Source organism: Exiguobacterium sp. s5, from assembly GCF_018618075.1.
Classification (GTDB): Bacteria; Bacillota; Bacilli; order Exiguobacteriales; family Exiguobacteriaceae; genus Exiguobacterium; species Exiguobacterium mexicanum_A.
In genome coordinates, this window is sequence record NZ_JACSLK010000002.1 from 342,344 (window position 1) to 400,014 (window position 57,671).

The window sequence follows — 57,671 nt, forward strand, 5'->3', positions numbered from 1 at the left end:
TGTACGGCTTTCATCACTTGTTTTCCTCCTCATAACCACCATTTGCTTGTCTATACCCAACTAACGCACGGCAGCCACCAAAAATTATTGGTGGCTGCCCATTCCTTATAGTTGTTGGCGTCTGAGCAATCCGGCGAACACGCCGCCTTTCATGCTCAGTTCATCGTGCGTCCCGTCCTCGACGATGCCGTCAGCAGTAACGACGAGGATGCGGTCAGCATTCTTCACCGTCGCCAAACGGTGGGCGATGATGAGCGTCGTCCGGTCAGCAGCGAGTTCATTGAGCGAGTCTTGAATGATTGCTTCCGTCTCCGTGTCGAGCGCGGACGTCGCCTCATCTAATATCAAGATCGGCGGATTTTTGAGGAACATGCGGGCGATGGCGATCCGTTGTTTCTGACCGCCCGACAGTTTCAAGCCTCGCTCCCCGATTTGCGTCTCGAGACCATGCTCGAGCTCCTCGACGAGCGAGTTCAAATGCGCCTTCTCGACCGCATGCATAATCTCCGCGTCGGTCGCGTCCAGTTTTCCGTAGGCGATATTCTCACGGAGCGTCCCGGCGAACAAGAACACGTCTTGTTGCACGATCCCGATTTGGCGGCGCAGACTCTCTTTCGTCATATCACGGATGTCCATGCCATCGATTGTGATTTTCCCACTCGTCACGTCATAGAAGCGCGGGATGAGCGAACAGATTGTCGTCTTCCCGGCCCCGCTCGTACCGACGAGGGCGACCGTCGTTCCGGCCTTGATGTCGAGGTCGATGTCGGTCAACACTTGCCGATAGTCCGAGTAGCCGAACGAGACGTTTTGGAAAGCGATGTCGCCTTTAAGCGTCTTGACGTCGACGGCGTCCGGACGGTTCTCGATGTCCGGGGCCTCGTCGAGGAGTTGCGTGAATCGTTTGAAGCCCGCCATCCCTTTCGGGTACATCTCGAGGAGGGCCGTGATTTTCTCGATCGGCTTGATGAGCAAGTTCATATAGAGGATGAACCCGACGAGCTGACCGTATGAGAGTTGACCTTGATACGTCAAATATGCGCCGTAGACAAGGACGAGCAGCGTCATGAGCCGCGTCGTGATGTAAATCCCGGCGAGCGACTTACTCATGACCCGATACGCCTCGATTTTCGAGCCGCGATAGAAATTGTTATCTTTTTGGAAGCGGTTGATTTCGAACGTCTCGTTCGTGAACGATTGGACGACGCGTGCCCCAGAGACGCTGTCCTCGACACGGGCGTTCACTTCGCCGATGTTCGTATACATCTTTTGCCACGCCTTGTTCATGTTCTTGTTGGCATACGTGATCATGATGACGAGGAACGGCACGGCGACGACCGTCACGAGCGCGAGTTGCGGGTCGATCGAGAACATGATCCCGAACGCACCGAGCAGCGTCATGATGGCGATGAAGAAATCTTCAGGCCCGTGGTGCGCCACTTCGCCGATATCGAACAAGTCGTTCGTCACCCGACTCATCAAATGGCCGGTCTTGTGGTTATCGAAGAACCGGAACGACTGTTTATGGATATGGGTGAACAGCTCTTCCCGCATATCGGTCTCGATATTGATGCCGAGCTTATGCCCCCAATAGTTGACGACGTACTGCATCATCATGGCGAGTATGTAAAGGATGAGCAAGCCGATGCTGATGATGATAATCCAGTTCCATTCCCCACCTGGCAACAAATCGTCGATGAACCATTGCACGGCGAGCGGAAAGCCGAGCTCGAGCAGACCGACGAGGATGGCGAACGAGAAATCGAGGATGAATAACTTCTTATGTGGACGGTAATAACTAAAAAAACGTGAGATCATTTCGTTTCCCCCTTCTAAACAAATAGTTTACGCCTTTTTGCAGGAAGTGGAAAACGGGAAGCACGTCTTTTTCAATCTTTTTTCCAGCGCGGTATAATAGACATAAGGAGCTGATTCAAATGAACGTACAAATTACAGAACGCGCCCAAGAGCGGATTGACGCTTTAAAAGGCGACCGTAAGGGACAGATGCATTTGTTTTATGAGACGGAAGGTTGCGGCTGCGGCAATAGCGGCATCTTCGAGATTCGCTACGTGACCGAGACGACACCGGAAGACGTCGAGATTGATTCGAACATCGGCCCTATCCTCATCAAGAACTGGACGAAAGTGTTTCTCGACGAAGACATGATCATCGACTATCGCGAAGATAAACGATCGCTCGTCTTGAAGAGCAACGGCCAAGTATTCAACTCGAACTTGCTCGTGACCGACGGGACCGGTTGCCAGTTGAACGTCCCGAGCCGATGAAACAGGCGTTACGAGACCATCCGAGCCTCTGGCTGTGGTTCATCCTTAGCTTCGGGCTCGGCTTGTTCGGCATCTACCTCGCTTTCACCGACTCCGTCTATACGATGACGGCCGTGATCGCCTCGCTGTTCGCCTTTGGCTTTGCCCTGCAGCGGACGGCAAAGAAGATGAATGACCAAAAGGAAAATTAACCACAGATAAAGAATGAAGAGAAGGTGTCGGACAATTCGGTCGGCCCTTCTTTTTTAATACATATGATTTGGAGGGATTTTAAATTGAAACGCTATATGATTCATTGCCAAGACATCGATGTCCGCGTCACCGAATGGGGCGATCGCGACAAGCCGGTCATCTTTTGTTTGCATGGCCTAGGCAGTACAGCACTCAGTTTCATCGAAGTTGCGGACAAACTGCAACACGACTTCCGCATCCTTGCGATTGATGCACCGGGTCATGGGATGTCCCAATCTTTCCAGGATGACCATGCATACGACTTCCCCCGCTTTTGTGAGTGGCTGAATCAAGTGCTCGATATGCTCGATGTGAATCGATTCTATTTCCTCTCCCATTCCTGGGGGTCTTTCGTCCACCTCTACTATTTGATCAATCAAGGCGATCGCGTTGACGGTTCGATCTTGATCGATGGCGGGTATCAGAGTAAACGGCTGCGCGGACGCTCTTCGGAGAAAGAGGCGGCGTATTACGAAACAAATTTTGAAGATTTTTGTGAGACGTGGGACGAATTCGAATCGATTGCAGTGTACGATGGCATCTCGAGACGTTCCTCTCTCCTAGACTTGGCCGCTCAAGATCTTGCCGTACATAGAGACAATCGCTACTATTGGCACGCCAGAGGAAAAACTGGTGCAGCCATCATTCGATCAATGTATCGCGATGAGGTGCTCGATTTTTCGAGCCGGGTGCAATCGAACTCGATCATCCTGTTACGGGCGACGCTTCCAGAATCAGATGAGTCCTTTAAAATCGATGCATCAAGTCAGTTCGCCGAATTGACCGGTGCCGTCGTCAAAGCCGTCCCATCCGCTTCACACATGCTCCATTGGGAAAATCCAGACCACGTCGTTCAAGAGATACGTGAAAATCGGGTGACGTCTGTCTCGCTATAAGTATGAGATCGGATGGACTCGCATAAGATTGAGATGCTTGAATGAGCATGAAAAAATCGTCACTTCCATAACCGGAGGTGACGATTTTTGGTTTCTATGTCAGTTCACATCGATGGTGTAGAACGTAATCAACCCGCCATCCCCAAGTTCGGCATAGGCGATTTGGCCATCACGATAGATCGGCTTGGACGTCGTGCCGCCTCGACTCGGCAAATACGAGACCGTCGCTTCATTCAAATCCGCAACTAATAAGCGATTCATGCCTTCACGGAATAGGATTCGCTGATTCGGCAAGAAACGAAATGAGTCAAATGTAATCTTTGACTGTGTGCTTTTATGTTGGAACTGTTTCGCTCCCCCCGTCAGCCCTACAAAATCGGCACGTCCTTCTTTTCCAAGAGCAACATAGTCCGCACCTGTTTCAAAGTCGACCAATGCGCCCATGTCCTCGTCAAACGTTCCATCGAGCGTGGTTAACTTTGTCGTCTTTTCCCCATCAGCGAATGAGCTTCGATGGACGATGACACCGTCCTCACTAACTCTGTAATCGAATACGTACTCGCCATCTCGTTTCTCCCCTTCTTGAAGCGTGTACGTTTGAATCGTTTCCACCGTGGCCGTATCATACAAATACTGCATCACCGCCGACGTCGTCATCGTTTCTGATGCCTCATAATCAACCCATGTAACGCGATCATCCGATGCATTCAAATGAGGAACGGGCGTCTCGAACATACTGACCCCGTTATACAGTTCAGTCAGTTCCGATGCGTCGAGCTTCATCCGGAAAATGGACCAAGCATATCCATTGTCTTCAGTCAGTTCGTATTCAATCCAAAATATTTCATCTTTGATGCCGACGAGACTACCAATTGTTCTCGATGTCTTATGTAACGACCGATTAGTTGCTCGTTCCGTATCATACACGTAGATTTCATGGCCGACCTCACCGACAGAATCCGTATAGACAATGTGTTCATCGACCATATGCTCCGGTGCAATCATCGCGACTTTATGTTGGAAGAACGATGATAGGTCATAGTCCTTCACTGCCCCGATTGAGGCGTCCTCGGCAACGGGACGCAATCGAATCATTTCCGAATCTTCCGATTTAGCCTCCTCGACGGTCTGGTCAACTTTCGGCGTCGCTTCCGTTTCTTGATTACATCCTGCTAAGATTGTCGTCAATCCAATCACCAACCCGATCGATCGAATAATTTTTCTTGGTTTCATGCTTCCCCGGCTCCCCCATCTTCATCATACAATTTATTCCATAACTATATCACCTTTCCACTTATTCACATATACGCAAAAAGACCCGCCAAGTGACGGGTCCTTGTGACTAACTATTATTTTTTCTCTTTCACCGCTGTCCGAATCGACAACTCCTCGAGTTGTGCATCCGCGACCGGGCTTGGTGCTTGTGTGAGCAAGTCGCTCGCCGACGCCGTTTTCGGGAAGGCAATCGTGTCACGAAGGTTCGAACGACCCGCGAGGATCATGACGAGACGGTCGAGACCGAGGGCGATACCTGCGTGTGGCGGTGTACCGTATTCGAACGCTTCGAGCAAGAAGCCGAACTGGTCGACCGCTTCTTGTTCTGTGAAGCCGAGCAATTTGAACATGCGCTCTTGAATGTCGCGCTCATAAATCCGTTGCGATCCGCCGCCGAGCTCATACCCGTTCAAGACGAGGTCATAGGCGAGTGCGCGTACGCTCGCTGGGTCCGTCTCAAGCAAGTGGAGGTCGTCACGGTTTGGCATCGTGAACGGGTGGTGGTTGGCGTAGAAACGGCCGTCTTCTTCTTCGAACGTGACGAGCGGGAAGTCCGTCACCCAAAGGAAGTTGAACTTCGACTCGTCGATGAGACCGAGCTCATGACCGAGTTTGACGCGAAGTGCGCCGAGGCTGTCGGCGACGACAGTCGGTTTTGACGCCACGAAGAGGAGCAGGTCGCCCGCTTCCGCGTTCGTCGCTTCCATCAACTTCTGGGCGTACGTCTCATCAAAGAACTTGGCGATCGGTCCGTTCAAGCCTTCCGGCGTCACTTTGAGCCAAGCGAGGCCTTTGGCACCGTATACGGCTGTGAACTCTTGAAGCTTGTCGATGTCTTTACGCGAGAACTTGTCCGCCTCGCCTTTGACGTTGATCGCTTTGACTTGTCCGTTTGACTCGAGGGCCATATCGAATACTTTGAAGCCGGCACCCGTGACCGCGTCGGCGACGTCGATGAGTTCGAGACCGAAACGAGTGTCCGGTTTGTCTGAACCGAAACGGCGCATCGCTTCTTCGTGTGTCATCCGCTCGAACTGGGCCGGCGTATCGGTGCGACCGAGCGTCGCTTCCATGACTTGCCCCATCATCGATTCCATCATCGCCATCAAGTCTTCGACGTCCATGAAGCTCGTCTCGATATCGACTTGCGTGAATTCCGGTTGACGGTCGGCCCGAAGGTCTTCGTCACGGAAGCAACGTGCGATTTGGAAGTAACGGTCGAACCCGGCCACCATGAGGAGCTGTTTGAACAACTGTGGTGATTGCGGGAGCGCGTAGAACTCGCCGCCGTGGACACGGCTTGGGACGAGATAGTCACGCGCGCCTTCTGGTGTCGATTTCGTCAAAATCGGCGTCTCGACTTCGAGGAACTCCTCTTCCGTCAAGAAGTTACGAATCGTGTTCGACGCCTTCGAACGGAGACGGAACGTCTCTTGGAGCGCCGGACGACGGAGGTCAAGGTAACGGTATTTGAGACGGAGGTCTTCCGATACGTTCTCGGCCTCGTCACCGATTGGGATCGGTGTCATCTTCGCCGCGTTCAAGATGTTAATCTCTGAAGCGATGACTTCGACGTTTCCGGTCGGCATGTTCGGGTTCTTGTTCTCACGTTCGAGGACTGTCCCTTTGATATCGAGCACGTATTCGCTGCGAATCGATTCGGCGAGCTGGTGCACCGCTTCGTTTTCCGGGCGAACGACGACTTGGACGATGCCTGTGCGGTCACGAAGGTCGATGAAGATGAGGCCTCCGAGGTCGCGACGTTTTTGTACCCATCCTTTAAGTTGTACCTCTTGGCCGATGAGTGACTCTGTCACGCGGCCGTTCATATGTGTGCGTCCAATCATTGTCCTGCTCCTTCCGATAGTTCACGAATTTTGTCTGCGACGGCCGAGAGCGGCACGTCGACTTGTTCCCCGGTCGCCATGACCTTGAGGGAAGCTGAGCCGCGTTCGACTTCATCGTCTCCGAGGATGACGGTGAACTTCGCGTTCAAGCGGTCGGCTTGTTTGAATTGGCCTTTGAACTTGCGGCCGAGGTAATCGCGGTCCGCCTTGAAGCCTTCGCTGCGAAGCAGTTGCAACAGGCGTGTCGCCGTCACTTCGACTTCCGTGCCGCCTTGGGCGACGACGAAGACGTCAAGTCCCGTCTCGAGTTCAGGAAGTACTCCTTCGTTCTCAAGAGCGAGGATGAGTCGCTCGAGCCCGATCCCGAAGCCGATGCCCGGCATGTCCGGTCCGCCGATGTCTTGGACGAGACCGTTATAGCGTCCACCGCCGCAAAGCGTCGTGATGGCGCCGAAGCCTTCTGCTTCCGACATGATCTCGAACGCCGTGTGCGTGTAGTAGTCGAGACCACGGACGAGCGTCGGGTCGACCTCGTAGGCGACACCGAGCGCGTCCAAGTGTGCGAGGACTTTCTCGAAGTACGTCTTCGACTCTTCGTTCAAGAAGTCGAGAATCGATGGTGCCAATTTCATCGACGGGTGGTCGCGGTCGACTTTACAGTCGAGGACGCGAAGCGGGTTCTGGTGAAGCCGCGTCTGGCAATCTTGGCATAACTCGTCTTGGACCGGCTCGAAGTGACGGATGAGCGCTTCGCGGTGAGCGTTGCGGCTCTCGGCGTCACCGAGCGAGTTGACGACGACTTTGATTTTTTTAAGCCCGAACGATTTGTAAATCGTGTAGGCGAGGCTGATGACCTCGGCGTCAACGGCTGGGTCGCTACTGCCGATCGCCTCGACACCGTATTGGTGCAGTTGGCGGAACCGTCCCTTTTGTGGACGTTCGTAGCGGAACATCGGTCCCATGTAGTACAGTTTCGTCGGCTGGTCAGGGCTACCGAACAGCTTGTTCGTGACGAAGGCGCGGACGACCGAGGCCGTTCCTTCCGGACGGAGCGTATACTCGTCCTTGCCTTTCTTGACGAGTGTGAACATCTCTTTTTGGACGATGTCTGTCGTCTCGCCGACGCTTCTTGTGAACAGGTCGGTCGTTTCAAAAATCGGGGTACGAATCTCTTTATAGTTGTAACGGGCGCTGATGTCGCGTAGTTTCTCTTCGACATACTGCCACGTCTCGACCGTGCCCGGAAGCAGGTCTTGTGTGCCGCGTGGTGCTTTCATCCAATTTCCCTCCTTAGAATACAAAAAGGCCCTCGTCCGCAAAGGGACGAGAGCCTGTTAAAGTTTCCCGTGGTACCACCCTCGTTGCAGAGCCAATACTTGAAACTCTGCCACTCGAAATCGGTTAACGCCCGATGAAACGGCTCCCCCTACTAAGCGTTCAAGGAAGCACCTCCAAAGTGTCGTTCGGGTCATCATCCAGTCGATGCTTTCAGCCTAGGCATCGCTCTCTTTGCTGGTGGGGTGACCGTACTCTTCTTTATCGCAGGTGTTAGGTTATATGGTTCATGATGCCGAATTGTGCCCGCTTCTGTCAAGCGTTTTTTTCGAGCATGAGCGTGACCGGTCCGTCATTGACGAGCGCGACGTCCATCATCGCCCCGAACTGCCCGGTCTCGACGACGAGCCCGTGCGTCCTCAAGCGATCGTTGAACTTCTCATAAAGTCGTTCCGCGATGTCCGGCTTCGCCGCTTGCGTGAACGCGGGACGACGGCCTTTCTGCGTGTCGCCGTACAGCGTGAACTGTGATACGGACAATACTTTCCCGTCGACGTCTTGAATCGATAGGTTCATCTTCTCGTCCGCGTCCTCAAAGACACGGAGTCCGGCCACCTTGTCGGCGAGCCAGTTTACTTCCGTCTCGGTGTCCTCGTGGGTCACCCCGACGAGGAGCAGATAGCCGGCCTCGATTTGGCCGACCGTCTCCGCGTCGACGGTGACCGAGGCTTGTTTCACTCGTTGCAACAATACACGCACTGAAATCTTCCTTTCGTTACGTCATCATGACTCGGCTGACCGAGTACACGTCCGAGATTTGCTTGATCCGGTCGACGACTTTTTGCAGATGGTTCACGTTCGGAATCGAGATTGTCATCGAGATGCGGGCCTGTTTGTTCTGGTCTCCGCGTCCACTCACGGCCACGATGTTCGTGTTCGTCGCCGAGACGGCTTGAAGCACGTCGTTCAAGAGCCCTGAACGGTCGTAGCCTGTGATCTCGATGTCAACGTTATAGTTCTTCTCTTTTGCTTGCCCGGCTTCCCACTCGACCGTGAGGAGCCGCTCCGGATGCTGCTCATTGATGATGTTCAAGCAGTCTTTCCGGTGAATCGACACGCCGCGTCCGCGCGTGATATACCCGACGATTTCGTCGCCCGGTACCGGGTTACAGCACCGGCTCATGCGGATGAGCATGTTGTCGATCCCTTTCACCGAGACGCCGGCCTCGGCCGTCTTCTTCTTCGGTGACTGACTGACTTTCAATTCGTTGATCGCGTCCGACAGCTCGAGTTTCGGTTCTTTCCGCTGCTTCTCCGTCAACTTGTGGGCGACTTGCGCCGCCGTGATGCCATGATACCCGACCGCGGCGTACATCTCTTCTTCGTTCCCGAAGTTGAACTTCTCGACGACGACGGCAAGCGACTGGTCATCGATCACTTCTTTCGGTTCGAAACCGAGCTTCTTGATTTCGACGTCGACGAGCTCTTTACCTTTCTCGACGTTCTCTTCACGCTGTTGGCGCTTGAACCATTGGCGAATTTTGTTCTTCGCTTGGCTCGAGACGGCGAGTTTGAGCCAGTCCTTGCTCGGCCCATAGCTGTGTTTCGACGTGATGATCTCGATGATGTCACCCGTCTCGAGTTTATGGTCGAGCGGCACCATCCGTCCGTTCACTTTCGCGCCCGTCATCCTGTGACCAATCTCGGTATGGATGCGGTACGCGTAATCGATCGGGACCGAGCCTTTCGGCAACTCGAAGACGTCGCCTTTCGGTGTGAAGACGTAGAGCATGTCGCTGAAGAAATCGACTTTGAGCGACTCCATGAACTCCTCGGCGTCGGTCGTATCTTTTTGAAGCTCTAAAATCTCGCGAAGGTGGGCGATTTTTTCATCGAACCCGTTCGTCGCGACGTTCTTTCCTTCTTTATAGGCCCAGTGCGCGGCAATCCCGAACTCGGCGATGAAGTGCATGTCCTTCGTCCGGATTTGCACTTCGAGCGGCTCACCCTTCGGTCCGATCACCGTCGTGTGGAGCGACTGATACATGTTCGGTTTCGGCATGGCGATGTAGTCTTTGAACCGGCCTGGCATCGGCTTGTACTGCGTGTGGATGATGCCGAGGACGGCGTAACAGTCGCGAATCGAATCGACGATGATGCGGACGGCCATCAAGTCATAAATTTCATTGAACTCTTTTTTATGCTTCACCATCTTGTTGTAAATCGAGTAGATATGCTTCGGACGGCCGTTGACATCGGCCTCGATGCTCACGTCCTCGAGAACGGTGTTCACTTCCGTGATGACCGATGTGACGAGCGCTTCCCGTTCGGTCCGCTTCTGTTTCATCATCGAGACGATCTTATAGTATTGCTGCGGGTTGATATAACGTAACGAGATATCCTCGAGCTCCCATTTGATCGTCGAGATCCCCATCCGGTGGGCGAGCGGGGCGAAGATTTCGAGCGTCTCTTCCGCCTTTTGAACTTGTTTCTCTTTCGGCATATGTTGAAGCGTCCGCATGTTGTGCAGACGGTCGGCCAGCTTGATCAAGATGACGCGCACGTCTTCTGCCATCGCGATAATCATTTTACGGTGATTCTCAGCGAGTTCTTCTTTTTTCGATTTATATTTGATTTTACCGAGCTTCGTCACTCCATCGACGAGCATGGCCACATCGACACCGAACTCATCGGCGAGTTCTTTGAGCGTGACGTCCGTATCCTCGACGACGTCGTGCAAGAGCGCCCCGATGATGGTCGTCGCGTCTAACCCGATATCAACGAGAATACCGGCCACTTGGACCGGATGCAGAATGTAGGGTTCGCCTGAACGTCGGAACTGACCGGTATGATGCAGTTTGGCGTATTCGTAAGCGCGTCTTACTTCGGCAATCTCGTCTTCACCCATATACTCCCCGAGCGCGTCGAGAAGGTCCTCAATACTTACGATTTGTTTTTTGGTCATAACATTCGACACCCTTTTTCTTACCGCTCCAATCGACTCGGACAAGTCGCAGCATGGTAGTAGTTAACGTACGTGGTTGTTCTAATTTTACTTACTATTATCGAAAAAATCTGACGACCTGTCAAAGGTTGTGGGTTGTTTTACTTAAAAAACTATTTAAAAAAGGGAAGCCATCGCTTCCCTTTGATTAATCTTCGTAACGGATGAGTGAGAACACGTCGTATCCTTCGAGACGCTCACGTCCACCAAGTCCATCAAGCTCGATTAAGAATCCGATCCCAGCGACGACGCCGCCGAGCTGTTCAATCATTTTGATTGTCGCTTCGATCGTTCCGCCTGTTGCGAGCAAGTCATCCAAGATGACGACTTGTTGGCCCGGTTTGATCGAGTCTTTGTGCATCGTCAAAATGTCTGTGCCGTATTCGAGTCCGTAAGAGACGCGAACCGTCTCACGTGGCAACTTGCCTTCTTTACGGACCGGGACGAACCCGAGCTCAAGTGCGTACGCTGCCGGGCAACCGACGACGAAGCCGCGTGCCTCAGGGCCGGCGATGAGTTCAGCACCGCGCTCCTGTGCGTAAGCGATGAGCTCGTCGACCGCTTTTTTATAGGCCGGGCCGTCTTGCATGAGTGACGTGATGTCCTTGAAGCTGATCCCTTCTTTCGGGTAATCCGCTACTTCTTTAATATGCTGTTTGAAATCCATTTTATGTGTAAGCCTCCTGCATCTTGTTCGATCGCAATGATTGTAACCGCTCTTTCAGTTCTGCCAACGACGCATAGATGAAACGCTCCTCGAGTTGGACTCGTCCGACCCGGCGCTTATAACATGGCGCTTCGGTCAAATCACGTTTCGGCGCTTCTGGATTCACTCCAGGCAGTCCGTCTTCCATTGTAACAAGAAATTCGAGTTCAGAGAATACTTGATGCATAAATTGAATCGTATTTTTTGACCATTTTCGCTCGATTGACAAACGAATCAAGTTTTCGCGCAGGTTTTTCCGTTCGCACGTCGCCATATGGACGTAATATGTTCGGAAATCTTCTCGCGTCGGCAACTTCTCAAAAAATGAGCCGCCTTGTCCGAACGCACAGTACACGCGCTCGACATCCTCGGTCAACATGTCTGCGAGCACATCTTCCTCGTCCGGCAAATCGAGCAGGACGACGAACGGTTTGAGCGGCGTGCTGAGATCGTGGAGCGGGAAGTCGTCCCGGCCTTGGAACGAGATGAACGACGTCGTGTCGCCCGGGAGCTGTTTCAATTCGTCGAGCGAATTTTTCTTGCCCCGATAATCGAACACTTGGAACCCGTCGACACGGATGTCTTGAATCATGAGCTGCGGCTTGCGCATCCCGTTCCATTCATTTACTTGCAGACTGCCCATGACCGAGACGTGGGCCATCTTCGAGATTTCAGAGACGACGTGACCGAAACCGAAGCCGATGCCATCAAGTTCCCGCTTATCCCCGGCGAGCTGAACCTTCAAATGGGTGTTGTCGCGCCCGATTTGACGGATATCGCGAAGTCTAGCGTCTGCCACGACGACACGCGGTGACGGATTACCCATCCCGAACGGGGCGAGCTTGCCAATCTCTGAGATCAAGTCGAGCGACACGTCGTTCACGTCGAGCTTCAAGTCGACGTTGACGCGGGCGACGAACGTCTCGTCCGGAATCGATTCGGCTTGTTCGTTCAGACGCCGGCGCAGTTCGGCCACGTTCTCCGATAACAAGGTCATCCCGGCTGCGGCCGGGTGTCCGCCGAAGTGCGGCAAGATGTCTTCATTTTTCGACAGTTCTTTGAACAAGTCGAAACCGTCGATCGAACGGCCCGACCCCTTCGCCTTCCCTGTTTTCGGGTCGTGGCACAATAGGATGACCGGACGATAGTACGCCTCGACGAGTCTTGAGGCGACGATCCCGACGACACCCGGATTCCATCGTTCGCTGGCGACGACGAGAACGCGGTCGTCCGTCATCGATGCCTCGACGAGTTCCGTCGCTTCTTTGGCGATCGTCTTGACGATGTCTTGACGTTCTTTGTTCTGTTTGTCGAGCTTTTGAGCCAGTTCGAGTGCTTCCTCGACGCTCTCGGCGAGCAACATTTGGAGCGCCGGCATCGCCGAGTCAAGACGACCGGCAGCGTTGATGCGCGGTCCAAACGCAAAACCGACCGACTCTTCGTTCAATGTCCCGTCCGTCAACGCGCACACTTCGCGGAGCGCGAGAATGCCTGGACGTTTTGAGTCATCGAGCGCTTTCAGACCAAGCTTCGCGAGCAAACGGTTCTCCCCGTCGAGCGGGACGAGGTCGGCAATCGTACCGAGCACGGCCAAGTCGAGCAACTCTTCCGGCATCCGTCCGAGCACGGCATGGGCCACTTTGAGTGCGACGCCTGCCCCGGCGAGCTTGTCATACGGATATGACGGATCGATGTGAGGATGGATGATGGCGAACGCATCTGGGAGCGTCTCTTTCGGTTCGTGGTGGTCGGTGATGATCAAATCGACACCGAGCTCTTTTAAGAGCGCTGCCTCTTCGATCCCTGAGATCCCACAGTCGACCGTGATGATGAGCGTGAACCCTTCACCCGCGGCCCAGCTGAACGCCTCTTTGTTCGGACCGTATCCTTCCGTGAACCGGTTCGGGATATAACATTCCGCCATGACACCGATCTCGGTCAAGGCGTGCCACATGACGGCCGAGGCGCTGACACCATCGACGTCATAGTCGCCGTAGATGAGCACCATCTCCCCGTCATCGGCCGCGCGTTTCAAACGGTCAACGACTTTGTTCATCTGTTCAAATAAGTACGGATCGTGGAACGTCAACTCGTCCTCGATGTGCAGGAACGCCTTCGCCGCATCGACGTCACGGTGCCCCCGCTGCATGAGGAGCGTCGCGAGTTGCTCCGATATATTCAATTCTGTCTGTAACTGTTCAACCGCGGCCGTATCCGTCTCCGGATACACCCATCGTTTCTTTGCATGATACATAGTCCTTCACTCCAATCAATTGTTGATTATATCAGAACGAGCGAGTGAAGTGCCGTCTTGACATTCAAAAAAGGTCCCCCGAACGATGCGGGAGACCTGCTGTTACGCCTCTGGGGCGGTTTCTTTCTTTTTGTTGAGCGACATGCCTTTGAGGAGCATCCACAAGTACGAGGCGATGAAAATCGATGAGTACATCCCCATGACGAGACCGATGAGCAACGCGATTGAGAAGCCACGGATTGACTCGGCACCGAACACGTACAAGGCGATGACCGTCAAGAGCACGGTGACGACCGTGTTGACCGAGCGGACAATCGTCTCTTGAATCGACGTGTTGACGATGTCACGATACACGTCCATCGATTTGATTTTCCGTTCTTTCTCATACGCTTGGATGTTCTCACGGACGCGGTCGAACGTGACGATCGTATCGTTGACCGAGTAACCGATGATCGTCAAGATGGCGGCGACGAAGTACAAGTTGACCTCGATACCGAAAATCGAGAACGCCACGATCATGAAGAACGCATCGTGAAGCATGGCGACGACCGTTGCGACCGCATACGAGAATTGGAAGCGGAACGTGATATAGAGGATAATCCCGAGCGACGCGAGTGCGACCGCATAGATGGCATTCCGAGCGATATCACGGCCGACTTCGGCCGACACGGTGCTGATGTTCGGGTCGTTCCCGAACGTTTCCGTGAACACGGTCTTCACCGACGCGACTTCGTCTTGAGCGAGCTGGCCGACGAACGTCACGTTGGCGAGCGTTCCGCCTTCCGCGTATTGGACCGACGAAATCTCTTCATCGACACCGGCTTCTTCAAATGCCGACGCCAATTCTTCTTGCGATACTTGTGATTCGGTCAACACTTCGACCCGGGTACCGGATGCGAAGTCAATCCCGAGGTTCAAGCCACGGAAGAACAAGATGCCGAGACCGATGATGACGATGGCACACGAGACGATGAACATCGTGCGCATATGTTTCACATAGTTTAATTCAGTGAGCTTAAAGTTCACGGATTTCACTCTCCTTCACACCAAACCAGCCTTTTCGTTTGTCGAACAGACGACTCGAGACGAGGAGGTGCATCAAATAACGCGAGATGAAGACGTTCGAGATGAACGTCATCGCAATCGAGATCATGAGCATGATGGCGAACCCACGGACCGAGCTCGTCCCGAAATAGAACAAGACCGCTGCCGAGATGAGGGTCGTCAAGTTGGCATCGATGATCGTACTGAGCGAGCGCCGGTTCCCGGCACGGAATGCCGAGAGGACCGATTTCCCTGACCGGAGTTCATCCTTGATGCGCTCGGCCGTGATGATGTTCGCATCGACCGCCATCCCGACACCGAGGACGAGAGCGGCAATACCAGGGAGCGTCAAGACGGCGTTAATGCCGTTAAAGAACAACATAATCAAATTGATATACAAAATGAGCGTGATGATCGAGACGAGACCGGGTAAACGATAGAAGAACAACATGAACAAGAAGATGGCTGCAATCCCGATGAGAGACGCGAACACGGTCTTGTCGAGCGCGTCTTGACCGAACTGGGCCGAGACCGACGTCGAATAGATTTCTTCAAGTTTGACCGGGAGCGCCCCGGCGTTCAAGATGTCAGCGAGACGTTGACCACTCTCGGCATCGATGCCGCCACCTGAGATGATGGCTTTATCCGATAGGATCGGAGACGTGACGGATGCATCCGACACGATCTTCGAGTTCTCTTTTTGAATCTCTTCGGCGTACGTGTCGCCTTCTTCATAATCAAGCCAGATGACGAGCCGGTTTTCCGGTGCCGGACGCTGGGCAATTTGCGACGTGACTTCACCGAACTGGTCCGCCGATTGCAACGTCAGTTCAACGACCGGGTTGCCTTGTGGGTCATAGCTGAGTGCTGCGCCACGCGGAGCGAGGTCTTTCCCGTCGAGTAGGACGTTATCATCCACATCGCGGAACGTGAGCTGGGCGGTCGACGAGAGCACTTCACGAGCGTCGTTTTGATTCTCTACGCCAGCGAGTTGGACGCGGATGCGATTCTCGTCTTCAATCCGGATGTCCGGTTCCGAGACACCGAGGACGTTGACACGGTTGTTAATGGCGCGAACGGTTGCATTCATCGCTGATTGATCGATGACATCGCCGTCTTCGAGCGGCTGGACTTCGTACAGCACTTCGAACCCGCCTTTAAGATCGAGGCCGAGGTTCGTGTTCTTGACGACCCATGGCGTCGACAAGGCGGCGAGCAGGATCGTTGCAATCATGATGACCGCAAAAATCGCGATATTCCCTTTTTTGTACATACGACTATTTCCTTTCTAAACACATGTTCTCGTAAAAAAACTTCTCTCGTTAACATTACAAATATTCTAAACATTTATCAATCGTTTTCCTGAAATTGTAACACCCACACGTTGATTTCCCACGCTTTTTTGCACTTGCGACTAAAAGTTGCATTAGGGCAAAACTTGAGCTATGATGTGATTATCAACTTATACACTACATGCAAAGGAGTCCTTTCTAATGGATAGTACGATACTCTATGCCTTTTTACTGACGCTGTTCGCTGGACTCGCGACGGGGATCGGAAGTATGATCGCCTTCTTCGCCAAACGGACCAACACGGCATTCTTGTCGGTATCCCTTGGCTTCTCAGGTGGGGTCATGATTTACGTATCCTTTATCGAGATTTTTCCGAAAGCGCTCGATGAACTCGTCGGGGCCCACGGAGAGCAGGCTGGGACGCTCTATACCGTCCTCGCCTTCTTCGGCGGGATGTTGTTGATCGCCTTGATCGACAAATTCATCCCGTCTCCGGAAAACCCACACGAAGTCAAATTCGTCGAGACGATGCAAAACGACCCGTCGTCCCAGGAACTTGCGACGACGGCGACCGAACGTGTCCCGTTGAACCAAGAGACGAAACAGCGGCTTCATAAAATGGGTCTGTTCATGGCGCTCGCCATCACCATCCATAACTTTCCGGAAGGTTTGGCGACATTTATCTCGGCCCTCGATGACCCAGCGGTCGGTCTCGCCATCGCGATCGCGATCGCGTTACACAACATTCCGGAAGGCATCGCCGTCTCGGTCCCGATTTATTATGCGACCGGTTCTCGGAAGAAGGCGCTGAAACTGTCCTTCTTGTCCGGACTTGCCGAACCGCTCGGAGCGGTCGTCGGTTTCCTTCTTTTGATGCCATTCTTGAGTGACACGGTGTTCGGCCTCTTGTTCGCAGGCGTCGGCGGCATCATGGTGTTCATCTCGCTCGACGAGTTACTCCCAGCTGCTCGTGAATACGGACGGGCCCACCATGCGGTGTACGGCATGGTCGCCGGTATGATGGTCATGGCAGCCAGTCTGATTTTGTTAATGTAATGAACCGAACGCTCGCATAATAGGAAGAGGCCGTAGGAACAATTCGTTTCCACGGCCTCTTTTTGTTTGTACTAAACATGCGTAACAGTTGTCTACTCTAGCATATATTCCATATTTTCCTTCTTGATTACCGCCATTGCTTCATCCATAGCGATTCCAGTAAGTAACGCCAATTTTTCACGGCTTACCTGGTTATGTCCAATCCAGATTTGGGCCAACGATTCTCCGCAACTAGCTCGGATCATTTCATCCGTTTTCTTGTCATTCGCAACGGTCAGCAAAGCGACTTCCACTGTCTCGTCATTCAAAATAAACCCTAAGTCCATTGCAGCGTCATCCCGCTCCGCGTCACTCGCTGTTTTATCGAGCAATATTTCAATCAATGTAAGAGGGTCCATCTTTATACCTCGTTAGATGGCGGGGCAGAAGTCTTGAATAAATGAACAAGATCTTTTAACTCGACCGACATATGACTCATCGTCTCGGCGATGCCGTTGATCTCTTGAATGGCCGCGAGTTGCTCTTCGACGTTCGCACCCGCCTCTTCCACGCTTCGTTGCGTCGACACGGCATTCGTCGACATATCTTCGACCGAGACCGCGACCTCGGTCGTGTTCGCGCTCACTTCTTCTGTTGCCGCCGCGATCTCACTCATTTGACGGGACGTCTCTTGAATGACGGAGACGATTTCACGGAACGCACCGGCGACTTCTCCCATTTGGGTGACGCCGCTCGTCACGTGTTGACTCGTGACGTCAAACGCGGACTCAACTTCTGACGTATCACGCTGGATATCGACGACGACCGCTTGGATTTGTTTTGCCGACTGTTTCGACTCTTCGGCGAGCTTTCGGACCTCGGCCGCGACGACAGCAAACCCTTTCCCATGTTCACCAGCCCGTGCCGCTTCGATGGCGGCGTTTAAGGCGAGTAGGTTCGTCTGTTCCGTGATGGCGGTGATTGAACGCGTGATTTTCTCGATTTCAAGCGACTGGTTCGACAAACGCTTGACCATCTGTTGCGTCAAGTCGTTCGCTTGTTGAATCTCACGCATTTGTCGTTCGGCCAACTGGATTGTCTCAAGTCCCCCACTCGCCGCTTCGAGCGTATGGATCGTCTGTTCGTTCACGCCTTGCGAGGCCGCGGCGATCTGGTTCAAGCCGACGACGGCTTGGTTGACGCCGGACGTCCCTTCCTCGGCCCGTTTCGCCGATACTTGGGCGCCGAGGTTCATCTGTTCGAACAGGCCGGCCACGCCTTGCGTCGTCGTGGCGACATGGTCCGTACTGGCGTACAGCTCTTCCGAATAGGCCGTCACTTTATCCGAGGCTGCACCGACTTGGCGAATCAGGCCGACGAGGTTCCGTTTCATATCGTTGAACGCCGTGACGAGGTCACCGAGCTCATCGTTTGAACCGACCTCGATATCGTCTCCGGTCAAGTCTCCCTCGGCAACGACGCGCGCTTCGCTGACAAGTCGATTGATCGGCTTCAAGAACAGCTTTTGGAGGGCTACTAGTGAAAATAGACCGACAGCGACGCCGATGATGCTGATGACGACCATCCAGATGATCGATTGCCCGGCACTCGCCTGGACCGCTTCCGACTCAGCGGCGAGCGCTTCGCCCTGATACGTGACGAGGTCGGTCACCGTCATTCGGACACGATCCGTCGTCGGTGTCACACTCGTATTGAGCACCGTCTTATAGCCGATCTCGTCTTGTTGTTGACGGAGGTCGATGACGCGCGCCATCTCCGTGTCGAGATGTTGATTGAACTTCTCGAGATCATCAAGCCAGGCGAGCACTTTCGGATCTTCTGTCGACTGTTGGAGCGTATTCATCAATTCGTCCCGTTTCGTTTGGGAAGCCTCAAGGCTAATCAACGTTTTCGGGTTCGAGACGAGCAGGTAGTAGTTCAAATAACGCTCGGCATCGGTCACGGTCAACGCCAAATCTTCGGCGACGAGCATATCTTGGAGCCGCTCGTTCAAGACGCGGTCATACTCTGACGTCGCATTCTGTAATTGATACGAGCCGAGCGCACCGACGATCAATAAAGCGATCAGTGTCGGCACGAGCGCCATCGCCATCTTACGGCGCATCGACGAGCGTCCTTTCACGCGGTCAGGGCGACGTCGTACCTTCCATTTTTTGAGTGGGCGTAGCAATCGTTTCACATCCATGTCCTCTTCTCCTTCTTTCCAATTCTTCTCAACTTGACGATAATGCAAACGTTTTCACGATTCAATTTGATTTTTGGAAAACAGGTGGATGATTCGTCGGATTGACGAAGTTTGACAAAATACTTTCAAGAATTTTATTTTTTGAGGATGACTACCATCTTTATAATATTCTGTTGATATTAATTTCTTTCTAAACATAACAATGATTTTTCTACTAAGTTTACATTTATTATTTCTTTGATTTTCATAATTAGATTTCTTTGAGTTTATTTGAAAGAAGAGTAATAGCCCCAACGCTCACACGATCGTTGGGGCTATTACTCTTTTTAACTTTAAGCCAACAGTAATACATTTTACATAGATTGATTTTTCTTACTTCCTTAATTATTATATTGGTTTTCCAAAATTAATTTATTTTATTTTTCTGGCCAATTATGAGGAATTAATCCTGTTTCTCCTTTTTTCCAACTATATTTCACTGCTTGTTTATACTGATCATTATTTTTGAAATATGCATGTTCTAATACAATTACCTGCAATGACTCGCCTCTATCAACCTCTTTAAATAACTGATTGAAGTATTGTAACAAAGAATTTCTATCATGATCAGTTACTTCCGTTTCAATTTCTTCTTGATCTTTATCAGCAGGGAAATATGGACGACTTAACTGATCAAATAATAATACACCAGGGACAGGAGTTTGAAGATTCGCAAAGTGTCTATGCATTGCTAAAAGTAGTGAGACATGCAAGCTAAGATAATTTTCATCGGATCCAACATCACGCATACTTTCGCTGTGTGTAGGTAATGAAACTCCGACGTTTAGATTTCTTAAATTAATAAATATTGGATTGTCTTCATACCTTTTCTCAAAGGGTAAATCTGAAATTATCTTTGACGCAATTGAAGAAATTCTACGTTCAACATTTTCTAGAGCTTCTATTTTTCCATTTACATCAACTTCATTAACAAGAGTTTCATGTACTCTTTTTAACTGATTTAATTTATCTAAATTTTCATTATTGCTAATCTGCTCTTTAGTCTCCATATAAAGGCTTACTCTTCCAATAACTTTATATCGCCGCTGAATAATATCCAAACCTATTTCAAAATGTTCATTTTCCTTAACTAAAGTAGAAATTCTATTTTTGTACTGATTTATTTTAGTTTCTGACAATGCTATACTTTTTTTTATTTCCCTAATGTATGCATCTAATTTTGGTCTCTCTCTTTCAACACCATTTAAATCAGTGTGAGTTTTAGAAATTAGATTGTTAATTGAATCTATAGCGATAATTTCGTTATGTATTTCTCTATCGCATAATGGACAGCTATGTACATCGTTTATATGTTTAAATATATTAATTGTTTCTAATTTTCTTCTCTGCCTTCTGATTGTATGATCATATTCATTTGCCACTTTAATTTTTTCTTGTGCCGATCGTACTTTGTTTTTCATTTCAACAATTTTTGCTTGTTCCTTTACCAACAAGTTATACAATTCTGGCAATTGATCTTCATTTAACTTTGCATCTTGATTTAAATCCCACGACAAAATTTTATTTAGTTGATGTTCGAGCTCTTCATTTTCATAATGAGTTGGATTATCGCACAATCCTAGTTGAGAAGCTTCTTGGATTAAATCCAACATTTTAGAATCTTCCAAATCAGTTAATCTTTTATTAACATTCAAGTTTTTCTCTATTCTTTCAATCTGTTTCTTAACTCTTTTAATTTCTATTTCCTTTTCTAAAGTAGCCTCGTCGATTACTCCGAAGAAATAAGGGATTGATTCAATTACACTTTGCTTTTTTTCAACTTCATTCCCGCCTCTTAAAAGATTATTCTTACTTATAATCACATCATCGTCTTGCAATAAATATGGCATAGAGTTTCTAATTGTAATTCTTTTCGCTTCATAACTTCTTCCGAAGGAATCAGTTAAAGCATCTCCTATTCCCAATATACTTTCAAATTTTTTTAGTGCCCCTTCTAAATTTGTTACTTTTCTTAACTCACTTGCTCGTTTAGGAATATTAATGTTTTTTCCTGTTTCAACATAATAGTCTTGACTAGATTTTTTACCTGCATTTGGGATTTTTCTGAAAATAGAGAATTCTGTGCTATCTTTTATCCATACTATCCCTACCCAGCTTAAACAAGATCGGACATAGCTTGGTATATAACACTTACTTGCCCCCATGACATAATCAATAATTTCTGGAATAGCTGATTTTCCGGTACGGGAATCACCTGTAATAATATTTACTTTTTCCAATTCAAATTCTAACTCTCTTATTTTTTCGTCATGACTATAAAGTAAAATACTTTTTATATTCCACCTTTTCATATGCTTAACCCCATTACATTATATATATTTCTCGTAGATTCAAGATGACCACACCAAATTCCAAATCTTTTTGAACAAATAAACATCTCATGGACCTCAGATTTTTTATCTTCTTTGAGAAATAAGTTAAACTGTTTCTTTAAAATTCCTGAATTATCTGCTAACAATAATCCAGTTTCATTAAATTTGAAAATATGATTATTAGCTCCAAAGATTAATGCATTTTTAGTCAATAAATCTGTTGCTTCAATTCTAGTAGATAAGTCAATTAGCACTTGTGGCTCTCTAGAAAGCCAAGTTAATAATCCTGTGTTTTTATTCGAACCTTTAAAACAGTCTCGGATATTGCTTGATAACATAAAAGGAAGAGTTAAAAAGATAACTGGAAACTCACAACCTTCTTTGTTCACTTCTTCAAACCCATCTAAAAATGACTTTATCAATAAAGAACAAAGTGCGGGATTATTTGCAGAATATAAATCACTTGAAATCAAATTCCTTCCTCCTCTATTTTTCTAGTCAATCGGTCTATATAATTCGGATGCCATCCTACTTTAAGTTCGTCTGAAAGATGTTGATATGTTCCCTGAACTAAAAATGGTTGCTTCCAACTATTTCTTATCGGAACAATTTCTAAGTGGGCTTTTTGATGTGACCAGTCAAGTAATTTACAACCTTCCTTACATAAGGTTTCTTCATTCTCACTAAACAGATCATTTCTCATAGGTTCAAAGCTGTCTTCCCACACTTTTATTAGTTGCTTGTCTAATTTATTCAATTCAGCACTATGAATAACATCTTGAGAAATCCACTTATCTCTTTGATTAATTGCTTGCCATCTTGCAATAGCAGCTCTTTTCTTCCTATGCGTTCCTCCATTCACTAAATCAATTTGATATTCCATCATACCTCTCATTTCTTGTTCAACATCAACTTCTTCATCTTTATCACTGTAATCATCAGGTAAACTGTCTTCTTGAAATTGAGAATAAATATTATAAATTTGTTGAGTTAGTTCCGACTTTTGAATTTCCCTCTCTGCTTCATTAAGTAATCCCAATACAACTCTTCTGTCCCACCACTCGATTATTCTCTCAATCAACAGTTTTCTAATTTTTATCGGGATAGCATTCTTTATTCTTTTCTCAACTTCTGAATTTATTTGTTTCAGATTAAAACTATTCGGGTGAATAGTTATTTTGTTCACTAGTTCCGTTCTTTGTGTATCTGAAAGACTTAAAAAAGCATTACAACCTTCAGCTCTCGTTTGGTGCGGTAAGGGTATTTTTCCCTTCAATTTAGCATCTTCTCTTTCGTTTCTTACTCTTGTTGCTTCCATATACAGCAATTTAACTAACTTAGACCGATTATTTTTTTCAAATGTGAAATCAATCAATAAACTGCTTCTTTTAATTCCTAAAGGGGTAACAAATATAAAATATATTGATTCATTTGTTTCACTATTGTTTAATTTATCCGACCATATCCGTATAGTTTTCCATAATCCTTCATTTTTCTCTGTCAAATTCCCTTTGCTGTTAAGACTATGCTTTAATTGATAGAGAGTTTTAGATTTACCACTTAAAAAAACATCATCCTCTGTTTCAATACTAATCTTATCGAAATCTTCCGCATCTAATAATTTTACTAGGGCATACATTCCTTGATAGTAGTAGCCTAAAAAAGATGCATCAGCAGAATGTATATTAGTCATATTTATCACCATCCAAAAAATATATATTTTAGCTTTAAATACCTATGCACAAAACTCAAATACCATTATATACCTTATATTTCTTTTGTCTATTATCAAACAGTTATTCATACCATTTTGTGACATACTACTAAAATTTAAAATAAGATATTCAGTATAGGATAAAAATGCAGGACCGTTCGCACGCGCCATCTATGGCGGACAAGAAGCGGCTCGGCGGATCATCCCCCAATTATTTTCCACACAAAAAGACGCCTGACCAGTGATGGCCAGGCGTTGTTTGGTTACTCAGCGAATGATGAGTTGCCTTTTTTCGTCACTTCAGCAATCGCACTGCGATTGAACTTGAGGAGTGACTGGTCACATTTCAATGTGACTTGTGTGTCTTCGATTTGGTGGACGACGCCGTGAAGGCCGCCGATTGTTACGACGTGATCCCCACGCTCAAGCGCGTTTTGCATCGATTGTACTTCCTTCTGACGTTTCGTCTGCGGACGGATCAACAAGAAGTAGAACACGACGAAAATAAGGATCATCGGTAATAGTGCTACGAGAGTTTCCATGCGTAAAATTCACCCTTTCCTTCAATATCAGGTTCATTATACCGTGAAACTGAAACGTTGTCACATAATCGCTGTCAGAACAATTTAGAAATTCTTGGCGTTTGGTTTGTTATACCCATATTCTTCGAAAAACTCTTCCTTGAAGTCCAAGAGACGGTCTTCGCGGATGGCTTGACGTACTTGACTCATCAAGTTCACGAGGAAGTGAAGGTTGTGTGTCGAACAGAGGTGAAGCCCGAACATCTCGTCGGCGCGAATCAAGTGGTGCACGTACGCGCGCGAATAGTTCTTACACGTGTAGCAATCGCACTTCCCGTCGATTGGTCCGAAATCCGTCTTATGTTTCGCATGTTTGATCGTGACGCGGCCTTTCGATGTCATAAGCGTCCCGTTGCGGGCGATCCGGGTCGGCAAGACGCAGTCGAACATGTCGATGCCGCGAATCGAGCCTTCAATCAACGCATCCGGTGAACCGACGCCCATCAAGTAGCGCGGCTTGTTCTCCGGCATGAACGGTGTCGTGAACTCGAGTGCGCGGTACATGACGTCTTTCGGTTCACCGACCGATAATCCACCGACGGCATAACCTGGGAAATCAAGCGAGACGAGGTCGGCCGCACTTTGACGACGGAGATCTTCGTACTCGCCGCCTTGGATGATACCGAACAACGCCTGGTCTTCCGGACGTTCGTGTGCCGCGAGGCAACGCTCTGCCCAACGGCTCGTCCGCTCGACCGATTTCTTCATGTATTCATGCGTCGCCGGGAATGGCGGGCATTCGTCGAACGCCATCATGATATCCGAACCGAGCGCGTTTTGAATCTCCATCGCCTTCTCCGGTGACAAGAACAACTTGTCGCCGTTCAAGTGGTTGCGGAAATGGACGCCTTCTTCTTGGATGTTGCGAAGGTCGGCGAGCGAGAAGACTTGGAAGCCGCCCGAGTCCGTCAAAATCGCGCCGTCCCAGTTCATGAACTTATGAAGGCCGCCGGCTTGTTTGACGACCTCATGTCCTGGACGAATCCAAAGGTGGTACGTGTTCGAGAGGATAATGTTCGCTCCCATCGCCTTGACTTGTTCCGGGGCCATCGTCTTGACGGTTGCCTGCGTGCCGACCGGCATGAAGACAGGTGTCTCGAACGAGCCGTGCGGCGTATGGACGATTCCGTGCCGCGCTCCCGTCTGTTTACATGTGTGGATATGTTCGTATGTGACTGCGTGTTTGGTCATTTGTTCTCTTCCTTCCTCGTGATGAGCATCGCGTCCCCAAAGCTGAAGAAGCGGTAACGTTCTTGTACCGCCGTGCGGTACGCGTTCAAGATGATGTCGCGCGACGCGAACGCCGAGACGAGCATGACGAGCGTTGACTTCGGCAGATGGAAGTTCGTGATCAGTCCATCAATCGCCTTCAACTCGACGCCTGGGTAGATAAAGATGTCCGTCCAGCCCGATGACTCGACGAAATCCCCATGGTCGCGCACGATCGTCTCGAGCGTCCGGGTCGACGTCGTCCCGACGGCGAAGACGCGGCCGCCGCTTGCACGGACGTCGCGGAGCGCTTCAGCCGAAGCGGCCGACAGTTCGAAATACTCACTGTGCATCGTGTGCTCTTCGATCGTATCGGCCGTGACGGGACGGAACGTACCGAGACCGACGTGGAGCGTGAGCGGGATTAGCTTGACGCCTTTCGCCTCTGCCGCTGCGAGCAGTTCTTCCGTGAAGTGGAGGCCTGCCGTCGGTGCGGCCGCACTCCCGCGTTCACGGGCGTACACCGTCTGATAACGATCCTGGTCGTCGAGCTGTTCACGGATGTATGGCGGAAGCGGCATCGTGCCGAGCTCATCTAAAATCTCATAGAAGATGCCGTCGTAGTCGAACTTGAAGCGGCGTCCCCCTTCCGGCAGCTCTTCGACGCATTCAGCCCGGAGCAACCCGTTGCCGAACTCGACGATGGCACCGACGCGCACTTTCTTCGCCGGTTTGACGAGCGCTTCCCAGACATCGTCTTCCGTCTGTTTGAGTAAGAGCAGTTCGACTTTCCCGCCCGTCTCCTGCTTCGCCCCGAACAATCGGGCCGGGAGCACGCGCGAGTCGTTGACGACGAGAGCGTCGCCTGCCTGCAAGTAGTCGAGCACGTCACGGAAATGACGGTGCTCGATATCGCCCGTATCGCGGTCGAGGACGAGCAGTCGTGAGCTCGTCCGGTCAAGAAGCGGTACTTGGGCGATCAGTTCTTCCGGTAAGTCAAAATCATAGTCGTTTACGTTCAATTGAATGTCTTGCATATCGTTACTCCTCTTCATAGCCAAAATGCGTCTTTGCGTACTGAGTGATCATCCGGCCGCGCGGCGTCCGTTGCAGAAAACCTTGTTGCAACAAGTACGGCTCATACACGTCCTCGATCGTTTGGGCATCTTCCCCAATCGTCGCGGCGAGCGTCTCGAGTCCAACCGGTCCACCGCCGAAACGTTCAACCATCGCCCGTAACAGCCGGTGGTCGACTTCGTCGAGCCCGAGGGCGTCGACATGCAACCGGTCGAGCGCGTCTGAGGCGAGCACCGGATCGATTTCTTTCGTTCCCGCCACTTGGGCAAAATCACGAACCCGGCGTAACAGCCGGTTAGCGATCCGCGGCGTGCCGCGTGCACGTTTCGCGATGGCACCGCTCGCCTCTGGTGAAATCGACAGGCGGAACAGCTGGGCCGTCCGACTGACGATGGCGGCGAGCTCATGCGGCTCGTAGTATTCGAGCTTCAACGTCACACCGAAACGGTCACGGAGCGGGGCCGACAACATGCCGGCCCGCGTCGTCGCGCCGACGAGCGTGAACGGTGGCAAATCGATACGGACGCTTCGCGCCATCTCGCCTTGTCCGTAGACGATGTCGAGACAGTAGTCTTCCATCGCCGGATAGAGAATCTCTTCGATCGTGCGGCTCAAGCGATGAATCTCGTCGATGAACAGGACGTCGCCCGGTTCGAGCGTCGACAGGATCGCCGCGAGGTCACCTGGGCGTTCGATCGCCGGGCCGGCCGTCGTCTTGATGCCGACGCCCATCTCGTTGGCGATGATTTGGGCAAGCGTCGTCTTTCCGAGTCCCGGAGGACCGTAAAGAAGGACGTGGTCGAGTGTCTCGCTGCGGAGCTTCGCGGCTTGGATAAAGATCGACAAGTTGCCTTTCGCCTTCTCCTGTCCGATGTACTGCTCGAACTTTTGCGGACGCAAGCTCCACTCTTCAGAGTCTTCATATTGTTGATGGGATTGTGACAACAATCGTTCGTCCATGGTCTCCTCCTTATTTCAATAGCAATTGCAGGGCGCGCTTTATGTAAGCGTCTGTCGTCAATATTTCTGAATTCAGTTCCTTGCGGACACGGGTGATTTCACGCTCTGAATACCCGAGTGCGACGAGCGCTTCGCACGCCTCGTCGAGTTCGGAAGCGCCTTGAGCGAACAGTCCGGTATTCGGTACGTAATCCGGGGCGAGCTCGGACAGCTTGCCTTTCAAATCGAGCGCCATCTGCTTCGCCGTCTTCTTGCCGACACCCGGGAACTTCGTCAAATACTTCTCGTTCTCGGTCTCGATCGCGTCGATGAGCGCGTCCATATCGCCTGAGGCGACGATGGCGAGTGCGCCTTTCGGTCCGATCCCGTTGACGCCGAGCAGTTTATTGAACAGTTCGCGTTCCCGACGTGAGCGGAAACCGTACAGTGTCTGTTGATCTTCACGCACATAATGATGCGTAAACACGATTACATGTTCGTCTTGTTCACGATAAAAAAACGGGTTAGGCACATGTACTTTGTAGCCGACGCCCGAAACATCCAACGTTATATATTCCGCGCACACATAGGCGACGGAGCCTTTTACGAATTCAATCACGGTCATATCTCCTCTTCATGGGAAAACTGCATTCATTGTACCATAACCACCGCCACGAAAAAAGGACAGGCGATTGCCTGTCCTCAGTGCGCGAGCATCCGCTCGAGGGCGAGTGTCGCCCACTTCGTCGTCTCTAGATTGACACGGATGACGTTGACCGGATCGGTCTCGAGCGACTCGAGCGCCCAGAGCAGATGCGGCAAATCGATGCGGTTCATCGTCAAGCATGGACACATGTACGGATTGAGCGAGATGATATCGAGCTCGGGGTGCGTCGCCGCGAGACGGTTGACCAAGTTCATCTCGGTGCCGACGGCCCACTTCGTCCCCGGCGCGCTCGCTTCGATTTGCTCGATGATATATGACGTCGACCCGGCCTCGTCCGCCGCCTGCACGACGTCGAACGTGCACTCGGGATGGACGATGATGCGTCGTTCCGGGTCGTTCTTCCGTAACGCCTCAATTTGGGCGACGTTGAACTTCTCATGGACCGAGCAGTGCCCTTTCCACAGAATGACCCGCACGTCCTCGATGTCACCCTCATAGACGAGTCGTTCCCGGAGCGGGTCCCAGACGGCCATCGCCTCGAGTGGCACGCCCAAATCAAACGCCGTGTTCCGCCCGAGATGCTGGTCCGGTAAAAACAGAATCCGTTCGCCCGCCTCGAGTGCCCAGCGCACGATGTCATGGGCATTGGAAGATGTGACCGTCGCGCCCCCGTTCTTGCCGACGAACGCCTTGATGGCCGCCGTCGAATTGACGTACGTGATTGGAATGATATCGTCGCCGAACGTATCGGTCAGCTCTTCCCAAGCGACCTCCGTCTGATCGATATCGGCCATGTCCGCCATCGAACATCCGGCCCGCATGTCCGGCAAGATGACGAGCTGGTCGTCACGCGTCAGCATGTCGGCCGTCTCGGCCATGAAGTGGACGCCACAGAAGACGATGAACTCCGCCTCGCTCATCTGTTCGGCGAGCCGTGCGAGCTGGAGCGAATCTCCGGTCGCATCCGCGAACTGGACGACCTCATCTTTTTGATAGTGGTGGGCCGGTAAAAACAGGCGGCTGCCGAGTCGGACCTTTATAGCTTCAATCCGTTGTTCCATCTGTTCAATCGTCAACTCAGCGTACTGCGCTGGCATCGTTCCGAGTAATTGCATGTTTGATTCCTCCTACAAGATTTAGACTGCAATCGAGCGCCGTCACCGAATGCGTCAACTGCCCGATCGAGATGACGTCGACACCCGTACCGCGATACGTTGCGATCGTCTCGACAGTGATACCTCCTGACGCCTCCGTTTTAATATGTGGTGGTACGAGCGCACGCCAAGCCTTCAGTTCTTCGGGTGCCCGGTTGTCGAACATGATGATGTCGGCGTTCGCCGCGATCGCCTCATGCAATTGTTCGAGCGTCTCGACCTCGACTTCAATCGGCGTCGTGTGGCCGGCAAGCATCCGAGCCCGTGCGACCGCGTTCGTAATCCCGCCAAGGGCCGTGATGTGGTTGTCTTTGATCATGATGGCATCGTCGAGACGGAGCCGATGGTTCTTCCCACCACCCGAACGGACGGCATGTTTCTCAAGCATACGGAGCCCGGGCGTCGTCTTGCGCGTGTCCGTGACGGCGATCGTCGGGTCGTCGAGCCGTTCGACGCAGCGCCGCGTCATCGTCGCGATCCCGCTCAAGTGCTGGACGAGGTTCAACAGCACCCGTTCCGTCTCAAGGAGCGTCCGCGTCTTGCCTCTCAAAATAAAGAGCGTGTCACCTGCCGTGACGTTCGTGCCGTCCGGTTGGCACGATTCGACGACGAGACGTTGCAACTGCGCCATCTCGAGGACGACGTCCATGCCGCAGAAGACGCCGTCTGCCTTGGCGCTGACCGTGGCGAGCGACGTCTCGCGGTGGTCAATCAAGGTACTCGAGGCGTCCCCAAACCCGATGTCCTCATGTAAAAATGCTGTCAGCTGTTCGCGCAAGGCGATTTTGTTCATCTGAATCCTCCGTTCTTATGACGGCACTGGCCAACAGGCGTGCCGCTTTCAGACTCAACGTCTGTTCACTTAATTGTCTTGACACGTGTTTCGTCTGTGCCAGTTGTTGGGTATTTTCTAAGAAACTTACGATTTCGCCAATCTGAGGCGAGATTGTCAACCATTCCCCAATCTGTTGCCGATAGCGGCTGAACAGATTATCCGAAACCTCATATACGGTCGTCTCGTTCACCGTGAACGGCTTCTCCTCCACCGTCACCGCTACCGCCACCCGCTTCCCGAACACCCAGCATTCGAGTAACGAATTTGACGCCAGTCGATTTTTCCCGTGGACGCCCGAATCGGCGACCTCACCAACCGCATATAACCCAGCGACGGTCGTCCGCCCGTCTACGTCGACGTCCACACCGCCCATATGAAAATGTAGCCCGGGCCGCACTGGGATTCGCGTCGCGTCGAGCCCATACATCCGGCACGTCTCAACGAGTTTCGGGAACCGTTCATCAATTCGCTCGACGCGACTCGTATCCAAGTAGACGGTGCCGTCATGACGCGTGAGTGATCGAGCGACCTCGTCCCTAGGGGCGAGGCTTCCGAGCGGATGGTGGGCCATCACGTGACGTCCTGACGCATCGACGAGCGTCGCGCCTGCTCCTCTTAACGCTTCCGTGACGAGGTGGGGCGAATCGACCGCGAGTAACGTCGGGTGGAATTGGATACGAGACAAGTTCGTGAGTCTCGCCCCGACCTCGTCCGCCAAGACGAGCCCGTCCCCCGTGACCGAGCGACAGTTCGACGTCCAATCGATGAGTCCACCGATTCCCCCGGTCGCCAAGACGACGGCTCCGGCCTGGACGTGAAGACGTGTCTCTCCGTTGAATCCGGTCGCCCCGGTCACGCGGCCGTCGGTCTTCACCAACGAATCGATCAATACGTGTTCCATGACGGTCACGTTATCCGGCAATTGACGACGAAGCGTCGCCATGACGTGACGTCCGGTCTCGTCCCCGCCGACGTGAAAGATTCGATTCATGCCATGCGCCCCTTCACGTCCGACGGCGTAATCAGCACCCTCCCGGTCGAAGACGACACCGAAGCGCTCCAAGTCGCGGATCGCGCTCCGTCCTTCTTCGACGAGTGTATAGACCCGGTCTGGCACGGCTGCGAGTTTCGAGGCGACGAGCGTATCCCGCTCATGGTCGACACTCGACGGCTCCAAATACGAGCTCGCGATCCCGCCTTGGGCCAGATCTGAGTTCGCGCTTGTCACTTCGTGCTTGGAGACTACAAGGACGTTCAATGAATGAGGCAAATGGAGTGCGACCGTCACGGCGGCCAAGCCAGCCCCAACGATCAACACATCGACCCGTTCAAACTGTAAAGACATCTGTATATCACCTGTTTTTCATATGTAATGTTGACTTGTAAACTAGTTTCGCATAATTTTGTGAAGAAGACAACATGAAAAAAGGGGAACTTACGATGAACCGTTACTTTGATTATGCGGCGACGCACCCGATGACAAAATCCGCTCTCGACCATTACGTGGCCATGGCACGAAGCGTATACGGTAACCCGTCTTCCCTCCACACGCACGGCTATATGGCGGAAGATTACTTGACCGAATCCCGACGTCTGTTGAAGCAGGCGCTCGGGCTCGACATGCTCCGCGGCAAGCTCCTCTTCACCGGAAGCGGCTCCGAGAGCAACTACATCGCCCTCACGAGTCTCCGGAAGCGCATGAAAGGCAGTGAAGTCATCACGTCGTGGCAAGAGCACGACTCGGTCGCGCTTCTGCTTGACGAGTGGGAAGCAGAAGGCGTGATCGTTCACCGATTGAAGCTGAAGGACGGACGGTTCGACCACGAGACGTTCACGCATTTGCTCGACCGTGACATCGGGCTCGTCACGTTTCAACACGTCAACTCGGACGCCGGCTGGACGCTCCCGCTCCACAACATCCTCTGCCAATTGAAATATAAGAAAGTGTTGTTCCACGTCGACGGTGTCCAGGCGCTCGGCAAGATCCCGGTCTCCGTCGACGGGATTGACGCCTATTCGTTCAGCGCCCATAAAGTCGGGGGCCCGAAAGGCGTCGGCGGCCTCTATATGGAACGGCTGTTGCCACCGCCCTATTATCCGGGACACCATCAATACGGCATCCGTCCCGGCACCATCGACGTGCCCGGCATCTGCGCTTTCGTCAAAGCGTTCACCGACCGTCACGAGCAACGGACACGTCATGAAAGAAATTTCTTGGCGTTTCGTGCTATCTTGAAAGAGAAGACATCGTCTTACGTGGATTGGCTCGAGTTCGACCAGCAGAGCCCCGCCATCTTCTCGTTCGTCTCGAAACAGCGGGACGGGCAGTGGTGGATGACCGAACTCGACGGGCTCGGGTTCCAAGTGTCGGCAGGGTCGGCCTGTCGGGCCGGCCAGAACGGACCGAACCGGATGCTCGAGTCGCTCGGCTATGAGACGAGCGCCTGTCACGGACTCGTCCGCATTTCTTTCGGCGAAGACACGACCATCGAGGCCACGACGGCACTCGCCGAAGCCATCGTCACTTTAGCAAGGAGAGTTGGATCTTATGAACAAACGCTTAGCCGGTGAAGAACGCCGGCGCACGTTACTGGAAATGATTGAACAGAGTTCCGAGCCGATCACAGGCTCCGAGCTCGCCCGCCGCGTCGCCGTCAGCCGACAAGTCGTCGTCCAAGACTTGTCGCTCTTGAAGGCGAAGGGCCATCAGATCGTCGCGACCGCCCGCGGGTACGTCTATCTACCAGGTGAGGCGTCACCGTCCGCCTATACCCGTAAAATCGTCTGTCGCCACGAGGCCGAGGACATGGAAGCGGAGATGAACGCCATCGTCGACGAGGGCGTCACGATTCGCGACGTCATCATCGACCATCCGGTCTACGGTTCATTGACGGGGCAATTGATGGTGAAGAGCCGTCGCGACGTCCGTGCTTTCCTCGAACGGGTCGAGGCGAACCAAGCCGCCCCGCTGTCGCATTTGACGGGTGGTCTCCACATTCATACGCTCGAGGCCGATAGTGAAGACGCCATCGATGCCGCCGTCTCAGAACTTGAACGGCTCGGCGTCCTCGTCTCCGAGCTCGACTAAGATGTCACAAATACGTGACATCTTTTCTTTTGCTTTCGACTCATGTTCGTTATACTGATGGATGGAATGCATCCTGTACAAAATTTGGAAAGGGGGAAACGGTCATGTGGCACTTTCTCGAGCAACTGTTGCTCGGGTGTGGCGTTTTTAGCGTCCCGCTCGGCATCTTCATCCAACTGATCCCGAACGAGCTCGTGCTCGCCTACGGCGGCTACCTGACCGGATCTCTCGACACCTCGTTCCTGTTCGTCTTCCTGCTCGCCTGGGCGGCGTTCGTCATCAGTCAAATCGTCTTATATGGGATTGGCCGCTACGGAGGACGCCCTGTCGCCATTCGCCTCTATCGATCGTTCCGCATCAGCGAGGCGAAGCAACGCCGGGCCGAAGTCTGGTTCGAGACGTACGGCGCCTGGATCGTCTGTCTGAGCGTCATTTGGCGCCAACTGTTCGCCGTCAGCGCCGGGGTCATGCGGTTATCGTTCCGGAAGTTTTTGACGGTGACCGTCCTCATCTTCGCCGTCTGGTCGTTCATCTTCGTCAAACTCGGGATGATGCTCGGCGACAATTGGCGTCACATCGGTGAAGTCACACACGGGTTCTTGCCGTACGTCGGCATCGGCATCGGACTGTTCTTTCTCGTCCGCTACGTCCGCGCGAATCCGCGCCTATTCAAAAAGTCAGCCTGAGCAGATGCGCTCGAGCTGACTTTTTTTGATATAGAGGGAAAACGGATCGTGATGACGAATATAGAGTCATGAGGAAAGCGTTTTTTTCTCGGAATAGAGATACCACCTTCAAAGGAGGAATTACCATGTTCCATCGTCGAAAAACGTACACCATCCGTCCTGAACGCTTAGATGAATTCACCGAGTTTTTCCATACATACCTGTATCCGATTCAGGTATCGCACGGCGCCCGTCTCGTCGGTCGTTGGGTGACCGAAGACAAGAGCGAGGTCATGGCCCTGTGGGAATACCGTGACCGCGAACATTACGAACAAGTCGAACGCGATTACCGCTCGAGCGGCTTACGTCGCGAGGCGATGAAGAAGCGAGCCCGTCTCGGCAAAGATTTATATATCAAGTCGAGTGAGGAATTCATGATGCCGACCGGTCACTATACGCCACCGCGCACGATCGTCTCCGTGACCGCCTACGTCACGAACGAGGCCGGCGAAGTGTTGCTCGTCCAGAACACGCACCGGAGCGACACGTATGAGATGCCGGGCGGACAAGTCGAGGAGCATGAGTCGATCGTCGACGCCGTGCACCGCGAAGTGAAAGAAGAGACCGGTGTCGATATTGAAGTCGAAGGCATCACCGGCATCTACCAAAACGTCTCCTCGCGCGTCCTCTGCGTCACGTTCCGTGCCCGCTACGTCTCCGGCGACCTGCAACCGCAGGAAGGTGAGACGCAAGAAGTCGGTTTCTTCAAGGTCGATGCGTCGAACGTCGGCGACTATATCAAACGAGAGCACTTCCAAATGCGTCTCGTTGATGCGATCGACCCGACATATATGCCGCACGCCATCTATAAAGTTCGGCCATACGAGCTGCTCGAACGCGTCGAGCGCCATCATACCGTCTAAACAAAAGGAGGGACCGCCAGTTGGCGGTCCCTCCTTTTGTTCGTTTACGCTTGTTCGACCGGTTCGGATTGACCCGTCTCGACGAGCAATTTGCGAATCCGACGCTTTTCGACGTGGAGAACGGTGAACGTCATGTCATCGTACGTGACACGCGCACCTTTCTCTGGAATGTCTCCTAATAGTTCGACGATCCAACCACCCATCGTGTTGGCATCTACTTCAGGTTCTTTAATTCCCATCTCATCAGCGAACTCATCGACATCCATGTCGGCCATACACTCGTAGACGCCGTCACGGAGTCGTCTCAAATAGACGATCGATTCGTCGTGCTCGTCCCAAATGTCTCCGACGAGCTCCTCGAGCATATCTTCGAGTGTGATCAGACCGGCCGTCCCGCCGAATTCGTCGAGGACGACGGCCATGTGCGATTGTTTTTGCTGGAGTACAGGAAGCAGCTCAATCAATTTTGTCTGCGGCGATACGTACGTGAGCGGACGAATGAGCGAACGGACGTCCGTCACTTCATCACGCATCATCGAACGAAGGAAATCACGCTCTGACAACACCCCGATGACGTTGTCAATCGAGTCTTTATACACCGGCAGACGAGAATGTCCACCGCTAAAGATCGTGTCTTTGATCTCTTCAAGCGTATCGTCAATGTCGACGGCGAGGATATCGATCCGCGGCGTCAACACATCGTCGACGGTAATGTCGTTGAAGGCGAAGGCGCTATGCACGAGTTCCGCTTCGGTCTCGCCGAGCACCCCTTCTTCTTCTCCCATATCGACGAGCACTTTCAACTCTTCTTCCGTCACCGACGGCTCTTTGTCGTTCATCCCAATCATGCGGAGTACCAACTTCTTCAACCCGGTAAAGATCATCGTCGCCGGTTTCAAGACTTTGACGAGGAACAACAAAATGCCGCTGATGAGAAGCGAATACTTCTCCGCGAACTCTTTCGCGAGCGACTTCGGTAAAATCTCACCGAAAATCAAGATGACAATCGTCGTCGCGAACGTCGAGATGACGAGTCCGGCCCCACCCGAGTAAATACTCGTGGCGATGGCCGTCGACACCGTCGCGGCACCGATGTTGACGATGTTGTTCCCGACAAGGATCGTCGAGAGCGTGTCATCGAAGCGGTCGACGAGGTGGAGGACGCGCTTGGCGCCCTTGTCCCCGTCTTCACTCATACGAATCATCCGGACGCGGTTCACACTCGAGAGCGCGGTCTCGGCAGAAGAGAAAAAGGCTGACAACATAACTAAAACTGCATAAAGAATTAAACTAGACGAGGGCACAGGGTCCACGTTTACTTCACACTCCATTTCATTAATAAAAGATTATTCGACAAATTCGAATTCAAAATCCAAGATAGCGACGACGCTGCCGTCTTCGGCACCCAACTTGCGAAGGTCGTCATCGACGCCCATTTGACGCATTTGACGCGCGAAGCGTTTAATCGACTCGTCGTGATCGAAGTTCGTCATCTTGAAGAGCTTCTCGATGCGCGGCCCCGTGATCACGAAGCGTTCGTATTCATCGACATGAATCTGATACCCTTTCTCTTCCTTCTCGTAACGATAAACGACACGTGGTGTGGCCGTCTTCTCTTCGAGCTCTTCGAGTGGGAACTCAGGTGTCGAGTCCACGAGATTAGCTACTTCGATGAGCAGGTTGCGGAGTCCTTCTTTGGCGAGTGCCGAGATCGGGAAGACTTTGACGTCGTCTCCGATTTTCTTTTGGAACTCTTCCAATAATTCCGGCGCATCCGGCATGTCCATCTTGTTGGCGACAACGATTTGCGGACGCTCGAGGAGGCGTAAGTTATACGACTCGAGTTCGCGGTTGATTGTCGTGTAGTCTTCGAACGGGTCGCGCCCTTCCATGCCACTCATATCGATCATGTGGACGATGACTTTCGTCCGCTCGATGTGACGAAGGAACTGGTGACCGAGACCGACGCCTTGGCTCGCCCCTTCGATGAGTCCTGGAAGATCGGCCATGACGAAGTCACGGTCGTCCGCCGTCTTGACGACACCGAGGTTCGGTGTGATCGTCGTGAAGTGGTACGCGCCGATTTTCGGGCGTGCCGACGAGACGACTGACAAGAGCGTCGATTTCCCGACTGACGGGAATCCGACGAGACCGACGTCAGCGAGCAATTTCAACTCAAGACGCAATTCGCGCTCTTGACCTGGCTCCCCGTTCTCGGCGATCTCTGGTGCCGGGTTGGCTGGCGTCGCAAAACGACAGTTCCCGCGGCCACCGCGTCCGCCTTTGGCGATCGTGGCCCGTTGGCCGTGCTCGGTAAGGTCGGCGATGACCGTATCGGTCGATGCATCAAATACGATCGTACCTGGTGGGACTTTGACGACGAGCGGCTTCGCTTTTCGTCCGTGCATGCCTTTCGACATCCCTTTTTCACCGTCATGGGCGATGAACTTTTTCGAGAAGCGGAAATCTACGAGCGTGCGCAATCCTTCTTCTACTTCGAATACGACGTCACCACCGTGACCGCCGTCTCCTCCTGCTGGTCCACCGTCTGGAACATACTTCTCGCGGCGGAACGCGACCATCCCTTTACCGCCGTCTCCAGCTTTTACAAAAATATTAACCTGATCGACAAACATTTAATTCCCCTCCTTTATAACGAACGTAGAACATTCTACTGTCTGCTCGTACACTTCGTCTGACGTGAACACGTCGTCCGGCACATGACCGAAGACGCGGACCATCAGTCCGTCCGTGAACGTCACATGAATCGGTCCATCCGTTCCTGACAGAAGACGGACAAGTTTGTCCGCCACACGCGCGTCGTCGAGCGACACACGGTCGGCCGATACCTTGTAGGTCAACCGTCCTTCCCAATTCGCTTGTATGATGACGAGACTCGTCATCGGCAAATCCAAACGAATGAGCGCACTCTCCTCGTCGGCGTGCTGACGATATCGCTCGTACAGCTCCTCGAGTTTTTCAGGCTCGAGCGCCGCATACAAGGAGATCATCTGAAGCCGATTCATCCATTCGTGACGGACGGTCGATAATAGTTTCAGTGCTGCCTGTGAGTTCATGCAATCCTCTCCTAGGTAAAACTAGTAAAAAAGACTCTAACCAAATAAGTGGCTAGAGTCTTCTGCGTGGTTCTACTTACGCAACTGGGTAAACGCTCACTTGTTTCTTGTCGCGACCAAGACGCTCGAAGCGTACTACGCCGTCAACTTTAGCAAACAATGTGTCGTCGCCACCACGGCCGACGTTTTCACCTGGGTGAATTTTCGTACCGCGTTGACGGTAGAGAATCGATCCAGCTGAAACCGTTTGTCCGTCAGCGCGTTTAGCGCCGAGGCGTTTCGAAATCGAGTCACGACCGTTTTTAGTCGATCCTACTCCCTTTTTCGATGCGAAGAACTGAAGGTTCAATTGTAACATGAGGTCCACCTCCTATTGTTCAATTTGGATATAATCACCGTAACTCTGGGCGATCGTGTCTAGTTGCACGAGCATCCCTTCTAATAACAATTGGGTGCGAGTCATATCCTCCGGTGATAGGTCAGGATACGTCTCGACATAAAAGTAGCCACCCTCTGTTTTGTCTGCCATTTCTACAAGAAGCGACTGACCGGCGAGTACCTCGACAGCGTTGTATGCCCCAAAGATGATGGCAGAAACGCCGGCACATACCAAGTCAGAACCGGGTTCGGCAAAGTTGGCGTGACCTGTCACTTCGACGGAACGAATCGACTTCGTCTCGTCTCGTCTGACCGTTACTCGAATCATAGCTTACGCTTCGATTTTCTCGATGCGAACTTTCGTGTAAGGCTGACGGTGACCTTGCTTACGACGGTAGTTTTTCTTAGCTTTCATTTTGAAGACAGTGATCTTCTTAGCGCGGCCGTGTTTTACCACAGTACCGACAACTTTAGCGCCCTCTACGAGTGGAGCTCCGACTTTAACATCGTCACCACCAACGAAAAGAACTTCACCGAATTCTACAGTACCCTCGACATCAGCATCGAGTTTTTCGATGTAGATCTCTTGACCTGCTTCAACTTTGATTTGCTTACCACCAGTTTTGATGATTGCGTACATATACGTGCACCTCCTTATTAAACTCAGACTCGCCATCCAGGGCAGGGCGAAACCGTTTCAACCCGTTCTGTGCGGTTGTAGCCATTTGGGTGCTTCCAAACGAACTAACGTTATAGATAATACCACTCTCGTTTCATCGTTGTCAATGACGAGATACGAAATTCTGACATTCCTCGAGCGTCCCGTAGAACGCCACATCCGGTTCTCCCTCGACGAGGAGGACCGTGCAGGCAAACCCATCCCACGACGCGTCGTGCCACTTGCCCGGGAGCGTCAAGACGACCGCTTCGACTTCCGGCGCGAGCTCCATCAAAGCACGTTCAATCCGAGAGAAGACGGCGAGCTTCGACGGCTTCCCGTCGTGCGTCATCCGGTCTTGAATCGAACGTCCCGTGCGTTCCCGGGACAGCTCGAACAAGCCCATACGCGTGAAACCGTACACTTCGACGCGGCGTGGATCACGGGCGCCGAGCTCTTTCATCTTTTTCAAGAGCCGGTTCTGCCCGTCTTTTGACCCGCGTAAGAAGTCGATGACGACCATGCCGCCGATATTGCGCAGCCGGAGCTGCTCCATGACCGCGTAGAGCGCGGCCTCGTTGATTGTGTCGGCTGCCCGTCCCTTGTCCTTGACGGCGACGTTCTTGCCGCTGTTGACGTCGATGACGGTCATCGTCTCAACTTGTTCGACCAAGACGTAAGAACCACCTTCGAGCCAGACGACGCGCTGTCCGAGCTTTTCAATCGCCCCGTCGAGCCGGGCCGCTTCTTTCATCCGACCTTTGCCGACGTGGCGTTCGACGTTGACCTCGAGCCGTGATAACCGCTCTTGTGCTTCCTTGTCGTTCAACATGACCGACTCGACCGCATGGCGGCGCACGAACTGTTCACACAGCAGCTCATCCTGCCCGCGTCGTGCCGTCACGACGTCCGCAGCGCGACGCCGAAGCAAGGCAAGTTCTTCTTGAAGGACGTCCGGGCTCGCTTGCCCTGACTCCGTCCGAAACAAGACACCTTCCGCTTCTTCGAGCTCGAACACTTTTGATAACCGGTCCTGGGTGACGAGGTCGAGCTTCCGGCTATACAGCTTACGCCGGCCGTATGGGAAGTAGACGATGTAGCGTCCGCCGAAGCGGATGTTTTCCGTCACTTTATGATGTTTGCCGTTGATGCCTTCTTTCGTCACTTGGACGAGGCGTTTGTCACCGACGACGGCCGCCTGGCCGATGCCCGGCACGTTCGGATACGCCTCGAGCGCTTTGAGCGTCTCGGCAATCGGCAGGAAGAACGTCGTCTCGCCGGTCGTCAAAAACGCGGCGCCGAGCGACGGGTGAATCCGTTCGATCGCGGCCTCGAGAATCGTCCCGACCGACAGTTGGTCGATGAAGCGTTCCTCGACCTCGAGGAGGCGTTCCCCATCGACGAGCATGGCCCGTTCGATGGACGGGGTCCGTTCATAGATCAATCGCACACGTATCTCTCCTTTCGACACAAAAAGGCAACTTTCGTTGCCTTAGGCTTTTTTCATTCCAAACTTCATCATGAGCCGCGTCCAGAAGCCGACCGGTTTTTGTTCGGTCTGAATCGACATGAGCGGCACCGACTCGCCGAGAATGCGGCGTGTGATGTTGCGGTACGCTTGTCCGGCGTTGTTGTCCGGGTTCATCGTGACCGGCACTCCGCGGTTCGCAGCGGCGATGACTTCTTCATCGTCGACGACGACGCCGAGCAAGTCGATCGACAAGATACGCATGATGTCATCGATGTCGAGCATGTCGCCTGATTCGACGAGATGGTTCTTGACGCGGTTGACGATCAGTTTCGGTGCCGCGACGTGTTCCGCTTGCTCGAGCATGCCGATGATGCGGTCCGCGTCTTGAACGGCAGCCTTCTCAGGCGTCGTCACGACGACAGCCTCGTCGGCGCCGGCGATGGCGTTCATGAAACCTTGCTCGATACCGGCCGGGCAGTCGATCAACACGAAGTCGTATTCGGTCTTCAACTGGTCGATGATCTCTTTCACTTGCTCCGGTTGGACCGACGTCTTGTCTTTCGACTGGGCCGCAGGCAAGAGATACATCTCTTCGAACCGCTTGTCACGGACGAGCGCCTGATGCAGCTTGCACTGCCCGTTGATGACGTCAACGAGGTTATAGATGCTCCGGTTGTCGAGTCCTAAGATGATATCCAAGTTCCGTAGACCGATATCCGTATCGACGAGACAGACCGAGTGGCCAGACAACGCGAGGCCCGTCCCGAGGTTCGCGGTCGTGGTCGTCTTCCCGACGCCACCTTTCCCCGACGTCACGACGATGGCCCGACCTTTCTTCACTTCTTTAGCTGTATGTACAGGCTCTACTACTTGCTCCATCAAACTCACCCTCTCTGTAATTCCATTGCATATGCGTCTTTCAGCCCAGTCATGACTTGACGAAGACGCGTCATTTCAATGCCCTGATTCGTCTGATACGCGCATCCCATCTCGATCTCCGGAAGCTCTTCGTCGTCGTCCGACGCGAGCACATGTTCACCAATCGCTAAAAACTTCGGATGGAGCAGACTGGCGGTGATGACCGCTTCCTCCCATCCTTCGACACCGGCACGCACATTTCCTCGTATCGTCCCTAAACAATATATGCTGCCCGTTGCCCGAACCTCGGACCCCGGGTTGATGTCTCCGATAATGAGCACCGAGCCATCGAAATCGAGCACTTGCCCGCTTCGAATCGTCCCGCTATGGTAGTGGAACGTCTTTTTGCCGTAGGTCGCTTTCGCCTCTTCGGTCAACATGACCTCGCTCGACAGCTCCTCGATATAAAAAACGCCATGACGAGCGACGACTTCACGAATTTGACGTGACAGCTCCTCGTCGATGTAACGAGTACCCGCGTGCAATTTGAGTGCAATCTTCCCAGAGGGCGGCTCCATTTCTTGTAACGTGGCCTCAAGCTCTCCGAGCACCTCATCGATGCCACTCCGTGGATTGAAGTGGATTGCAATACCGTTGCGATGTCCTTTTATCGTAATATGTCGTTTACGCTCCATCATGGCTACCCTCTTTTCGCTACAGGCCGCGGCGCCACGTATCGTGTCATCGGCACGTATAACAGTGCGATGGCGACAGCGTTGACGGCGAGCGTCCCTGGAATCTGTTCAACTAATAGTGTTTGAATGGTCATGGTCGTCCCACCGACCGCCGTCATGACACTGAAAATCCCGAAAGAAAACACGAGGATCATGAATGTGAACGTGATGACGACCGAGAAGAAGTTCTCACCTATATATTTTAACACGAAGCTGACTAAGAGAGGAATGAGTGAAAAAGTAAATAAGTAAATTCCGAGCAAGTCGGTGTAGACGATGTCATACAATAGCCCGAAGACGAGACCGAATCCGAGCGCCGACTCCCAACGGCCATACAAACTGACGTACATCAAGCCGATCAACGTCAAATACAAGAACGGCGTCACATAGTGCCATGAGAAGATGGCGGCCCATGTCCCTTCAATAAGAAAGAGGAGGAACAGGGCGATGAACACTTTCATGTTACTCACCCGCTGCTCCTCCTTCCTCGGGACCCGTCAAGAACGGTTCGTCTAGCGTTCGATCGATGACAAACATTTGCGAGAACTCGTTGAAGTCCGCCTCAGGTTTGATGCGGGCGACTTGAGACACGCCGTATTCGTCGGTTTCGATCGACTCGACCGTACCGATGACGAGACCGGCCGGATACCGCCCACCGAGACCTGACGTCGACACGATCTCGCCTTCTTTCAACTTGACGCTGTTCGAGACCTTCGTGAAGAAGAGCTCGTTCGTCTCGCTGTCGAAGCCGTCGATCGTCCCGTACGTCGCTTTGCCGTCCGCGTCCTTGACGACGGCCGAGACGTTGTTCGTCCGATTGTTGTCAGAGAGGAGCTGCACTTGCGACGTATAGGCGCTCGTCTGGATGACGCGACCGACCATACCGCCGGCGGCCGTGACGGCCATGCCTTTCTCGACACCGCGCTCTTCCCCGACGTTGACCGTTACGTAGCGCTGCCAGTCGTTCGGCGTACGCCCAATCACTTCGGCGGGAATCAAGTCGAAGTCACGGAGCGACGTGTCGGACGCCTCGACCATTTGCCGCAATTCTTCGTTCTCACGGCGCAGGTCATCGGCCTCGACCGACACTTCCGCGTATTTCGTCAAATGTTGTTTCAATTGACGGTTCTCTTCATAAATATCTCGTACGTTCGAAATCGAGGACACGGTACTGTCCATCCAGCCGATCGGCACCGTGAACACCCGTTGGAACGTTCCGACCACATCACGCGTGACGTCTTGGTACCAGGCGGATTCCGACCGTCCTCGAATCGAAACCCCTAAAATCACAACGAATAAGATGATACCGATCAGCGTGATGATGAGCTTTTTATTGCGTACGAACCGGCTCATCGTGTGTCACCACTCATCGACGCGACGAGATGCCTGATTTTGAACGGAGGACGTCCATCATTTCAAGAGATTTTCCTGTCCCGATGGCGACGCAATCGAGCGGCTCATCCGCGACGAGTGTCGGGATGTGTGTCTCGTCCGAGATGACGTCATCCAAGTTTTTAAGGAGGGCTCCACCGCCTGTGAGGACGATGCCGCGGTCCATCACGTCAGCAGCAAGTTCCGGCGGCGTCTGCTCGAGCGTTTGTTTCACGCCCGCGAGGATCGCTTCGACCGTATCCGAGAGTGCTTCGCACACTTCAGAAGCCGAGACTTCGATTTGTTTTGGAAGACCTGTCACGAGGTCGCGACCACGGATTTCCATTTTCTCATTCTCGTTCGAAGCGTCGATGCGAGCCGAACCGACTTCCATCTTGAGCGTCTCTGACGTCCGCTCCCCGATCATGAGGTTGTATTTGTTTTTGATGTAACGAATAATGGCGTCATCCATTTCGTCACCGCCGACACGAATCGATTGGCTCGTCACGATGCCGCCGAGTGAGATCACTGCGACTTCGGTCGTACCGCCACCGATATCAACGACCATCGAGCCTGTCGGTTCCCAAACCGGGAGACCGGCGCCGATTGCTGCCGCGAACGGTTCTTCGATCGTGTACGCTTCACGTGCGCCCGCTTGCTTGGCTGCGTCTTCGACGGCACGTTTTTCGACTGACGTGATGCCGCTTGGCACACAAATCATGACGTTCGTCTTCGATGAGAACAAACCGCTCTTCGACTTCTGTGCTTGCTCCATGAAGTATTTGATCATCGTCGCTGTCGTCTCGAAGTCGGCGATAACCCCATCTTTCATCGGACGGCGTGCCGTGACGTTGCCCGGCGTACGTCCAATCATATCCTTGGCCTGGTTACCCACGGCCTCAATTCTACCTGTATCTGTACGGAACGCCACTACGGACGGTTCACGAACAACGATGCCTTGACCTTTTACATAAACGAGCGTATTTGCCGTTCCAAGGTCGATTCCGATTTCTCGGTTAAAACTACGAAACATACGTGCTGCTCCTCTCTTGGTTACACTATTTTTTATTATAACGGAAAAATCATGTTTGAAAACGTTCATTCGATTACAGGTTATTTACAATAACGCGAATCTCAGTCCTGTCTCACCGTTTATTAGTGTGCCTTCTTTTCGGCAAAAAGGCAAATCAAAAAGCAAGCGCGTGAAAGCGCCTGCCTAGATTTTTATGGGTTCTCGTCAAATCTGCTTTAACGTCTCGAATACGGCGGTTTGAAGCATCGGTCGGTTTACATCGTACAATTTCACGAAGAAGCTCTTTAGAAACGTTTTCACGTTATGGACGACGTGCCAATACTGCTCGGGCTCGAGTTGCTGCTTTTGTGCGCTCAGTTGAGCCGGTAAGCCGTCTAATAGAACGACGATTTCGTGCTCGTCCATCCCGCGCTCTAGCAAGGCGAAGATGGGATTCAGCAAGCGCTCATCCTCATCGTGCAAATAAACGGTCGGAAACACCACTTTGTCCCACAGCGCCTCGAGAATCTCCCCGAACTCCGTCTCGTCGAGGTGCGGATGCAGGACGAGCTCGTCGAAGGCATCGGCCACATGGGCGATCGCATGGGCCCAACCTTTTGTGGGCACGTACCCTCTCGTATCGATTTCACAATCGAGATATGCCAGGAGCTTCGCTTTCAACATCTCGAGATTCGGTTCCGATAAAAACCTTTGCTGGCGGTCTTGATACAAAATCAAGGCAATCAATAGCGTCGAGAACGCCCGCGTGAAGACGGTATCTGATGCCGTCTCTCCGATGCCGTGGAACAAGTGGTATTTGAGCGTCGAATTGAATAGACCAGTCAGTTGTTCGTTCGTCAGTTGTTCGTCTTCGATGATGAAGCGATAAAAGAGCGTGTAAATCAACTGATCTCGAAGCTCCGCATCCGTCGATCCAATATGATGGAGCATCGATTGTATGACCCGCTCCTCGTCTAATTCCTGTAACCGAACCGTCCCGTCCTTGATGTCCGTCAACATCAACTTCAAATCCCGTTCCTGATAGATAGTCTCCTCATTCATATCTGATCACATTCCCTCTTCGTAGGTCGTATAGAACCGTATACTCTCGGTTTTCGACGCCGCGTTTGATGACTCCTCTAAACAAACAAAAAGCAGGCACGGATGCGCCTGCTTCGTTCGAATGACAAGTTGAAGATTAGAGACCTGGCTGGAGCGGGAGCAAAAGCATCGATCCGTAAAAGACGACCGAGAAGATGAGCACCGGCCGAAAGAATCGGGACGGACGGACGCGGGTCGCCCCTGCCAAAAAACTCGACACCGTCACGACGAACAAGTAAATCCCGATATACATGAAGATGAGTTGCGGAATGACTTGCCACACCTGAAGGTCGATTGATGAATTGAACCAAGCGACAAATAGAGCAGCATACGCGATCAATGCGCCAATCCCGATGCCGACACCGACGAGCGGTGAGACGCGGTCGAGCCAATGATCCTCACGTTGGAACCGTTGAAACAGCGCCACACTGATGAAGATGAACAACGCGAACACGAGAAGCGACAGTACGAGTGGCTCAAGCGGGACGAAACTGGCGACGAGCGCGACAACAAGCATCAATAACCAAATCAATTTTTCCATATGAACACCTCGTCTGTCAGTATAGCAAACGAATGTTTCATTTGGAAATTAAATCCCAGTTTCAAACATTCATACACCCTCATTGCTTCATACAAAAATGATCTCAGGTTATGGATGACGTGCTCATACGCTTTAGGCTCAAGTCTAAACTATCATCTATAATCATTATGTTCTTGAAGCGGCATATTGATTTAATTTAAATGGACCAACAACGACCACTATCTGACTGTGACGATGGCCGATTATGGCCTATAATTTATGTTAGACATGATTGAAAAATTTAAGTGAAGAGGAGAACCTATGATTAAACAATGGTTATTCGCTCTAAGTCGGATCACAATCGCTTCACTCGCGTTTTATCTTGGAAATCTGTCGACGGTTGATCCGGTTCAGATTTCTGGGAATGGTAACCCTGCTTTATTGTTTATTCCTATCCTTTTGCTCCTTGCACTGTTCATCATGAATGATTGGATCAAAGTGATGAAGTTTTTCAACTCTAATTCCCGTATATTACTCCCTCTGTTGTTCATCATCGGGATCGCTTTGTTTTTCATCTATGAACAGCAGGTTGATAATTATCACGAGCGTAAAGAGTACGTCCAACAAGTAGTCATTGAACGAGAGTATAAGATTACTGATCCTCTCTTCCTTGAGAGAGTGACGGGTATTACATATACGTATATGAGTAATCAACTCTTTAACTTAAATACGTTTGTTATATATATTCTACTGACGTTAGCCATGGCGATCATGTATGTCTTATGGACTCGACGTAGGTCGCCCATTTCGAGTCCTTCATCGAGTAAATAAGGACAAGCCAAAACCACCCGCTGTGAACTACCCCATAAACGTTGGACATGACCATCCAACATTTATGGGGTTTTGTTTTGAGGGAATGTAGGAAACATGGAGTCTGAACAAAAAAGCAGACGCACATGCGCCTGCCCCCTGTTCAACCATTCATATACCCACGTTGCTTCATACTGACGTAATGGTCCTCGCCGATGATGACGTGGTCGAGACAAGCGATGCCGACGATGTGACCGGCCTCGACGAGCCGCTCCGATACCTCGATATCTTCCCGGCTCGGGGTCGCGTCCCCGCTCGGGTGGTTATGGACAGCGATGAAACAAGCGGCCGACAGTTTGAGCGCCTCGCGAAACACGTCACGTGGATGAACAATCGACGAATTGAGCCCACCGACGAACAGCGTCTTCCGGGCGATGAGCTGGTTCTTCGTGTTCAAATACAGACAGATGAAATGTTCCTGATTCAAGAGCCGGAGTTCATCACGGAGCAGTTCATAGGCGTCCTGTGGCGAACGGATCGTCGGCGTCTCTACTTTCGGTTCCTCGACGTAACGGAGACCGATCGCAAACGCCGCGAGCAACTGCTCGGCTTTCTTCTTCGTCATGCCCTCGATTTGACAGAGGTCGCTCACGGACGCCTGCGACAGCGCCCGGAGCGTCGGATACACATCGGACAGCCGTCGGGCCGTCTCATGCGGGTCGCCGCCCCTACCCCCGATTTGGAGCAGCCGGGCGATCGCGGATTCAACACTTCGGTCGAGCACCATGGTCATTCCTTCACCAACTTTCGCTTCATTCACAGAAAGCGCGGCGCTACCCCGTGTCGCTCGAGCGTCTCGACGAGCGGACGAATCGGCAGACCGACGACGTTATAAAAGTCCCCTTCGAGCCGTTCGACGAACAGACCGCCCGACCCTTGGATGCCGTAAGCGCCTGCCTTGTCATACGGCTCCGTCGAATCGAGGTAGCCATCGAGCCAAGCGTCCGGGATATCGATGAACGTGACGTGCGTCGTCGTGACGAACAAGTCTTGCCGCTCGGGCCCGATGATGCTGACGCCGGTGAGCACTTCATGCGTCGCCCCCGATAAGCGCTGTAGCATGTCTCGCGCGTCGTCCCGGTCTTTCGGCTTCTCTAAAATCGTCCCGTCTAGGACGACGACCGTATCCGAGCCGATGACGATGGCGTCACGGTTGTCGCGGGCGACGTCCATCGCTTTCTCGCGAGCGAGGCGTCCGACGTACTCGTCCGGATGTTCCCGACCGTTCGTCCCCTCGATGACGTTCGAGGGGATGACTTCATGCGTGATGCCGGCCTGGGTCAACAGCTCGGTCCGCCGCGGCGACATCGAGGCAAGGATGACACGTTTCTGTGTTGGTTTCATTGTAACGACTCCTTCCATATGTGCGTAACGGGCTTCTTTTCCGTATCACACTTCACTGTAGATTGTAGGCAAACGGGCACGCGAATACAATCAGAGACCTCTCAAAAAAACGCCCCTTCTTTTCGAAGGGACGTGCGGTCACGGTGTCGTATAGTCGTACACCGGGATGTCTTTCGGGGTGAACGTCTGCGCCGGTACGTAACGATCGTCTGTGAGTTGATCGAGGTCCGGACGATAGAACGCATCGAGTTCGACCGTGAAGTCGAGCGGCTCGGCCGTCTCCGTCGTGTTCGGGCCCGTCTCCGTCGGTCCGGTGAATTGGACCGTGCGCAAGATATGGATCCGGTTCATCGATTCGACCGACTCGAGGAACAGGACGAGCGACTCGTACGTGTCGGCTTGAAGCGACACCGTCGAGCGGATTGACGAGGCGTTGACCGGCGTGATTTCGACCGGTTCGGCCGGTTCAGCCGTCGCACTCACATCGTTCGGTTCCGGCTCGTCGATGTCTTCCGGCACTTCCGATTCGGCGATGACACCGTCGGCGAAAGCGATGCTCGTGACGCGCACGTCAGACAGTTGGCTCGCCTGCGATAACGTCTCGACGACCGTGTCGAGGGCTGCCTCGGTCGGGACACGCGTCTGGAGGCGCTGCGAGTCGGCGACGTCGACGACTTCCCCTTCCTGGCGCAATAGTTCGAGCTTCGTCTGCTCGAGTGACAGTTCCCGCTCGAGTGACTTGACGTTGCCTTGGTGGATGAAGTATTGGTAGCCGAAATAAGACGGTACGGCGATGGCCGCGAACAAACAGATTGTAAAGATCAAATAAATCGTCGAGCGCTTCATTCGCTCACCACCTCCTCATTGGTCGTCTCTTCCGTCTCGCTGTCCGGTGTCTCACCGTCTGGGGTCTCCCCTTCCGGCGTCTCCGGTTCGGCATCGATGAACGTGAAAGTGAACTCGCCGATGTAGCGTGGGAGCGGTTCGTTCGTCGAATCGAGCACGCTCGGGCTGAGCGGCTCATCGGTGTCCGTCTCCTCCTGCTCGGTCTCCGCTTTCGTCTCGGTCGTCACACCGAGCAGTTTGACGTTCTCAAACCGCGGGTCGTTCAAGAGCGAGCGTTGGAACGCATTCAAATCGGCGAGCGTCTCGAACTGAGTACGCACGCTCATGAGCGAGCCGTCGGCGTAGTTATACGTCAATACGTAGCCCGTCGGCGGCAATTGCTCGGTCAACGCCCGGAGCGCCGGCACGGCCCATCGTTCTTCAGCTGTGAGCGCAGTCACCGTCTGGTCGAGCGATAGGACTTGCTGACCTTTCGAGTTCACTTGCTCGGTCTGATAGATGCGGACGAGCTGCAACTGCTCCTCGACCTGGGCCTCGTTCCGCTTCAACTCGTTCACTTCATAGAACAAGTAACCGGTCGCGCCGCCGCCGATCAAGAGTGCGAGCAAGCTCGCGATGATCGGCCAGCGGAGCGTCACATCGGTCGAGTTGATGAAGTTGGCGTCGTGCTCTTTGTCGAGCGTCGCCATCCCCAGGAGCGGCAACATCTGATGCGACAACGGCGTCGCGTGAGACAGTGGAAGCGGGTCGGCGATCCGTTTGACCGGCACCATCGCCTCACTTTCAATCGTCTGGACGAGATCGTCAAGGTTCGGGACCGTCCCCGAGACGAGCAACTCGTCAATCGGGCGTCCGTCCGTCCGGAGCGAGTAGCGATAGAAGTCGAGGAAACGGGCCAGCTCGTTCAGCCACTCGTCTGTCTGCGTCGCAAGCGTCTCCTTCGAGCCGCTATATGTATACGTGACAATCCCGTCCGTCGTCTCGGCGCGGTACGGGAGGTCGGTCTCGATGGCGCGGATGAAGCGGACCTGACCTTCCTCAAGGACGAGCAACTGGTGCGCGAACGGCGTCACGTGCCAGAGGAGCGTCGACTTGAGCGGGTCGAGCGTCTCGAGTCGGGCCACCCCGTTGGCGATGGCGACCGGACGCGGTACGATCTTCTTCAATTGGAACCCGCGTTTTTTCATGTAGGCGCGGATGGCTTTCGTCAAATCGACCGAGACGGCGTGAAGCATGACCTCGGTCTTCGTCTCCGTCTCGCCGAGCACCTCGTAGTCGAAGGCGACGTCGTCGAACGGCAAGATGATCGAGCTACCGATTTCCATGAACAGATAACCGCGAATCTCATCTTTCGGGATCGTCGATGGGATCTCGACTTTACGGGACAACACCTCGGTCTCGGCCATATCGACGGCACAGACCATCCCTTTTCGGACTTTCAGTTTGCGGCACAGTTCGTCGAAGGCGAGACCGAATGCGTTCTCGTCTTCAATTCGTCCACCTACGTAAGCGCCTTTCGCCAATTGGACGGACGCGCTGCGTTTGAACACGCCTTGTTTGATCACGGCCCCGTGGATGCTGAGCGCATCGAACGAGAAATACGCGACCGTTCCTTTCTCTATAGACCGGCTCATGCTGGTTTCCCCCTACATCAAATCAAAATACCAATCAAAGAAGCGTTCGCTGAACCAAAACGTCAGCATCGTGCCAAGTGCAATCGACGGCACGAACGGAATCGGCTGTTTGCGATCCATTCGTTTCAAGCCGATGAGCGTTAGTCCGACGATTGCTCCAATCAAGCTCGATAAAAATAAGGCGACGAGGACGTCGCGCGGCCCGAGGACGAGCCCGATTACTGTAAATAGTTTGACATCGCCGGCCCCAAGTCCCCCCTTGGAGACGAAAAAAACGGTGGCGAGGACAGAAAATCCGAGCGCCGCTCCGGCAATCGGGCTCCACCAGACCACACCCGCGCCATAGGCGAGCAATAGGAGGACCGGTGCCGTGAACAGTAAGATGACGTTCGGCACGAGCATCGTCGACAAATCCGACATCGCCAAGGCGAGGAGCGTCGATAAGAAGACGAAGGCGAGGAGCGTCGTGAGGCTAAAGCCGTACAGCCAGAAGCTATAGGCGTAACCGACCGCTCCAAGCAATTCAAAGAGCGGGTACGTCGGCGCGATCCGCCCGCCACAGCCGCGGCATTTCCCGCGTAGGAACACGTAACCGAAGACCGGAATCAGTTCCCAAGCGGATAAGACGTGTCCGCATGACGGACAGTGCGAGCGTGGCGTGACGATGGACTGTTTGCGTGGCACGCGGAGCCCGACGACGTTCGTGAATGACGTGATGACGGCCCCGAGGACGAGGCTATAAATAAGTCCAATGAGTTCAACCAATCAAGGTCACTTCCTTACTTGTAAGTATATGCCAAAAACAGAAAACCGGCTAGGCTGAGCGAGTGCCCAGCGCCAGCCGGAGAAAGATTAATTAGTAGTTTTGTCGATTACTAAATCTTTTTTCAATGTATCATCTGCAACCGCTGCAGCTTGTCCAATTGCTTTTTTAGAACCAACTAACTGAACAGTATACGTATATTTATTTCCATTAGGAGTTATAACAACATTAGCATTTGTATAGTTTCCAGTACCAAATGGATCTTTTAAATTATCAACATATTGAGTTCCATCTGCTTCACCGTTTGCTAAAGTGCCTGCAAACCGTAATGTCTTTGCAGAATCAACTGGGTTAGATGCAGTATATAGTTTCGCTGCACTCACCATCTGCTTCGCATCGGCAACCATTGCATCTTTCTTCGAGTTCTCGATAATCCCACCGATTGCGACAACGGCGATGGCTGCGATAATCCCCAAGATGACGACGACGACGAGCAACTCGACGAGTGTGAGTCCGCGCTCATCTTTCAATTGTTTGGCATCTTGCCAAATCATTTTCATTTTCTCTAACATGATTCATTCTCCCCTTTTGTGTGTTGTGCTGTGATGTAAGCTAGATTCATTACCTTTGACCTAATACTAGTAGAACAATTTTACTATACATTCAAAATTTAGGATTGAAAAGATACAAATCTGCAAATAAATAAAAAGTTTCTACTGATTTTGGATATCGCCATAAATTTGGAACATCGGAACGACAATCGCGATGACGATGACGCCGACGATGCTCGCCAAGACGACGATCAACAGCGGCTCGATGATCGATTTCAGACGGTCCGTCGTCGTCTCGACCTCGGTCTCATAAAACTCTGCGACCTCGTTCAACATCGAGTCCAAATCCCCGCTCTCCTCGCCTACCGCAATCATTTGCGTCATGAGCGGCGGGAAGCTATCGTTCCGTTCGAGCGGTTCATGGAGCGGAATCCCTTGCGCCATCATCTTACGTGCTTGAGCAAGACCTTTGCGGATGACACGGTTCGAGACAATCTTCTCGGTGATCTCGATCGCCGACAAAATCGGGACCGCCGCTTGCAGCAAGACGGCCAAACTTCGGGTCAATAACGCGATTTGCGACTTTAGGACGATCGGCCCAAAAATCGGCATCTTCAACAACAATCCATCAATCACATACCGTTCCTTGTCGCGCTTCAACATCCACGTAAAGACGAGCAGTGCGAGAAGCGCCCCACCGAAGATGAGCCACCAATAGGCGGCAACGAAATCGGAAACGGCGACGACGATACGCGTGATGAGCGGGAGTTCCCCACCGAGCTGTCCGAAGATGCTCGCGAACGTCGGGACGACGTTCACCATGAGGAACGCGACGACGCCGATGGCGACGATCGACACGACGAGCGGATACGTCAACGCCGAGATGACTTTCCGTTTGACGTCGTACTGCTTTTGGAGCTGGAGCCCGATTTGGTCGAGCGCCTCCTCCAAGTTTCCGCTTGCCTCACCCGCAAGTGCCATCGAGCTGAAAAAGTTCGAGAACACGCGCGGATGCTTCTTGATCGCCTCCGAGAAGGCGATCCCTTCGCGTAAATCGTCCTCGACTTGGCTGAGCGTCTTCTTCAACACTTTCGACTCGGTCTGGACGCGCAAGATGGACGTCGCCCGAACAATCGGCACACCGGCCCGGATGAGCGTCGCGAACTGGCGCACGTACATAATCAAATGTTCAATCTTGACCCGCTCAGGGAGCAGGTTGACTTCTTTATTCAACCCTGTCGACTCGAGTTCAGCGAGCTCGGTGACGAGAATCGATTCTTGGCGCAGCTTTTCTTTCGCTTCGCGGAGCGAGACGGCAGTGACCCGCCCTTTCTTACGCTTCCCGTTCAGCAATTTACCTTCGTATTGGAAGATGGCCATTCAGTCACCTCTCTTCATTTGGTACGGCGTTCGGGTTGATGACGCCTTGACGGACGAGCTGTTCGATCGCCATGTCCATCGTCTGCATCCCGTTCTGCCGGTTCGTCTGGATGACGGTCGGGAGTTGGAACTCTTTCTCGTTCCGAATCAAGTTGGCGACGGCCGGATTGCCAATCATAATCTCCATCGCGGCGACACGACCTTTCGGCACGTCGACACGCGGGAACAAGCGCTGACTGACGACACCGAGCAGCACGTTGGCGAGCTGGGTCCGGATTTGGTCCTGTTGCTCGGCCGGGAACGCGTCGATGATTCGACTGACGGTCGACATCGCACTCGACGTATGGAGCGTCGCCATGACGAGGTGGCCCGTCTCGGCGGCCGTCATCGCCGTCGAAATCGTCTCGAGGTCGCGCATCTCCCCGAGCAAGATGACGTCCGGGTCTTGCCGGAGCGCGGCACGCAGACCGTCGACGAACTTCATGACATCCGAGCCGATCTCGCGTTGGTCGACGATGCTTTGGTCGTGCGAGTGTAAATACTCGATCGGATCCTCGAGCGTGATGATTCGTTTCCGCTGCGTCCGGTTGATCTCATGGATCATCGCGGCGAGCGTCGTCGACTTCCCTGACCCGGTCGGCCCGGTGACGAGGATGAGCCCGTACGGCTTCTCGATCAGTCGCTTCAGCACTTGCGGCAAATCGAGCTCGTTCATCGTCGGGATTTCCCCGGAAATGGAACGGAACGCGATCGCGACCGTGCCCCGTTGGTAATAGGCGTTGACGCGGAACCGCGACACGCGCGGGACTCCGAACGAGAAGTCGAGGTCGCGCTGCATCTCGAGGCGGCCCCGCATCTCTTCGGTCATGATGTCTTTCAAATAGCTTTCGATATGGAGCGGCAACACTTTCTCGTCACCCATCGTGATGAGGCTCCCGTCGACCCGGATGATCGGCGGCGAGCCGGCGGTCAAATGGATGTCCGAGGCGCGTTGTTCGACCGCTTTCGTTAAAATCACTTCAATCGACTGATGGATCATAGGTTCACTCCGTTATCACTGTTCTCAATATTTCCTCAGTATTCGTCAGCCCGAGCGCGACTTTCTCAAGCCCATCGGCGAGGAGGAAGCGGACGCCTTGGTCTTTCGCATAGGCGACCATCTCGGCTTCCGTCGCCTGGTTCATGATGAGGCGGCGCAACCCTTCATCGATTGGCACGACCTCATGGATGGCGAGCCGTCCGCGGTAACCTGTGAAGTTACACGACGCGCAGCCGTTGCCGCGCATGATCCGGTCGACCGGGACACCTTCAGCGGCAAACAGTTCCTGTTCCCGTTTCGAGACCGGCTGTTCATGACCGCAGTCCCGACAAACGCGACGGACGAGCCGCTGGGCGACAAGCCCAGACGTCGAGGCGGCGACGAGGAACGGTTCAACCCCCATGTCAATCAAGCGGGTGATCGAGCTGATGGCCGAATTCGTATGTAATGTCGATAACACCAAGTGACCGGTCAAAGATGCCCTGATGGCAATCTCGGCCGTCTCGGTGTCCCGAATCTCCCCGACCATGACGATGTTCGGGTCTTGACGCAAAATCGAACGCAGACCCGACGCGAACGTCAAGCCGACTTTCGAATTGACTTGGACTTGGTTGATGCCGTCGAGTTGATACTCGACCGGGTCCTCGACCGTGATGATGTTTTTCGATTCATCGTTCAATTCGCGCAGCGACGCATAGAGCGTCGACGATTTCCCTGACCCGGTCGGCCCGGTGATGAGGATAATCCCGTTCGGCCGTTTCAGCATGTCGCGATACACTGCCTCGTTCTTGTCGCCGAAGTCGAGTTTCGTCAAATCGGTCAACCCTTCCGACGAGTCGAGCACCCGGATGACGATTTTCTCGCCATACATCGTCGGGAGCGTCGAGACGCGGAAGTCGTACGGGCGGCCCCGGAGCGTATATTTGATACGTCCGTCTTGTGGCAAGCGGCTCTCGGTTATATCTAGGTTACTCATGACCTTGAGGCGCGTCAGCATGACGCTTTGAATCTTCTTCGGATAGATGGCTTCGGTTCGTAAATCACCGTCGACTCGAAGACGGACATGCAGCTGCTTCTCGTGCGGATCGAAGTGGATATCTGAGGCGCGCTGGTCGATCGCACTCAAGAAGAGCTGATTGACGAGCCGGATGACCGGTGCGTCATCACGTGACGCCGTCTCTTCCCGGTCAAGTTCAGGCGCTTCTTCTTTTAAAATCTCGATGAGTGACGCGTCCATCTCGTAAAAGCGGCTAATCGTCTTACGAATCTGTTCGCGCGTGGCGATCCCGACCTCGATGTTCATCCCCGTCTGCAGACGCACGTCATCGATGGCGATCAAATCGAGCGGGTCTGCCGTCGCGATGAACAGTGTATTGCCTTGTAACGAAATCGGCATGATGTCATGTTTTTGGGCGATGACTTTTGGGACGAGTTTCGTCACGGTGACATTGATATCTTCTGAATATAATGAAATGACCGGCACGTTCAACTGCTCGTGCAGCACTTGAATCAGTTGCGTCTCGGTCAAATAGTTCAATCGCATGAGCGCGTCCCCGAGTTTCTCCCCGGTCCGCTTTTGAGTAAGTGCTTCGTCTAGCTGTTCTTGCGTGATCATCCCCGCCTCGACGAGCATCTCGCCGAGCCGTTTCTTCATTCGTCTCAACTTACTTCACCATCCTCTGTGGTACCTCCTGTGCGACGTCTCGCTGTTCGATGAACGCACTGAGTGCCGCACCGCCGGCCAAACCGAGGGCGAGGAGGACCCACGCCCACCACGTCCGCTCGAGCCCTTCGACATACAGGCTATACACGCCGAGCGAGAGCACGGCGACGAGTAACGAGATGATCCCTTTCGTCTCCCGCTTCCGAACGTATGGAATCGATAAGGCGAACACGGTCAATGTGGCAAGTACCCAAAAGGCGATCAAAATCAAATAACCGATCATCCGACTGCCCCCTCACTTGGCACCGGGTCTTGGTCATACACCGGTGGTTGTTCTTCAAACTCATTCAATCCGTCATCCTCTACATCGTCATCGAACGGGTCATCTTTCAGTGATTCGTCCGGGAAAGTTGGAATCACCGGTTCGACCGGTTCAGGAGGCGGGAGCGGGACGGAACTTTTCGTCACGATCTCCGGGATCGGCTCGTAAAAATCAAACCCGAGCAGTTCGAGCGACTCGCCCGTATCCGTGATACGAACACGATACAATTTGCCCGATTCTCCAGTCTGACCGGATTGGGTCACAGACGAACTGCCGGCCGTGAGTGACGGCGAGAAACGGACGATGTTTTGATATGGGACGCTCGTCACGTCTTCGACGCGCGACTCGTACGCTCCAACGAATACTTTACCGAGCAATTGGACCGTCATCGCGTTCCCTTCTTCGATCACGATGAGCGCGTACGGTGTCTGTTCCGTGTTCTGTACGGCGAAGTTCGAGCGCTCGTCGACTTTGACATCATAGCCGAGCTCGATGCCGGTCGGGAGTGTCTCATGTTGGACCCGTTCTAGGATTTGGAACGGTGTCGCCGCGAACAATTGATACATCGAGGAACCGAGCGTGCTGAGCGCCTCAAAATCTTCTCCGAACGCTTTCAAGCTGAAGATGTCCCCTGCTTCCATCTCGAAGCCGTTCATCCGCTCGAGTGCCGAGCGCATCGCTGGCGTCGGACTGACCGTGATGGAAGCGACGACTTCACTCTCCGTCGCCGTCATCTCGAGGACGACGTCTGAGTTCAAATTCGAGGCGGATTCGACGAGCGGCGGTGTCACCATCGAGAGCGTCACCGGTTGGTTCTCTAAGTACGGTGTCAATCGCTCTTCGTCGACCGTCGTGACGAGCGGATATGTACCCGATTCAGTGACCGCCTTGAGTGTCGCGTCGACGTTGAACGAGACGACATCTTTGCCGACCTCGATCGCCGTCCCATCGACGAGTGTCACCGTGAACGGCGTGTTGTTGAAGTCTTTGATGGCGTTATCGATTCGGACGACCGCTTCTTCTTTTGTCATCCCCGACACGTCGATGCCGGCCACGGTCGTCTCTTTATATGTAGCAGTCGTCTTCGCCGAGGCATCGAGATAGTTCACGAGCCCGATCGTCGGCAACGACACGAGCAGGACTAGCCCCGCTAGGATGAACAGGTGCATCCCATATCGCTTCATTCCATTTCCCCCTCTATTTCAAGTCAAATGAGACTTTTGAATTACTATCCGTTCCCACTGTAACTTTAGTATAATATGCATTGTACAGAAAATAACAATTATTTCAGGTTAAAAGTCTCTTTTTTCCTATCATTAAATGAATTTTGAAAAGGAGGTCAATGCGGTGGACCGTTCCGAACAAGGTTTCACGCTCGTCGAAGTACTCGTCTCGATTGTCGTCGTCTCGATCCTGGCATTATCGCTCATGAATATCTTCTCCCAAAGCTTGCGAATCACCTCCTCGGATCTTGACCGGACCGTGGCAAACCAAGTCGCCCA

59 protein-coding genes and 2 other annotated features (2 of these 61 running past the window's edge) are annotated in these 57,671 nt (G+C 52.7%); of the genes, 10 read left to right on the forward strand and 49 right to left on the reverse strand.

Going from position 1 to position 57,671, the window contains the following annotated elements:
* Positions 1-14, reverse strand: partial view of a zinc-binding dehydrogenase gene (locus KNP60_RS05845; protein WP_214797204.1) — the start only. 1,021 nt of this gene lie to the left of the window's left edge; the window shows 14 of its 1,035 coding nt (coding positions 1-14); its start codon is at positions 12-14; its stop codon lies off the left edge, out of view.
* Between the two features lie 91 nt (positions 15-105).
* Positions 106-1,818 (reverse strand): ABC transporter ATP-binding protein, encoded by a 1,713-nt coding sequence (locus KNP60_RS05850; protein ID WP_214752572.1) that lies wholly within the window; start codon positions 1,816-1,818, stop codon positions 106-108.
* Positions 1,819-1,937: 119 nt separating this feature from the next.
* Here KNP60_RS05850 and KNP60_RS05855 point away from each other — a divergent pair, with 119 nt between their 5' ends.
* The 3 genes from KNP60_RS05855 to KNP60_RS05865 all read left to right on the forward strand — a co-directional run bounded on the left by KNP60_RS05855 (position 1,938) and on the right by KNP60_RS05865 (position 3,415).
* Entirely contained in the window at positions 1,938-2,288 is a 351-nt protein-coding gene (locus tag KNP60_RS05855) for an iron-sulfur cluster biosynthesis family protein (protein ID WP_034776892.1), read from the forward strand.
* Complete coding sequence (locus KNP60_RS05860; protein ID WP_214797082.1) at positions 2,261-2,479, forward strand: hypothetical protein; 219 nt, start codon at positions 2,261-2,263, stop codon at positions 2,477-2,479. The genes KNP60_RS05855 and KNP60_RS05860 overlap by 28 nt, the downstream gene beginning before the upstream one ends.
* Before the next feature lie 84 nt (positions 2,480-2,563).
* The gene (locus KNP60_RS05865) at positions 2,564-3,415 is read left to right on the forward strand and encodes an alpha/beta fold hydrolase (RefSeq protein WP_214797083.1); all 852 of its coding nucleotides are present in this window, start codon (positions 2,564-2,566) and stop codon (positions 3,413-3,415) included.
* A gap of 99 nt (positions 3,416-3,514) precedes the next feature.
* Here the strand turns inward: KNP60_RS05865 and KNP60_RS05870 are convergent, their stop codons facing one another.
* The 9 genes from KNP60_RS05870 to secD all read right to left on the reverse strand — a co-directional run bounded on the left by KNP60_RS05870 (position 3,515) and on the right by secD (position 16,093).
* Entirely contained in the window at positions 3,515-4,648 is a 1,134-nt protein-coding gene (locus KNP60_RS05870; protein ID WP_214797084.1) for a hypothetical protein, read from the reverse strand.
* A 116-nt stretch (positions 4,649-4,764) separates the two neighbouring features.
* On the reverse strand, positions 4,765-6,537 hold the full coding sequence (gene aspS, locus KNP60_RS05875) for an aspartate--tRNA ligase (RefSeq protein WP_214797085.1): 1,773 nt from the start codon (positions 6,535-6,537) through the stop codon (positions 4,765-4,767).
* Positions 6,534-7,814: a histidine--tRNA ligase gene (gene hisS, locus KNP60_RS05880; RefSeq protein WP_214797086.1), complete on the reverse strand. Its 1,281-nt coding sequence runs from the start codon at positions 7,812-7,814 to the stop codon at positions 6,534-6,536. Before hisS ends, aspS begins: the two co-directional genes overlap by 4 nt.
* Positions 7,815-7,853: 39 nt before the next feature.
* Positions 7,854-8,089, reverse strand: a binding site (T-box leader).
* Positions 8,090-8,127: 38 nt separating this feature from the next.
* The gene (gene dtd / locus KNP60_RS05885) at positions 8,128-8,571 is read right to left on the reverse strand and encodes a D-aminoacyl-tRNA deacylase (protein ID WP_138859728.1); all 444 of its coding nucleotides are present in this window, start codon (positions 8,569-8,571) and stop codon (positions 8,128-8,130) included.
* 16 nt (positions 8,572-8,587) lie between these two features.
* Positions 8,588-10,720 carry a RelA/SpoT family protein gene (locus KNP60_RS05890; RefSeq protein ID WP_483298406.1) on the reverse strand — a complete coding sequence of 711 codons (2,133 nt, stop codon included), beginning with the start codon at positions 10,718-10,720 and terminating at the stop codon, positions 8,588-8,590.
* 244 nt (positions 10,721-10,964) lie between these two features.
* Positions 10,965-11,483, reverse strand: coding sequence for an adenine phosphoribosyltransferase (locus KNP60_RS05895; RefSeq protein WP_034776883.1), 519 nt, complete (start codon positions 11,481-11,483; stop codon positions 10,965-10,967).
* Between the two features lies 1 nt (position 11,484).
* Positions 11,485-13,776 carry a single-stranded-DNA-specific exonuclease RecJ gene (gene recJ / locus KNP60_RS05900; RefSeq protein ID WP_214797087.1) on the reverse strand — a complete coding sequence of 764 codons (2,292 nt, stop codon included), beginning with the start codon at positions 13,774-13,776 and terminating at the stop codon, positions 11,485-11,487.
* Positions 13,777-13,878: 102 nt separating this feature from the next.
* Complete coding sequence (gene secF, locus KNP60_RS05905; protein ID WP_200881476.1) at positions 13,879-14,802, reverse strand: protein translocase subunit SecF; 924 nt, start codon at positions 14,800-14,802, stop codon at positions 13,879-13,881.
* Entirely contained in the window at positions 14,792-16,093 is a 1,302-nt protein-coding gene (secD, locus tag KNP60_RS05910; RefSeq protein WP_200881475.1) for a protein translocase subunit SecD, read from the reverse strand. Before secD ends, secF begins: the two co-directional genes overlap by 11 nt.
* 220 nt (positions 16,094-16,313) lie before the next feature.
* Between secD and zupT the strand changes: the two genes are divergently transcribed.
* The gene (gene zupT, locus KNP60_RS05915; RefSeq protein WP_034776881.1) at positions 16,314-17,168 is read left to right on the forward strand and encodes a zinc transporter ZupT; all 855 of its coding nucleotides are present in this window, start codon (positions 16,314-16,316) and stop codon (positions 17,166-17,168) included.
* 92 nt (positions 17,169-17,260) lie between these two features.
* Here zupT and KNP60_RS05920 read toward each other — a convergent pair whose 3' ends face one another.
* From KNP60_RS05920 to KNP60_RS05980, 13 genes are all read right to left on the reverse strand, one after another.
* Positions 17,261-17,566, reverse strand: coding sequence for a hypothetical protein (locus tag KNP60_RS05920; RefSeq protein ID WP_214797088.1), 306 nt, complete (start codon positions 17,564-17,566; stop codon positions 17,261-17,263).
* Positions 17,567-17,568: 2 nt separating this feature from the next.
* Positions 17,569-19,353: a methyl-accepting chemotaxis protein gene (locus tag KNP60_RS05925; protein WP_214797089.1), complete on the reverse strand. Its 1,785-nt coding sequence runs from the start codon at positions 19,351-19,353 to the stop codon at positions 17,569-17,571.
* Between the two features lie 416 nt (positions 19,354-19,769).
* Complete coding sequence (locus KNP60_RS05930; protein WP_214797090.1) at positions 19,770-21,704, reverse strand: DUF3732 domain-containing protein; 1,935 nt, start codon at positions 21,702-21,704, stop codon at positions 19,770-19,772.
* The gene (locus KNP60_RS05935; protein ID WP_214797091.1) at positions 21,701-22,198 is read right to left on the reverse strand and encodes a three component ABC system middle component; all 498 of its coding nucleotides are present in this window, start codon (positions 22,196-22,198) and stop codon (positions 21,701-21,703) included. Before KNP60_RS05935 ends, KNP60_RS05930 begins: the two co-directional genes overlap by 4 nt.
* Positions 22,195-23,418: an ABC-three component system protein gene (locus tag KNP60_RS05940; RefSeq protein ID WP_214797092.1), complete on the reverse strand. Its 1,224-nt coding sequence runs from the start codon at positions 23,416-23,418 to the stop codon at positions 22,195-22,197. The genes KNP60_RS05935 and KNP60_RS05940 overlap by 4 nt, the downstream gene beginning before the upstream one ends.
* Positions 23,419-23,702: 284 nt before the next feature.
* Entirely contained in the window at positions 23,703-23,981 is a 279-nt protein-coding gene (yajC, locus tag KNP60_RS05945; protein ID WP_021066898.1) for a preprotein translocase subunit YajC, read from the reverse strand.
* Between the two features lie 84 nt (positions 23,982-24,065).
* Positions 24,066-25,211, reverse strand: a complete 1,146-nt coding sequence (gene tgt, locus KNP60_RS05950; RefSeq protein WP_214797093.1) for a tRNA guanosine(34) transglycosylase Tgt — start codon at positions 25,209-25,211, stop codon at positions 24,066-24,068.
* Positions 25,208-26,251, reverse strand: coding sequence for a tRNA preQ1(34) S-adenosylmethionine ribosyltransferase-isomerase QueA (queA, locus tag KNP60_RS05955; protein WP_128122996.1), 1,044 nt, complete (start codon positions 26,249-26,251; stop codon positions 25,208-25,210). Before queA ends, tgt begins: the two co-directional genes overlap by 4 nt.
* Positions 26,252-26,270: 19 nt before the next feature.
* Positions 26,271-27,266 (reverse strand): Holliday junction branch migration DNA helicase RuvB, encoded by a 996-nt coding sequence (ruvB, locus tag KNP60_RS05960; RefSeq protein WP_034776878.1) that lies wholly within the window; start codon positions 27,264-27,266, stop codon positions 26,271-26,273.
* 10 nt (positions 27,267-27,276) lie between these two features.
* Positions 27,277-27,864, reverse strand: a complete 588-nt coding sequence (ruvA, locus tag KNP60_RS05965) for a Holliday junction branch migration protein RuvA (RefSeq protein WP_034776877.1) — start codon at positions 27,862-27,864, stop codon at positions 27,277-27,279.
* An 83-nt stretch (positions 27,865-27,947) separates the two neighbouring features.
* Positions 27,948-29,027 (reverse strand): quinolinate synthase NadA, encoded by a 1,080-nt coding sequence (nadA, locus tag KNP60_RS05970; RefSeq protein ID WP_214797094.1) that lies wholly within the window; start codon positions 29,025-29,027, stop codon positions 27,948-27,950.
* A complete protein-coding gene (gene nadC, locus KNP60_RS05975; RefSeq protein WP_214797095.1) occupies positions 28,990-29,859 on the reverse strand; it encodes a carboxylating nicotinate-nucleotide diphosphorylase in 870 nt (289 codons plus the stop codon). Before nadC ends, nadA begins: the two co-directional genes overlap by 38 nt.
* Positions 29,813-31,246, reverse strand: a complete 1,434-nt coding sequence (locus KNP60_RS05980) for an L-aspartate oxidase (protein ID WP_214797096.1) — start codon at positions 31,244-31,246, stop codon at positions 29,813-29,815. The genes nadC and KNP60_RS05980 overlap by 47 nt, the downstream gene beginning before the upstream one ends.
* Positions 31,247-31,341: 95 nt before the next feature.
* Between KNP60_RS05980 and KNP60_RS05985 the strand changes: the two genes are divergently transcribed.
* From KNP60_RS05985 to KNP60_RS06000, 4 genes are all read left to right on the forward strand, one after another.
* Entirely contained in the window at positions 31,342-32,472 is a 1,131-nt protein-coding gene (locus KNP60_RS05985) for a cysteine desulfurase family protein (protein ID WP_251131342.1), read from the forward strand.
* On the forward strand, positions 32,450-32,989 hold the full coding sequence (locus tag KNP60_RS05990) for a transcription repressor NadR (RefSeq protein ID WP_034776872.1): 540 nt from the start codon (positions 32,450-32,452) through the stop codon (positions 32,987-32,989). Before KNP60_RS05985 ends, KNP60_RS05990 begins: the two co-directional genes overlap by 23 nt.
* A gap of 104 nt (positions 32,990-33,093) precedes the next feature.
* Entirely contained in the window at positions 33,094-33,675 is a 582-nt protein-coding gene (locus KNP60_RS05995) for a DedA family protein (RefSeq protein WP_214797098.1), read from the forward strand.
* A gap of 125 nt (positions 33,676-33,800) precedes the next feature.
* Positions 33,801-34,577, forward strand: coding sequence for an NUDIX domain-containing protein (locus KNP60_RS06000; RefSeq protein WP_034776870.1), 777 nt, complete (start codon positions 33,801-33,803; stop codon positions 34,575-34,577).
* Positions 34,578-34,621: 44 nt separating this feature from the next.
* Here the strand turns inward: KNP60_RS06000 and KNP60_RS06005 are convergent, their stop codons facing one another.
* The 14 genes from KNP60_RS06005 to KNP60_RS06070 form a co-directional block, all read right to left on the reverse strand.
* Positions 34,622-35,908, reverse strand: coding sequence for a hemolysin family protein (locus KNP60_RS06005; RefSeq protein ID WP_214797099.1), 1,287 nt, complete (start codon positions 35,906-35,908; stop codon positions 34,622-34,624).
* Positions 35,909-35,923: 15 nt separating this feature from the next.
* Positions 35,924-37,213, reverse strand: a complete 1,290-nt coding sequence (obgE, locus tag KNP60_RS06010; RefSeq protein WP_034776868.1) for a GTPase ObgE — start codon at positions 37,211-37,213, stop codon at positions 35,924-35,926.
* The gene (locus KNP60_RS06015; protein WP_034776867.1) at positions 37,214-37,654 is read right to left on the reverse strand and encodes a Spo0B domain-containing protein; all 441 of its coding nucleotides are present in this window, start codon (positions 37,652-37,654) and stop codon (positions 37,214-37,216) included.
* Positions 37,655-37,730: 76 nt separating this feature from the next.
* On the reverse strand, positions 37,731-38,012 hold the full coding sequence (gene rpmA, locus KNP60_RS06020; RefSeq protein ID WP_016508537.1) for a 50S ribosomal protein L27: 282 nt from the start codon (positions 38,010-38,012) through the stop codon (positions 37,731-37,733).
* 12 nt (positions 38,013-38,024) lie between these two features.
* Entirely contained in the window at positions 38,025-38,360 is a 336-nt protein-coding gene (locus tag KNP60_RS06025) for a ribosomal-processing cysteine protease Prp (protein ID WP_034776866.1), read from the reverse strand.
* A gap of 3 nt (positions 38,361-38,363) precedes the next feature.
* The gene (rplU, locus tag KNP60_RS06030) at positions 38,364-38,672 is read right to left on the reverse strand and encodes a 50S ribosomal protein L21 (RefSeq protein WP_015881153.1); all 309 of its coding nucleotides are present in this window, start codon (positions 38,670-38,672) and stop codon (positions 38,364-38,366) included.
* Between the two features lie 15 nt (positions 38,673-38,687).
* Positions 38,688-38,759: a sequence feature (ribosomal protein L21 leader region), on the reverse strand.
* A 55-nt stretch (positions 38,760-38,814) separates the two neighbouring features.
* Positions 38,815-40,140: a ribonuclease E/G gene (locus tag KNP60_RS06035; protein WP_214797100.1), complete on the reverse strand. Its 1,326-nt coding sequence runs from the start codon at positions 40,138-40,140 to the stop codon at positions 38,815-38,817.
* Between the two features lie 42 nt (positions 40,141-40,182).
* A complete protein-coding gene (gene minD, locus KNP60_RS06040; RefSeq protein WP_051627738.1) occupies positions 40,183-41,040 on the reverse strand; it encodes a septum site-determining protein MinD in 858 nt (285 codons plus the stop codon).
* Between the two features lie 5 nt (positions 41,041-41,045).
* Positions 41,046-41,714, reverse strand: a complete 669-nt coding sequence (locus tag KNP60_RS06045) for a septum site-determining protein MinC (protein WP_232939187.1) — start codon at positions 41,712-41,714, stop codon at positions 41,046-41,048.
* 5 nt (positions 41,715-41,719) lie between these two features.
* Positions 41,720-42,214, reverse strand: a complete 495-nt coding sequence (mreD, locus tag KNP60_RS06050) for a rod shape-determining protein MreD (protein WP_052090206.1) — start codon at positions 42,212-42,214, stop codon at positions 41,720-41,722.
* A 1-nt stretch (position 42,215) separates the two neighbouring features.
* Positions 42,216-43,106, reverse strand: coding sequence for a rod shape-determining protein MreC (mreC, locus tag KNP60_RS06055; RefSeq protein WP_034776861.1), 891 nt, complete (start codon positions 43,104-43,106; stop codon positions 42,216-42,218).
* Between the two features lie 13 nt (positions 43,107-43,119).
* Positions 43,120-44,157 carry a rod shape-determining protein gene (locus KNP60_RS06060; protein ID WP_034776859.1) on the reverse strand — a complete coding sequence of 346 codons (1,038 nt, stop codon included), beginning with the start codon at positions 44,155-44,157 and terminating at the stop codon, positions 43,120-43,122.
* A gap of 204 nt (positions 44,158-44,361) precedes the next feature.
* The gene (locus KNP60_RS06065; protein WP_214797101.1) at positions 44,362-45,198 is read right to left on the reverse strand and encodes a DUF2785 domain-containing protein; all 837 of its coding nucleotides are present in this window, start codon (positions 45,196-45,198) and stop codon (positions 44,362-44,364) included.
* Positions 45,199-45,334: 136 nt separating this feature from the next.
* A complete protein-coding gene (locus KNP60_RS06070) occupies positions 45,335-45,778 on the reverse strand; it encodes a hypothetical protein (RefSeq protein WP_251131344.1) in 444 nt (147 codons plus the stop codon).
* Positions 45,779-46,078: 300 nt separating this feature from the next.
* On the opposite strand from KNP60_RS06070, the gene KNP60_RS06075 reads away from it, so the two are divergent.
* Positions 46,079-46,588 (forward strand): hypothetical protein, encoded by a 510-nt coding sequence (locus tag KNP60_RS06075; protein ID WP_034776857.1) that lies wholly within the window; start codon positions 46,079-46,081, stop codon positions 46,586-46,588.
* Positions 46,589-46,730: 142 nt separating this feature from the next.
* On the opposite strand, the gene radC is transcribed toward KNP60_RS06075, so the two are convergent.
* The 11 genes from radC to KNP60_RS06130 all read right to left on the reverse strand — a co-directional run bounded on the left by radC (position 46,731) and on the right by KNP60_RS06130 (position 57,353).
* Positions 46,731-47,354, reverse strand: a complete 624-nt coding sequence (radC, locus tag KNP60_RS06080) for a RadC family protein (protein ID WP_235420135.1) — start codon at positions 47,352-47,354, stop codon at positions 46,731-46,733.
* A gap of 29 nt (positions 47,355-47,383) precedes the next feature.
* Positions 47,384-47,971: a Maf family protein gene (locus KNP60_RS06085; RefSeq protein WP_251131345.1), complete on the reverse strand. Its 588-nt coding sequence runs from the start codon at positions 47,969-47,971 to the stop codon at positions 47,384-47,386.
* Positions 47,972-48,109: 138 nt separating this feature from the next.
* The gene (locus KNP60_RS06090; protein WP_034776853.1) at positions 48,110-48,817 is read right to left on the reverse strand and encodes a hypothetical protein; all 708 of its coding nucleotides are present in this window, start codon (positions 48,815-48,817) and stop codon (positions 48,110-48,112) included.
* Entirely contained in the window at positions 48,814-50,451 is a 1,638-nt protein-coding gene (gene pilM / locus KNP60_RS06095) for a pilus assembly protein PilM (protein WP_214797103.1), read from the reverse strand. The genes KNP60_RS06090 and pilM overlap by 4 nt, the downstream gene beginning before the upstream one ends.
* A 12-nt stretch (positions 50,452-50,463) precedes the next feature.
* On the reverse strand, positions 50,464-51,216 hold the full coding sequence (locus tag KNP60_RS06100) for a prepilin peptidase (protein ID WP_214797104.1): 753 nt from the start codon (positions 51,214-51,216) through the stop codon (positions 50,464-50,466).
* Positions 51,217-51,303: 87 nt separating this feature from the next.
* Complete coding sequence (locus KNP60_RS06105) at positions 51,304-51,786, reverse strand: prepilin-type N-terminal cleavage/methylation domain-containing protein (protein WP_138859746.1); 483 nt, start codon at positions 51,784-51,786, stop codon at positions 51,304-51,306.
* A gap of 141 nt (positions 51,787-51,927) precedes the next feature.
* Positions 51,928-53,145, reverse strand: a complete 1,218-nt coding sequence (locus KNP60_RS06110) for a type II secretion system F family protein (RefSeq protein WP_029595836.1) — start codon at positions 53,143-53,145, stop codon at positions 51,928-51,930.
* 4 nt (positions 53,146-53,149) lie between these two features.
* Positions 53,150-54,184: a type IV pilus twitching motility protein PilT gene (locus KNP60_RS06115; RefSeq protein ID WP_214763798.1), complete on the reverse strand. Its 1,035-nt coding sequence runs from the start codon at positions 54,182-54,184 to the stop codon at positions 53,150-53,152.
* A 4-nt stretch (positions 54,185-54,188) separates the two neighbouring features.
* Positions 54,189-55,847, reverse strand: coding sequence for a GspE/PulE family protein (locus KNP60_RS06120; RefSeq protein ID WP_214797105.1), 1,659 nt, complete (start codon positions 55,845-55,847; stop codon positions 54,189-54,191).
* Between the two features lies 1 nt (position 55,848).
* The gene (locus KNP60_RS06125; RefSeq protein WP_214797106.1) at positions 55,849-56,130 is read right to left on the reverse strand and encodes a hypothetical protein; all 282 of its coding nucleotides are present in this window, start codon (positions 56,128-56,130) and stop codon (positions 55,849-55,851) included.
* Positions 56,127-57,353, reverse strand: coding sequence for a G5 domain-containing protein (locus tag KNP60_RS06130; protein ID WP_214797107.1), 1,227 nt, complete (start codon positions 57,351-57,353; stop codon positions 56,127-56,129). Before KNP60_RS06130 ends, KNP60_RS06125 begins: the two co-directional genes overlap by 4 nt.
* A gap of 163 nt (positions 57,354-57,516) precedes the next feature.
* Between KNP60_RS06130 and KNP60_RS06135 the strand changes: the two genes are divergently transcribed.
* On the forward strand, positions 57,517-57,671 hold the 5' portion of the coding sequence (locus KNP60_RS06135) for a prepilin-type N-terminal cleavage/methylation domain-containing protein (protein ID WP_034809733.1). 295 nt of this gene lie beyond the right edge of the window; 155 of the gene's 450 nt are visible here — the first part of the coding sequence; it begins with the start codon at positions 57,517-57,519; the stop codon falls past the right edge of the window.

What these genes read in the sequence shown, in the direction of transcription:
- KNP60_RS05850 (WP_214752572.1), bottom strand. Translation starts at nt 1,818, where the DNA reads ATGATCTCACGTTTTTTTAGTTATTACCGTCCACATAAGAAGTTATTC.
- KNP60_RS05855 (WP_034776892.1), top strand. Translation starts at nt 1,938, where the DNA reads ATGAACGTACAAATTACAGAACGCGCCCAAGAGCGGATTGACGCTTTA.
- KNP60_RS05870 (WP_214797084.1), bottom strand. Translation starts at nt 4,648, where the DNA reads ATGAAACCAAGAAAAATTATTCGATCGATCGGGTTGGTGATTGGATTG.
- aspS (WP_214797085.1), bottom strand. Translation starts at nt 6,537, where the DNA reads ATGATTGGACGCACACATATGAACGGCCGCGTGACAGAGTCACTCATC.
- hisS (WP_214797086.1), bottom strand. Translation starts at nt 7,814, where the DNA reads ATGAAAGCACCACGCGGCACACAAGACCTGCTTCCGGGCACGGTCGAG.
- KNP60_RS05890 (WP_483298406.1), bottom strand. Translation starts at nt 10,720, where the DNA reads ATGGGTGAAGACGAGATTGCCGAAGTAAGACGCGCTTACGAATACGCC.
- KNP60_RS05895 (WP_034776883.1), bottom strand. Translation starts at nt 11,483, where the DNA reads ATGGATTTCAAACAGCATATTAAAGAAGTAGCGGATTACCCGAAAGAA.
- recJ (WP_214797087.1), bottom strand. Translation starts at nt 13,776, where the DNA reads ATGTATCATGCAAAGAAACGATGGGTGTATCCGGAGACGGATACGGCC.
- secD (WP_200881475.1), bottom strand. Translation starts at nt 16,093, where the DNA reads ATGTACAAAAAAGGGAATATCGCGATTTTTGCGGTCATCATGATTGCA.
- zupT (WP_034776881.1), top strand. Translation starts at nt 16,314, where the DNA reads ATGGATAGTACGATACTCTATGCCTTTTTACTGACGCTGTTCGCTGGA.
- KNP60_RS05920 (WP_214797088.1), bottom strand. Translation starts at nt 17,566, where the DNA reads ATGGACCCTCTTACATTGATTGAAATATTGCTCGATAAAACAGCGAGT.
- KNP60_RS05925 (WP_214797089.1), bottom strand. Translation starts at nt 19,353, where the DNA reads ATGGATGTGAAACGATTGCTACGCCCACTCAAAAAATGGAAGGTACGA.
- KNP60_RS05930 (WP_214797090.1), bottom strand. Translation starts at nt 21,704, where the DNA reads ATGAAAAGGTGGAATATAAAAAGTATTTTACTTTATAGTCATGACGAA.
- KNP60_RS05940 (WP_214797092.1), bottom strand. Translation starts at nt 23,418, where the DNA reads ATGACTAATATACATTCTGCTGATGCATCTTTTTTAGGCTACTACTAT.
- yajC (WP_021066898.1), bottom strand. Translation starts at nt 23,981, where the DNA reads ATGGAAACTCTCGTAGCACTATTACCGATGATCCTTATTTTCGTCGTG.
- tgt (WP_214797093.1), bottom strand. Translation starts at nt 25,211, where the DNA reads ATGACCAAACACGCAGTCACATACGAACATATCCACACATGTAAACAG.
- ruvB (WP_034776878.1), bottom strand. Translation starts at nt 27,266, where the DNA reads ATGGACGAACGATTGTTGTCACAATCCCATCAACAATATGAAGACTCT.
- nadA (WP_214797094.1), bottom strand. Translation starts at nt 29,027, where the DNA reads ATGCAATTACTCGGAACGATGCCAGCGCAGTACGCTGAGTTGACGATT.
- nadC (WP_214797095.1), bottom strand. Translation starts at nt 29,859, where the DNA reads ATGAACAAAATCGCCTTGCGCGAACAGCTGACAGCATTTTTACATGAG.
- KNP60_RS05980 (WP_214797096.1), bottom strand. Translation starts at nt 31,246, where the DNA reads ATGTCTTTACAGTTTGAACGGGTCGATGTGTTGATCGTTGGGGCTGGC.
- KNP60_RS05985 (WP_251131342.1), top strand. Translation starts at nt 31,342, where the DNA reads ATGAACCGTTACTTTGATTATGCGGCGACGCACCCGATGACAAAATCC.
- KNP60_RS05990 (WP_034776872.1), top strand. Translation starts at nt 32,450, where the DNA reads ATGAACAAACGCTTAGCCGGTGAAGAACGCCGGCGCACGTTACTGGAA.
- KNP60_RS05995 (WP_214797098.1), top strand. Translation starts at nt 33,094, where the DNA reads ATGTGGCACTTTCTCGAGCAACTGTTGCTCGGGTGTGGCGTTTTTAGC.
- KNP60_RS06000 (WP_034776870.1), top strand. Translation starts at nt 33,801, where the DNA reads ATGTTCCATCGTCGAAAAACGTACACCATCCGTCCTGAACGCTTAGAT.
- KNP60_RS06005 (WP_214797099.1), bottom strand. Translation starts at nt 35,908, where the DNA reads ATGGAGTGTGAAGTAAACGTGGACCCTGTGCCCTCGTCTAGTTTAATT.
- obgE (WP_034776868.1), bottom strand. Translation starts at nt 37,213, where the DNA reads ATGTTTGTCGATCAGGTTAATATTTTTGTAAAAGCTGGAGACGGCGGT.
- KNP60_RS06015 (WP_034776867.1), bottom strand. Translation starts at nt 37,654, where the DNA reads ATGAACTCACAGGCAGCACTGAAACTATTATCGACCGTCCGTCACGAA.
- rpmA (WP_016508537.1), bottom strand. Translation starts at nt 38,012, where the DNA reads ATGTTACAATTGAACCTTCAGTTCTTCGCATCGAAAAAGGGAGTAGGA.
- KNP60_RS06025 (WP_034776866.1), bottom strand. Translation starts at nt 38,360, where the DNA reads ATGATTCGAGTAACGGTCAGACGAGACGAGACGAAGTCGATTCGTTCC.
- rplU (WP_015881153.1), bottom strand. Translation starts at nt 38,672, where the DNA reads ATGTACGCAATCATCAAAACTGGTGGTAAGCAAATCAAAGTTGAAGCA.
- minD (WP_051627738.1), bottom strand. Translation starts at nt 41,040, where the DNA reads ATGGAGCAAGTAGTAGAGCCTGTACATACAGCTAAAGAAGTGAAGAAA.
- KNP60_RS06045 (WP_232939187.1), bottom strand. Translation starts at nt 41,714, where the DNA reads ATGGAGCGTAAACGACATATTACGATAAAAGGACATCGCAACGGTATT.
- mreD (WP_052090206.1), bottom strand. Translation starts at nt 42,214, where the DNA reads ATGAAAGTGTTCATCGCCCTGTTCCTCCTCTTTCTTATTGAAGGGACA.
- mreC (WP_034776861.1), bottom strand. Translation starts at nt 43,106, where the DNA reads ATGAGCCGGTTCGTACGCAATAAAAAGCTCATCATCACGCTGATCGGT.
- KNP60_RS06060 (WP_034776859.1), bottom strand. Translation starts at nt 44,157, where the DNA reads ATGTTTCGTAGTTTTAACCGAGAAATCGGAATCGACCTTGGAACGGCA.
- KNP60_RS06065 (WP_214797101.1), bottom strand. Translation starts at nt 45,198, where the DNA reads ATGAATGAGGAGACTATCTATCAGGAACGGGATTTGAAGTTGATGTTG.
- KNP60_RS06070 (WP_251131344.1), bottom strand. Translation starts at nt 45,778, where the DNA reads ATGGAAAAATTGATTTGGTTATTGATGCTTGTTGTCGCGCTCGTCGCC.
- KNP60_RS06075 (WP_034776857.1), top strand. Translation starts at nt 46,079, where the DNA reads ATGATTAAACAATGGTTATTCGCTCTAAGTCGGATCACAATCGCTTCA.
- radC (WP_235420135.1), bottom strand. Translation starts at nt 47,354, where the DNA reads ATGGTGCTCGACCGAAGTGTTGAATCCGCGATCGCCCGGCTGCTCCAA.
- KNP60_RS06085 (WP_251131345.1), bottom strand. Translation starts at nt 47,971, where the DNA reads ATGAAACCAACACAGAAACGTGTCATCCTTGCCTCGATGTCGCCGCGG.
- KNP60_RS06090 (WP_034776853.1), bottom strand. Translation starts at nt 48,817, where the DNA reads ATGAAGCGCTCGACGATTTATTTGATCTTTACAATCTGTTTGTTCGCG.
- pilM (WP_214797103.1), bottom strand. Translation starts at nt 50,451, where the DNA reads ATGAGCCGGTCTATAGAGAAAGGAACGGTCGCGTATTTCTCGTTCGAT.
- KNP60_RS06105 (WP_138859746.1), bottom strand. Translation starts at nt 51,786, where the DNA reads ATGTTAGAGAAAATGAAAATGATTTGGCAAGATGCCAAACAATTGAAA.
- KNP60_RS06110 (WP_029595836.1), bottom strand. Translation starts at nt 53,145, where the DNA reads ATGGCCATCTTCCAATACGAAGGTAAATTGCTGAACGGGAAGCGTAAG.
- KNP60_RS06115 (WP_214763798.1), bottom strand. Translation starts at nt 54,184, where the DNA reads ATGATCCATCAGTCGATTGAAGTGATTTTAACGAAAGCGGTCGAACAA.
- KNP60_RS06125 (WP_214797106.1), bottom strand. Translation starts at nt 56,130, where the DNA reads ATGATCGGTTATTTGATTTTGATCGCCTTTTGGGTACTTGCCACATTG.
- KNP60_RS06130 (WP_214797107.1), bottom strand. Translation starts at nt 57,353, where the DNA reads ATGAAGCGATATGGGATGCACCTGTTCATCCTAGCGGGGCTAGTCCTG.